General features: G+C 70.8%; 27 protein-coding genes and 1 tRNA gene. 9 read left to right on the plus strand and 19 right to left on the minus strand.

Annotation, left to right across the window (positions count from 1 at the left end; genetic code table 11):
- Nucleotides 1-295 precede the first annotated feature (295 nt).
- Nucleotides 296-1,318: an EF-P lysine aminoacylase GenX gene (gene genX, locus IT371_11590; protein ID MCC6748295.1), complete on the plus strand. Its 1,023-nt coding sequence runs from the start codon at nt 296-298 to the stop codon at nt 1,316-1,318.
- 14 nt (nt 1,319-1,332) lie between these two features.
- On the opposite strand, the gene uvrA is transcribed toward genX, so the two are convergent.
- Entirely contained in the window at nt 1,333-4,218 is a 2,886-nt protein-coding gene (gene uvrA, locus IT371_11595; GenBank protein MCC6748296.1) for an excinuclease ABC subunit UvrA, read from the minus strand.
- Nucleotides 4,218-4,302 (minus strand) — tRNA-Leu (locus tag IT371_11600). The genes uvrA and IT371_11600 overlap by 1 nt, the downstream gene beginning before the upstream one ends.
- A gap of 97 nt (nt 4,303-4,399) precedes the next feature.
- Between IT371_11600 and IT371_11605 the strand changes: the two genes are divergently transcribed.
- A complete protein-coding gene (locus IT371_11605; GenBank protein ID MCC6748297.1) occupies nt 4,400-5,134 on the plus strand; it encodes a leucyl/phenylalanyl-tRNA--protein transferase in 735 nt (244 codons plus the stop codon).
- Here the strand turns inward: IT371_11605 and IT371_11610 are convergent.
- The 6 genes from IT371_11610 to IT371_11635 all read right to left on the minus strand — a co-directional run bounded on the left by IT371_11610 (nt 5,121) and on the right by IT371_11635 (nt 14,596).
- Complete coding sequence (locus IT371_11610) at nt 5,121-6,176, minus strand: thrombospondin type 3 repeat-containing protein (GenBank protein ID MCC6748298.1); 1,056 nt, start codon at nt 6,174-6,176, stop codon at nt 5,121-5,123. The genes IT371_11605 and IT371_11610 overlap by 14 nt on opposite strands.
- Before the next feature lie 71 nt (nt 6,177-6,247).
- Nucleotides 6,248-7,009 carry a CPBP family intramembrane metalloprotease gene (locus IT371_11615; protein ID MCC6748299.1) on the minus strand — a complete coding sequence of 254 codons (762 nt, stop codon included), beginning with the start codon at nt 7,007-7,009 and terminating at the stop codon, nt 6,248-6,250.
- A 112-nt stretch (nt 7,010-7,121) separates the two neighbouring features.
- The gene (locus tag IT371_11620) at nt 7,122-7,802 is read right to left on the minus strand and encodes a response regulator transcription factor (protein ID MCC6748300.1); all 681 of its coding nucleotides are present in this window, start codon (nt 7,800-7,802) and stop codon (nt 7,122-7,124) included.
- Nucleotides 7,780-10,776 (minus strand): hypothetical protein, encoded by a 2,997-nt coding sequence (locus IT371_11625; protein ID MCC6748301.1) that lies wholly within the window; start codon nt 10,774-10,776, stop codon nt 7,780-7,782. Before IT371_11625 ends, IT371_11620 begins: the two co-directional genes overlap by 23 nt.
- A gap of 44 nt (nt 10,777-10,820) precedes the next feature.
- Nucleotides 10,821-12,134 (minus strand): ribonuclease H-like domain-containing protein, encoded by a 1,314-nt coding sequence (locus IT371_11630; protein ID MCC6748302.1) that lies wholly within the window; start codon nt 12,132-12,134, stop codon nt 10,821-10,823.
- Entirely contained in the window at nt 12,131-14,596 is a 2,466-nt protein-coding gene (locus IT371_11635) for a DEAD/DEAH box helicase (GenBank protein MCC6748303.1), read from the minus strand. Before IT371_11635 ends, IT371_11630 begins: the two co-directional genes overlap by 4 nt.
- 135 nt (nt 14,597-14,731) lie before the next feature.
- Between IT371_11635 and IT371_11640 the strand changes: the two genes are divergently transcribed.
- Nucleotides 14,732-16,336: a VWA domain-containing protein gene (locus IT371_11640; GenBank protein MCC6748304.1), complete on the plus strand. Its 1,605-nt coding sequence runs from the start codon at nt 14,732-14,734 to the stop codon at nt 16,334-16,336.
- Between the two features lie 68 nt (nt 16,337-16,404).
- Here the strand turns inward: IT371_11640 and IT371_11645 are convergent, their stop codons facing one another.
- The 10 genes from IT371_11645 to IT371_11690 all read right to left on the minus strand — a co-directional run bounded on the left by IT371_11645 (nt 16,405) and on the right by IT371_11690 (nt 39,402).
- On the minus strand, nt 16,405-21,195 hold the full coding sequence (locus IT371_11645) for a hypothetical protein (GenBank protein MCC6748305.1): 4,791 nt from the start codon (nt 21,193-21,195) through the stop codon (nt 16,405-16,407).
- The gene (locus IT371_11650) at nt 21,192-23,603 is read right to left on the minus strand and encodes a hypothetical protein (GenBank protein ID MCC6748306.1); all 2,412 of its coding nucleotides are present in this window, start codon (nt 23,601-23,603) and stop codon (nt 21,192-21,194) included. Before IT371_11650 ends, IT371_11645 begins: the two co-directional genes overlap by 4 nt.
- Nucleotides 23,600-27,862 carry a hypothetical protein gene (locus tag IT371_11655; GenBank protein ID MCC6748307.1) on the minus strand — a complete coding sequence of 1,421 codons (4,263 nt, stop codon included), beginning with the start codon at nt 27,860-27,862 and terminating at the stop codon, nt 23,600-23,602. The genes IT371_11650 and IT371_11655 overlap by 4 nt, the downstream gene beginning before the upstream one ends.
- On the minus strand, nt 27,859-28,344 hold the full coding sequence (locus IT371_11660; GenBank protein ID MCC6748308.1) for a hypothetical protein: 486 nt from the start codon (nt 28,342-28,344) through the stop codon (nt 27,859-27,861). Before IT371_11660 ends, IT371_11655 begins: the two co-directional genes overlap by 4 nt.
- Nucleotides 28,334-31,075: a hypothetical protein gene (locus IT371_11665; GenBank protein ID MCC6748309.1), complete on the minus strand. Its 2,742-nt coding sequence runs from the start codon at nt 31,073-31,075 to the stop codon at nt 28,334-28,336. Before IT371_11665 ends, IT371_11660 begins: the two co-directional genes overlap by 11 nt.
- Nucleotides 31,076-31,083: 8 nt before the next feature.
- The gene (locus IT371_11670; protein MCC6748310.1) at nt 31,084-33,360 is read right to left on the minus strand and encodes a hypothetical protein; all 2,277 of its coding nucleotides are present in this window, start codon (nt 33,358-33,360) and stop codon (nt 31,084-31,086) included.
- A 186-nt stretch (nt 33,361-33,546) separates the two neighbouring features.
- The gene (locus IT371_11675) at nt 33,547-34,965 is read right to left on the minus strand and encodes a sigma-54-dependent Fis family transcriptional regulator (protein MCC6748311.1); all 1,419 of its coding nucleotides are present in this window, start codon (nt 34,963-34,965) and stop codon (nt 33,547-33,549) included.
- Nucleotides 34,962-37,193: a HAMP domain-containing protein gene (locus IT371_11680; GenBank protein MCC6748312.1), complete on the minus strand. Its 2,232-nt coding sequence runs from the start codon at nt 37,191-37,193 to the stop codon at nt 34,962-34,964. Before IT371_11680 ends, IT371_11675 begins: the two co-directional genes overlap by 4 nt.
- Entirely contained in the window at nt 37,190-38,518 is a 1,329-nt protein-coding gene (locus tag IT371_11685; protein MCC6748313.1) for an extracellular solute-binding protein, read from the minus strand. The genes IT371_11680 and IT371_11685 overlap by 4 nt, the downstream gene beginning before the upstream one ends.
- An 86-nt stretch (nt 38,519-38,604) precedes the next feature.
- The gene (locus tag IT371_11690; protein MCC6748314.1) at nt 38,605-39,402 is read right to left on the minus strand and encodes a hypothetical protein; all 798 of its coding nucleotides are present in this window, start codon (nt 39,400-39,402) and stop codon (nt 38,605-38,607) included.
- Between the two features lie 266 nt (nt 39,403-39,668).
- Here IT371_11690 and IT371_11695 point away from each other — a divergent pair, with 266 nt between their 5' ends.
- From IT371_11695 to IT371_11715, 5 genes are all read left to right on the plus strand, one after another.
- Complete coding sequence (locus IT371_11695) at nt 39,669-40,628, plus strand: SDR family oxidoreductase (GenBank protein ID MCC6748315.1); 960 nt, start codon at nt 39,669-39,671, stop codon at nt 40,626-40,628.
- A complete protein-coding gene (locus IT371_11700) occupies nt 40,625-41,500 on the plus strand; it encodes a YicC family protein (protein ID MCC6748316.1) in 876 nt (291 codons plus the stop codon). Before IT371_11695 ends, IT371_11700 begins: the two co-directional genes overlap by 4 nt.
- Nucleotides 41,497-41,823 carry a DUF370 domain-containing protein gene (locus tag IT371_11705; GenBank protein ID MCC6748317.1) on the plus strand — a complete coding sequence of 109 codons (327 nt, stop codon included), beginning with the start codon at nt 41,497-41,499 and terminating at the stop codon, nt 41,821-41,823. Before IT371_11700 ends, IT371_11705 begins: the two co-directional genes overlap by 4 nt.
- Nucleotides 41,820-42,464 carry a guanylate kinase gene (gene gmk, locus IT371_11710; protein MCC6748318.1) on the plus strand — a complete coding sequence of 215 codons (645 nt, stop codon included), beginning with the start codon at nt 41,820-41,822 and terminating at the stop codon, nt 42,462-42,464. Before IT371_11705 ends, gmk begins: the two co-directional genes overlap by 4 nt.
- A 137-nt stretch (nt 42,465-42,601) precedes the next feature.
- Nucleotides 42,602-44,779: a bifunctional (p)ppGpp synthetase/guanosine-3',5'-bis(diphosphate) 3'-pyrophosphohydrolase gene (locus tag IT371_11715; GenBank protein MCC6748319.1), complete on the plus strand. Its 2,178-nt coding sequence runs from the start codon at nt 42,602-42,604 to the stop codon at nt 44,777-44,779.
- A gap of 44 nt (nt 44,780-44,823) precedes the next feature.
- On the opposite strand, the gene IT371_11720 is transcribed toward IT371_11715, so the two are convergent.
- Entirely contained in the window at nt 44,824-44,985 is a 162-nt protein-coding gene (locus tag IT371_11720; protein ID MCC6748320.1) for a hypothetical protein, read from the minus strand.
- A gap of 132 nt (nt 44,986-45,117) precedes the next feature.
- Between IT371_11720 and IT371_11725 the strand changes: the two genes are divergently transcribed.
- The gene (locus tag IT371_11725) at nt 45,118-45,921 is read left to right on the plus strand and encodes an SDR family oxidoreductase (protein MCC6748321.1); all 804 of its coding nucleotides are present in this window, start codon (nt 45,118-45,120) and stop codon (nt 45,919-45,921) included.
- Nucleotides 45,922-46,082 lie beyond the last annotated feature (161 nt).

The raw sequence follows: 46,082 nt of genomic DNA on the forward strand, positions 1-46,082 counted from the left end.
CGCGCCCGCGTTGACCGAACCCGAGGAACGCGACGTGCAGCGCACCCTCTCCGCGGAGCTTCTCTCGAGCTCTCCCGGCCGCGAAGCTGCGCTCCTCAGGGGACGCATCCTCCGGCACCCCCTTGGCGACGACGTCACGTTTCTCTTCGAGGACGCGAGCGGACGCGTGCGCCTCGCCTGGACGCTTTCCGACGCGCTCCCAGTGCCCGGAACGATCGTCGAGTTGGTGGTGGAGCCTCGCGCCGAGGGGTGGGGCGTCGCACGCTGCGAGGTGCTCACCCCGTACCGGCGCGACGTGCCGTATCCGTCTCCCGGCGGTGAGGCCTGGCGCGTCGCGGGGGGGGGCCGGTCCCGCCGCGAGCGCCTCCGCGTCCGGGCAGACGTCCTGCGGGCGATTCGCGCCTTTTTCGACGCGCGCGGCTACCTCGAGGTGCAAACCCCCGTGCGCGTCACGTCGCCGGGGCTCGAGCCGCACCTCCGGGCCGTGCCGTCGGACGACGCCTTTCTCATCACCTCTCCGGAGTATCAGCTCAAACGCCTCCTCGCGGCGGGGATCGAGCGCCCCTACTTCCTCGGCCCGTGCTTCCGCGCCGAAGAGGAGGGACCGCTCCACCACGGCGAGTTCTGCATGCTGGAATGGTACGAGGCCTACGCGGACCTCCCGTCGCTGATGCGCCAGACCGAGGAGCTCGTCCGCGCCGCCGCGCGCGCCGCGAACCGGCCTGCCGCCGCGCCCTTTCGGGGCGCCCCGCTGGACCTGGACCGCCCCTTCGTGCGCCTGACCGTCCGCGAGGCGTTCGACCGCTACGCCGGCATCGACCTCCGGGGCGTGATGGACGCGATCGGGCTGCGGCGCGCCGCCGAAGCGGCAGGGCACGGGCCCTTTCCCGGCGACGCACACTTCGACGCGGTCTTCTCGGAGCTCCTCGTCACCTGGGTGGAGCCGCACCTGGCCCAGCTCGGCGCCGTCTTTCTCACCGACTTCCCGGCCCCGCTGGCCGCCCTGGCGCGCCTTTGTCCCGAGGACCCGACCGTGGCCGAGCGCTTCGAGCTCTATCTGGGCGGAGTCGAGCTGGCGAACGCCTTCGGGGAGCTCACGGACCCAGTGGAGCAGGAGCGGCGCCTCCACGGCGACCTGGCCCTTCGCGCGGAGCTCGGCGCACCGGTCTACCCCATCGACGAGCGTTTTCTCGAAGCGCTGCGCGAAGGGATCCCGCCCGCGGCGGGCATCGCGCTCGGGATCGACCGCCTTCTCCTCGTCCTCTGCGACGCCGACCGTCTCGACGAGGTCGTGGCCTTCGCCCCCGACGAGCTCTAGAACCCCCGCTCTACTTAGCTCGCGCGACCCCGTCGGCGTCCGCCTGCCGCCGGGCGGCTCTCCGCAGCAGCAGGCGTCTCGAGTTCGAGCACCTTCCGCAGGTAGGCGCCGGTGTACGAGCTCGGGTGGCGGGCCACCTCCTCCGGAGTCCCGGCGGCCACCAGGAACCCTCCGCCGTCCCCCCCTTCGGGGCCGAGGTCGAGGATCCAGTCGGCGCACTTGATGACGTCCAGGTTGTGCTCGATGACGATCACCGTGTTCCCCGCTTGCACCAGCCGGTCGAGCACCTCGAGCAGCTTCCGGATGTCCTCGAAGTGAAGCCCCGTGGTCGGCTCGTCGAGCACGTAGAGCGTGCGCCCGGTGGCCCGCTTCGCCAGCTCCCGGCTGAGCTTCACGCGCTGCGCCTCGCCCCCGGAGAGCGTCGGAGCCGGCTGCCCGAGCTTCACGTAGTCGAGCCCCACGTCGGCCAGCGTCTGCAGGATCGCGACCAGTCGCGCGTGCGCCGCGAAGTGCGCGAGCGCCTCGCGCACCGAGAGATCCAGCACCTCAGCGATGGTGAGCCCCTTGTACCGCACCCGGAGGGTGGCCTCGTTGTACCGCTTGCCCCGGCAGACCTCGCACGGGACGTACACGTCGGGGAGAAAGTGCATCTCCACGCGTTTGACCCCGTCCCCCTCGCACGACTCGCAGCGCCCGCCGCTCACGTTGAAGGAGAAGCGTCCCGGCTTGTAGCCGAAGGCCCGCGCCTCGGGCAGCTGCGCGAAGATGTCGCGAATCAGGTCGAAGCACTTCGTGTAGGTCGCGGGGTTCGAGCGCGGCGTGCGCCCGATCGGCGTCTGGTCGATGTGGATCGCCTTGTCGATCGCCTCGAGCCCCGAGAGCCCGGCGTGCGCACCGACGGCTTCCTTGCTGCCGTGAAGTCTGCGGCAGAGGGCAGGGTAGAGGATCCCCGTGATGAGGGAGCTCTTTCCCGCCCCCGAGACCCCCGTGACCGCCGTGAGCGCCCCGAGCGGAAACGCCACGTCGATCCCCTTCAGGTTGTTCTCCGTCGCCCCGCGCACGACGAGCGAGCTTCCACGCGGTCGCCGAGTGCGCGGCGTCGCGATACGCCGCCGTCCCGCCAGATAGTCTCCGGTAAGCGTGTGGCTCCGGCGGAGCTGCTCGGGCGGCCCCGAGAAGACCACGCGCCCCCCCTGCGCCCCCGCGCCCGGTCCGAAGTCCACCACGTGATCCGCCGCCTCGATCGTCTCGGCGTCGTGCTCCACCACGATCACGGTGTTGCCCAGGTCGCGCAGCCTGACGAGCGTTCGGATCAGGCGCTCGTTGTCGCGCTGGTGCAGCCCGATCGACGGCTCGTCGAGCACGTACATCACCCCCGACAGCTCGCTGCCGAGCTGGCTCGCCAGCCGGATGCGCTGCGCCTCTCCGCCCGAGAGCGACGGACCGGCCCGGTCCAGGGTCAGGTAGTCGAGGCCCACCGAGCTCAGGAACCCGAGCCGCGTGTTGATCTCCTTCAGCACCTCCTCGGCGACGAGGGCGCTGCTCCCCGAGAGCTCGAGCTTCGCGAAGTGCTCCACCGCGCGAGCCACGGGGAGCGCCACGACCTCCACGATGGTGGCCCCACCCACCCGCACCGCGCGCGACTCGGGTCGCAGTCGGGTGCCGTCGCACTCGCGACACGGCTTGTCGGAGAAGAACCGCTGGTAGTACTGCCGCATCCCCTCCGACCGCGTCTCCCGGAAGCGCCGCATGAGCGTGTTCAGCACGCCCTCGAAGCGCAGGGCCCAGCTCCCCGCGCCGTGCCGCCCCTTCCACTTCACCTTCACGCGCCGGTCGCCCGTGCCGAAGAGCACGAGCTGCTGCTGCTCTTTGGGCAGCGACTTCCACGCGCAGTCCAGGTCCACGCCGAGCTCGTCCTGGAGCGCGACGAAGATGTTGTAGTTCCAGCCGCTCCCGCGCTCGAGGACGGCGGCCCAGGGGGCGATGGCACCCTCGCGGATCGAGAGGCTCGTGTCCGGGATGACGAGCTCCGGGTCCATCTCCATCCGGCGCCCGAGGCCGTTGCACGGCTCGCAGAGGCCGAGCGGACTATTGAAGGAGAAAGACTGCGGGGAGAGCTCGGGGAGGCCGATCCCGCAGTCGGGGCACGCGCGGTGCTGGCTCAGCCGCAGCGCGGCGCCCTGTTCGTCGGGGCCGACCGCGATGATCGCTCCTTGCCCCTCCCTGAGGGCCGTCTCGACCGAGTCGGCGAGTCGCGCCGCGGGCGTGCTGGCCGCGTCCACCCGGTCCACCACCAGCTCGATGGTGTGCTTGCGCTTCTTGTCGAGCGGCGGGACCTCCTCCAGGCGCACGACGCGCCCGTCCACGCGCACCCGCGCGAACCCGCGCTGGCCGAGCTCCGTGAAGAGCTCGCGGAACTCCCCCTTGCGGTGCTCGACGAGCGGCGCGAGGAGCAGCAGGGGGCCCGAGACGCGCCGGAGCTCGGCGACGATCTGGTCCGTGGATAGGGCGGCCACCGGCCGGTCGCACTGCGGGCAGTGCTGCAGCCCGACCCGGGCGTAGAGCACGCGCAGGTAGTCGTAGATCTCGGTGATGGTGCCCACCGTCGAGCGCGGGTTCCCCGACGCGGTCTTCTGTTCGATCGCGATGGTCGGGCTCAGGCCGCGCAACTGCTCGTACTGCGGCTTCTCCATCTGCCCCAGGAACTGCCGGGCGTAGCTCGAGAGCGACTCGACGTACCGCCGCTGCCCCTCGGCGTAGAGAGTATCGAAGGCCAGCGACGACTTGCCCGACCCGCTCACCCCCGTGAAGACGACGAGCCGCTTCTTCGGGATGAAGAGCTCGTCCACGTGCAGGTTGTGCTGCCGAGCGCCCTTGACGTAGATGCTGTCGAGTTCCATGGTGCCCGGGACGGGATTCGAACCCGTACGCCTCGCGGCAAAGGATTTTAAGTCCCTTGTGTCTGCCGGTTTCACCACCCGGGCCCTCTTCCCGTCGCCCCACGCAGGGCTTGGGAGTGTGCATCAACCCTCGGAGAGCGGCAATAGACCGCGGCACCGGCGTCTCCTATCATGAGGCGCGATGAGCGATGCGCCCTCGGCCGAGGAGGCCAGGTTCTCCTTCCCCGACCCCGATGACGCCGACGAGGACGGGGTGGTGGCCGTCGGAGGGCCGCTCGACCCGTACCGCATCCTGGCCGCCTATCGACGCGGGATCTTCCCCTGGTCCGGTCGTCCCGTGCGCTGGTACTCGCCGGACCCCCGCGCCATCTTCTGGCAGGCCCGGCTCCCGCGAAAGCTCGGGAAGATGGCTCGCAAGGGAGGCTTCGGCGTCACCTACGACCGGGACTTCGAGGGCGTAATTCGCGGCTGCCTCGAGGCGCACCGCGACGAGGGCGTCTGGATCACCCCCGCGTTCATCGCCGGGTACACCGGGCTGCACCGCCTGGGTTACGCGCACAGCGTGGAGGTGTGGCAGGGGGACGAGCTCGTCGGAGGCCTGTACGGCGTGCAGCTCCAGGGGCTCTTCTCGGGGGAGTCGATGTTCTTTCGCGTATCGAACGCCTCGAAGGTGGCCTTTGCGGCCCTCGTAGCCCGGCTCGGGAGCATCGGCACGGTGCTCGTGGACTGCCAGTCGCTCACCGAGCACACCTATCGGCTGGGCGCCGGGCTCGTGCGACGCGCGGACTACCTGCGGCTCCTCTCCCAGGCGCTGCGCGTCCGCTGCCTGTACGCGGAGTCGCGCTGGCCCGAGGCGCTCTCGCCGGAGGAAGCTTCCTGGCTCGGGCTCGGGGCCACGACGCCTACGGAGCGCTGATCACCCAGAGGTAGTCGAAGCAGGCGGCAGCGCCGTGCGTGAAGAAGCCCGGCGTCCCGGAGCCGTGCGTCCCGTCGGACGCGGAGACGAGAGGGCCGTTCGGTTGGAGGCCGCAGCTCAGCTGGTCCCCTTGCGCGGTGATGCGGACACGAAAGGGGCCGTTCCCCTGGACCGTCCCGCTGCCGCTCTCGGCCAGGATGCGGGCGCTGCTGCTGTTGTAGCGGCTGAGCACCAGCCGCCGGTCGTGGAGGTTCACCGCGCACGTGTAGCCGTCGAAGTCCGACACCCCGACGCTGGTCACGCGGAAGCCGAGGCCCGCCGCCGCGAAGCCCTTCCCGGTGGCCGGCAGTGAGTTCGTCACCGTCAGGCGCGTCTCGGCTCGGTAGTCGGTCTTCGCGATGAGGCCGGCGGATAGCATCGTGCGCTGGTAGCGATCGAAGGTCAGCTCCGTCTGACAGCGGGCGTCCCCGGTCGGAGCCCAGGAGCCGAGGCCGACCATATCCCCCGCCGACGCGGCACCCGTCTTGTAGTAGTAGACCGTGTTCTTCACGAGGGGCGCCGGGTCGACGTCGTCGGGGATCGTGTCGCCGTCGTCGTCCGGATCGCAGGCGTCTCCCTGCCCGTCCTTGTCCTGGTCCTCCTGGCCCGCGTTGGGCACGTCGGGGCAGTTATCTCTGTCGTCGGCCTTTCCGTCGCCGTCCCGGTCCGCGGAGATGCTCGCATCGGGCAGTCGTTGGTCCGCAACGCGCTGATCGGTCGTCCGCTGATCCGGGATGCGTTGGTCCGTACGCCCGAGGTCACCGGCGCGGCTGTCGAGGCGTCCGAGGTCTCTTTCCGGGCCCTGGTCGGCCGGTGCGCCTCCGTCGGCCCGGCCAAGGTCCGCCGCGGCTCCGTCACCATAGCTCGAGCCGATGCCGCCGCGCTGGAAGACGCACGAGGCCGCCGTCGCCAGCGTCAGGAGGAGAGCAATCGTCGCCACGGCGTCCGCGCGCCTGCGGCCTCCCGTGTCTCTCCGCCCGGTTGGTGAATGCCTCGTCCGCACCGCGTCTCGACCCTGGTGGGCCTATTCTATCCGAGCCCGGGCCGCGGCGCACCGTCGCCGGAGCCGGCTGGTTAGCTCTCGCGCGTGGCCTGCGCCGCGCTGCGGGCGGCGATCGTGAAGACCACGGCCACGAGCGCGACGACGAGCCAGAGGGGGCCGAGGTCCCCCGGCTGCGAACGTGCGACGGCCACCCCCACCGGTACTGCGTTGAAGAGGGCGTGAATCAGGATCGGCGCCCAGAGGGACCGGGTCTGCTCGTAGCCGAAGGCCACCACGAGCCCGAGCAAGAAGGTCCAGACCGCCTGCCCGAGAGTTCCGTGCATGAGCGAAAAGAGAAGCGCCGCCAGGAGGGCCGCGGTGAAGGCCGGCAGCCCCTGGCGCAGGTGGCGGTAGAGGAGCCCCCGGAAGGTGGCCTCCTCGGCCACGGGAGCGAGGAGCGCCACGTGCAGGACCATGGCGGCGGTGGCCGGGTCCACCCCCAACGTTCCCGCCGCAGGGTCCCGCGCCGCCGCCAGCATCGAAAGCAGATTCGCTACCGCGGCCAGCGTGCCGAGCAGCAGCCCGGCCGCCACCGCGAGAGATGCCGGCGCGTTTCGAGAGCGCCCAACCGTCGTCTCGGGAAGCGGAGCCACCACGCGATAGAGCGTAGCGGCGGCAGCCAGCATCGTCAGCGGCGGCACGGTGTGCACGGCGACCCGCCGCCAGGTGGCCCCTGCGCAGCGCAACGCGAGGTACTCCGCGATGCGGTGCGCTGCCAGAGGGGCGAGAGCTACGGCCGATCCGAGATGCGGGTGCCGCGCAGGCCGGACCCGCGACGGGGCGGGGGAGCTCATGTCGACTCCTTCAGGGCAGGTGCGGGGTGGAGCACGGGCGCTCGGGCGCAATCCCTATAGACACCCAGACACCGCTCCACCTTGGGAAGTTCCGCGACGTCGCCCCGCGCGGTCAGGGTACGCGGTATCCAAAGCCGAAAACCGTCAAGATCACCACCGGATGCCGGGGATCCCGCTCGATGTGCCGTCGCAGGTTGTGCATGTGCGAGGTGAGGCGCCCCTCCCCAGCCTCCAGATCGTCGGCGTAGAGGAGGTCCAGGAGATCCTCCTTGGCTTGCGGCTCCCCGCGGTGGGCGCACAGAAAGGCGATGAGCTTGTACTCCGTGGGCGTCAGCGGCGCGACCCGGCCGGCCACGCGCACCTCGCGGAGGCGGGTGTCCACCTCGACCTCGCCCTCCGGTCCCACGCGATAGATCCGATGCCCGAAGGTGCGCATCTGGGCCCGCACCCAGCCCTCGAGCTCCCTCAGGCTCACGGTCTTGTCCAGGTACCCCGTGGCCCCGAACTCGAGCCCCTGCACCTTGTCCAGCGGCGCCACCTTGTAGGCGGAGAGCATCAGGATCGGCCCCGCGAAGAACTCGCGCAGCTTGCGGCACGCGTAGTAGCCGGCGTCGTCCCCCTCGAGGTCGAAGCGCACGTCGAGCAGGATGCACTCGGGGTGCTTCGATCGGGCGAGGGCCACCCCGTCCGCCGTGCCGCTCGCGCTCAGCACCTCGAAGTCGCGGTGCTGGAAGTAGTCGCGCCAGATCTTCACCGTCTCGGCGTCGTCATCAATGATCAGCAGGCGGTCCATGCGGCGTCTCCACGAGGGGTAGACTCAGAAGGAAGGTAGCGCCTTTCCCCTCGGAGGGCGCGAGCTCGAGCTCCCCGCCGTGCGCGCGGGCGATCTCACGCGCGAAACCGAGCCCCAGCCCGAAGCCGCCGTGTTCCGGGCGGGTCCGACCCCGCTCGAAGGGGAGAAAGATGCGTTCCCGGTCCTCGCGCGGCACACCCGCCCCCGCGTCCCGGACCTCGAGCACGCCGAGCTTCCCCTCGGGGCGCGTGGCCACCACGACCTCCGTGAGAGGCCCGGCGTACTTCGCCGCGTTGTCGAGGAGGTTGCGCAGCGCGAGCTCCAGGTACAGCGGATCGTACCGCACGGGCAGGGGCGCTTCCGCGGGGCAGAAGCGGGGCGGCCCCTCCGCCCCGTCGACGGCCAGGCGCGACAGGATCTCCCGCACGGCGCCGGAGAGGTCGCCGGGCTGGAGCGCGAGGGGGATCCCGGTGGCGAGCCGCGACTGGTGCAGCAGGCTCTCCACGAGGCGCGCGAGGTGGCGGGCGTCCGCGAGAACCGCCCCGGCGTATTCCGCCAGCCGCGCCGGGTCGGCCCGCGTCTCCTCGAGCGTGAGCATCTCCGCCCGGTGTCCGAGCCGCGCCAGCGGCTTGCGTAGCTCGTGCGAGGCGAGCCGCACGAAATGGCGTCTCTGTTCTAGAACGGCCTCTCGCTCCCGGATGGCCGCGCGCTCCCTGCCACGGGCTCGCGCCGCCCGTGCCGCAGCGTAGCCGAGGAGCCCGAGGCTCGCCGCGACCAGGCCGAGGAGCCAGGGCTCCCGCCACCAGCGGCGCACCACGCGGACCTCGTGCCGCGCCGGCGTCGGATCGACGTTCAGGTCCCGGTCCATCGCCCGCGCCTCGACGCGGTGGACCCCCGGCCGGAGCCCCTCGAGCACCACCCGCGCCGCAGAGTCGAAGGGGCTCCAGGGCCCCCCGTCCACGCGGTAGCTGTAGAGCAGGTCCGCCGTCGGGGTGTCCTTCAGGGCGTCCTGCCCGCCGAGAGCCAGCGAGGCGAGCTCCCCCTCCACCACCACCGAGGAGGGTCCGAGCACCCCGGATGGGCCGCGGCCGAGGCTCGTCTCGGGGGGGAGGTGGTCGGGACGGTAGCGGCTCAGTCCCCCGCCGAAGGTCGCAAAGAACAGCGTTCCATCTCCCTCTGTCAGCAGTTCGTGCACCGTATCCGACCCGAGGCCGTCGGCCGTGGAGTAGCGGCTCCAGCGTCCGTCGAATAGGCGGTGCACCCCGAGGCCCCGGATGGCGAACCAGAGCGACCCGTCCGAGGTGGCCATGACGAAGCGCGAAAAACGCCCGGGAGGGAGAAACGGCCCCGAGGGAAGACGCTCCCACTTGTCGCCCCGCAAGCGGTAGACGCCGCTCGGTCCGGAGGCCCAGAGCCCGCCGTCCCGGGCCTGCGCCAGGCCGAAGACCCGGTCCGCGCGCTCGGGCGCCGGCGCCGTGGGGAAAGCGATCCAACGCTCGTTTTCGAGGCGCGCGACCCCGCCGTCGGTGGCGACCCAGACCCGCCCCCCCCGATCCACGAGCAGCGCGTTCGCCTCTTCCGCGGGCAGGCCGCGGTCGCGCGCATACCAGCGATAGCCGCTCGGCCCGCGCGCGGCGACTCCCGCCCCGGTCGCCAGCCACAGCTCCCCCGCAGGCGTCTGCGCGAGGTGATTCACCCCCACGGGCCGGCCACCCGGGCGCAGCGCCTCGTCGTGCCAGCCCCCGTCCGGGTCGCGACGCCGGATCCCCGCACGCGTCGCCACCCAGACGATGCCGCGCCGGTCCTCGAGCAGGTGTTGCACGTAGTCCCGATCCGGATGGCCGGTGCGAAAGGTCTCCCAGCGTCCCTGTGCGAACCGACAGACCCCACCGTCCGTCCCCACCCAGAGCGCGCCGTCGCGGCTCCGCAGGAGTCCCCCCGTCAGGTTGTTGCTGGCGAGCCCATCGGCCTCGGTCATCTGCTCCCAGCGCGAAAGGGCGTGGCGGGTCACGCCGCCGCCGAGCGTGCCCATCCAGATCGCGCCGTCCCGCGCCTCGGCGAGGGCCAGGATCAGGTTGCTCCCCAGGCCGTCGCGCCGCGTGAGGCTGCTGAAGGTCCGCCCGTCGAAACGACTCGCCCCCCCGGAGGTGGCCAGCCACAGTCTTCCGTCTCTCGCCGGCCGGATGGCGAGCACGCGGTTGCTAGCCAGCCCTCGACGCGCGTCGTACACCTCGAAGTGGTAGGAGCCCTCCCGCAGGAGGCCCGCCAGCGCCCCCGCGCCGGCGGTGCCGAGCCACAACCGCCCGTCGCGGTCTTCCGCCAGCGCCTGCACGTAGAAGTGTCGCCGCACCTCTGCCCGCACCGGGAGCGCCTCCCAGCGCTGGCCGTCGAAGCGCTGGAGCAGGGGCTGGTCGTGGACTCCGCACACGATGGCCCCGCTGCGCAGCTCGGTGCAGCGCGTGAGCTCCCCCGGGGCGAGGCCCTGCGCCGGCCCGTATGCGAACAAACGCTCGCCATCCCCTCGGATCACCCCGCCGCCGCCCAGCGTCGCCCACAGCCGCCCCCGACGGTCCACCAGCAGCGACTTCACGTCGTCGCTCGGCAGCCCGTCCCGACGGGTGAACCAGCGCCAGCGCCCCCCCCGGTACCGACCGAGCCCCGCCCCCTCGGTCCCGATCCAGATCGCCCCGTCCGGCCCTTCGGCCAGCGCCGTCGTCTCGGCCTGGCTCGGCCGCAGCAGCTCGTACCGTCCTCGGAGGGGGTCGTAGCGCGTGACCCCCTCGGGAGTGGCGAACCAGAACGCTCCGTCGCGGGCCTCGAGAACGTCGCGCACGATGTCGTGTGCCAGCCCGTCGCGGCGGGTGAAGGTCCGCAGCTGGTAGAGCGGAGCCGCCTCCGCGCGCAGCGCCACGAGCAGTGCGCCGCAGAGGGCCCACCAACTGACGTCGCGCGCGAAAGAGCCGCGGGAAAGCATCGGGGGACAGTCTACGCGCTTGCCCCGCGGACGGGATAGCGGCGCTACGCCCCGTCTGCCGCCCCGCGCCCGAGGCGACGTCGCAGGCGCGCGACCCGGCTGCCGTCGTCGTGGTCTCCCGGCGCCCCCTCCGCCAGGGCGAGCGCCCGTGCCAGGTCTCGCGTGACGTGCTCGTGGTGCTTGGCGAGCTCGATCCAGCCGAGCGGATGCTGCGGGAAGTGGCGCCGGTACTCCTCCCAGAGCGTCGCCGCCTCGGCCCGCCGCCCGGTCCGCCGCAGTCGGCGCGCCAGCGACACGAGGACCTCGCGCCGCGTCCCGGAGGCTCGTGCCAGCTCCAGCGCGCGGACGAGGCTTCTTTCACCGAGCTCCGGATCTCCGCGCTCGAGGTGGAGCACGCCGAGCGCGTGCAGCTCCTCGGCGTCCTCGGCCCACTCGAGCGGGTCCGCCACGTGGCTCGCCACGAGCCCGAGCAGAGGAGCGAGCGCCATCACGTCCAGCTGGTTGTGCTCGAGGACGCGCGCCATCTGGTCCCACCGCCCGCTGCGCAAGAAGTCCAGGTAGATGCTCGGCACGAGCGCGCCTTCCACGTCTCCCTCCCTGTGGAAGCCGAGCACGCTCCGCTCGAGCTCCCCGAGGCGCAGGGAGGGCAGGCGTCCCCGGAAGAGCCGCCGGGCGAGCAGCAGGAGGTCTACGTGGGGGAGTCCGAGCGACAGCCGCATGCGCGCCAGTACGCCGCGGTTCCGGAGGAGCGGCAGATCGAAGCTCCGCCCGTTGAACGTGACGAGCACCTTCGCCGCGGCCAGACGCTGCTCGAGCGCTTCGAGCACGACCGCCTCCTCCGCGGGATCCCGCACGAGGAACTGCTGCACCGCGAAGCGCCGGTCCTCAGGGCGAAAGCTCCCGACGCCGATCAGGAAGGGCAGGGTGCCCGCATCGCGCGAGAGTCCCGTCGTCTCCGTATCCAGAAAGAGGAGCTCGTGCGGCTCAGGACGCATCACGCCCGTTCCCACGGCCACCCGCAGCAGCTCAGCCAGCGCCTCGCTCCCCGGCGGTTCGAGGCGCGTGTCGCCGAAGCGCTCCTCTCGAGCACAGCCACGCTCGTGGAGCATCGGCACGGCACTCGTGCGCACCCAGGCCGGGCCGGCCGCACGCGCCCGCAGCACAGGCCTCGTCACGGCCGCACTCACCTCACCGGCCCACCGGCTCTCGATGCGACCGATCGCGCGCCGAAGCTCGTAGATCCGGTGATCGGGGCGCCCCTCCGTCTCCGCGACGCGGGCGGATCCCTCCGCTCCGTTTGCCCGGACCGGCCCCGCGTCCGAGCCGAGAGCCCGGCGCACGCGATCGGCGAGCTTCATCGCCAGGACCTCTCTCCCTCACCCCCGGGCCTCGCCGTGCGCTCGCCGCCGCTCCCACGGCTCTGTCTCGCTTCGGCCGCCGGAACCCCTCGCGCGTCGCCTCCGTGGAGGAGCAGCTCCAGCAGTCCCCGGGCGAGCCGCTTGGCCCCGGGGCTCCCCCCCGGCCCGATGCACGCGGGGCAGCCGCGAGCGCAGCCGCAGCGGGCGATCATGGCGTGCGCCCGGGAGAGCAGCTCCGCACGCTCGTCGTAGAGGCGCTCCGCGAGCCCCGTCCCGCCGGGGTAGCGATCGAAGAGGAAGATCGTCGGGACCGTCCCCTCGAGCAGGTCCTGCCCCTCTCCCGGGCGCTGGTAGCTCCCCCGACTGCGCCTCCCCGACACGGCGAACCAGCCCGACCGCGCGTCTCCGACCGCACGGCCCAGGTCCCGCGGCTCGCTCATCAGCAAGAGCGCTGCGGTGGAATGCAGGGCATAGGCCGCCGCCAGGCTCGCCTCGGCCCACTCCCCGGGCGAGGCCGGCACGCGCGCCAGCGCCTCGGCCGAGGTCGTGAGCCACAGGGCCATGCTGTGCATCTCGCGGTCGGGCTGACAGACCTCGCCGTAGCCCACGTTCTCTTGGGTGTGCAGCTTGATCTTCTTGAAGCCCACCACGCGCTGCAAGACGTGCACCTCGCCCCACGCCGCGGCCTCGACCGCCTCGTGCGTCTCGAGGACGCGCACCCGCGTCTGCGTCAGGGCGTCCGTGTAGTAGTCCACCTGGGCGCGGGTGACGTGCGCCTTGCGCGCATCGTGATCGAGCCGTCGCACCTCGTACTGCTGCCCCTCGAGCTGGTAGATGGCCTGGTCGTGCAGCTCCTGCGGCGCGTCCTGATAGTCCACCTCGGCCAGGATCGTCCCCGTCGGCTCGTCGACCACGAGGAAGTTCTCGTCGAGCGGACCCCGAAGCTGGACCTCCTGGGCCGGGAAGGCGTCGCCCACGTAGTGGTAGCGCCCGCCTCGCCCGTGCAGCACCCCCGCCTCGGCGAGGCAGTCCAGCGTCTCGGCCGTCTCCTGCGCGTCGAGGTGCCCGTAGGCCTCCTGGGGCGCGAAGGGGAGCTCGTACGCCGCGCACTTGAGATGCGGCACGAGGATGAGCGGATTGTCCGGATCCACCCGCGCGTGCTCGGGCCCCTCGCCGAGCAGGTAGTCCGGCTCGCCGGCCACGTACTGATCTACCGGCTCGCTCGAGGCGACCAGGATCGCGAGGCTTGGAGTCCGTCTGCGTCCCGCACGACCCGCCCGCTGCCAGGTCGCGGCGCGGCTACCCGGCCAGCCGGCCACCACCACGGCGTCGAGCCCGCCGATGTCGATGCCGAGCTCCAGCGCCGAGGTCGTGACCACCACGTCGGTGCGTCCGGCGCGCAGCGCCTGCTCCACGGCGCGGCGCCGCTCGGGGAGGTAGCCACCCCGATATCCGCGCACACGTTCTAGAACCTCGGAACTTGAACCGTCCGCGCTCTCCAGGCTCTCCCGCAGCGTGCGCAGGAGCACCTCCACAGCCAGCCGGCTCCGACAAAAGACCAGGCTGCTCAGCTCCCCCTCCACGAGATCGAGGGTGAGGCGCGTCGCCGCGGTCAGGTAGTTCTCCCGCACCCCGAGGGCCGCGTCGAGCACCGGGGGATTGAAGATGAGCAGGTGCCGCTCCCCACGCGGGGCCCCGCTCTCGGCCACGAGCTCGAACGGCCGGCCGACCAGGCGCTCGGCCAGCTCCGCGGGGTTCGCGATGGTGGCGCTGGTGCAGAGAAACACCGGGTCGCTGCCGTGGAACCGGCAGAGGCGTCGGAGCCGCCGGAGCACGTGCGCCAGGTGGCTGCCGAAGACTCCGCGGTAGGTATGGAGCTCGTCGAGCACCACGTAGCGCAGGCCCGAGAGGAGCTCGGCCCACCCCGGATGGTGCGGCAGGATCCCCGCGTGCAGCATCTCGGGGTTCGTGGCGAGGAGCCGCGCCTTCCGCCGGGCCGCGCGGCGCTGATCCACCGGCGTGTCCCCGTCGTAGACGGCCACCCCGATGGACTCGCCGGTCGCCGCGGCCAGAAGCCGCGCCTCCTCCATCTGATCGCGCGCGAGCGCCTTCGTCGGAAATAGGTAGAGCGCTCGCGCCTGCGGGTCTTCGAGCAGCGCCTGGAAGACCGGGCCGTTGTAGCAGAGCGTCTTGCCGGAAGCGGTCGGCGTGGTGACCACCACGTCGCGCCCGCGCCGCGCCAGGTCGAGCGCGTCGGCCTGGTGGGTATAGAGGCGCTCGATCCCGCGGCTCCGGAGCGCCCGCAGCAGCGCTGGCGCCAGGTCCGCCGGAAAGGGGCGCGTTCGCGCGCTCTCCTCGGACATCACCGCGTGCCGGACGAGGTGACGCGCCACGGCGGGGGCTCGCCAGCGGTCCAGCACCCGGTAAATCCCTTGCAATGTGCGCTCGTTATCGTTGTGCATGGGTCCTGTGCGCCCGTTCAGGCCTGAACGTCTACACAGTATTGCCAGGCGCCAGTGCCTGTCAACTTCCGCGCGCGCTGTAAGGACGGAGGCCCGCCGGCGATTCCTTCCCGAGAGCCACCAAGGAGGCACCCGATGAGCCACCGCCTACGTCTCGTCCTCGCGCTTACCCCCGTCCTGGCCACCCTGACCACCTTCGCCGCCTGCGGCCTCATGAAGGGACGGGTTCCGGGCGGGGCCTACCACGAAGCTCCTGCCGTGGCGGGGACGGCCGTCGGTGGGAAAACCTCGGACGGGGCCGAGGGGCCCCGGATGAACACGGAGGCCTACCGGCACGTCGAGGACAACCCCTTTCTCAAGGTGACGCACAACCCGCTCTCCACCTTCGCCGTGGACGTGGACACCGCCTCGTACAGCAACGTGCGCCGCTTCCTCACCGAGGGGATGCTCCCGCCGAAGGACGCCGTGCGCATCGAGGAGCTCGTGAACTACTTCCCGTACGACTACCCGGCGCCGAAGGGCGAGCGCCCCTTCTCGGCGGTGGCCGAGGTCTCTCGGGCCCCTTGGAACCCCCGCCACCGCCTGGTCCTCCTCGGTCTGCAGGGCCGGCGGATCCCCGACGCGCAGCTTCCTCCGCGGAACCTCGTCTTCCTCCTCGACGTGTCGGGCTCGATGGACACGGCGAACAAGCTCCCGCTGCTCAAGGCGGCCCTTCGGCTGCTCGTCGGCCAGCTGACCGAACGTGACCGCGTGGCCATGGTCGTCTACGCCGGAGCGTCGGGCGTGGTCCTGCCCTCCACGGCGGGTTCGGAGAAGGCGAAGATCCTCGCCGCTCTCTCGCGTCTGCAGGCGGGGGGACCCACGAACGGCGCGGACGGCATCCGGCTCGCCTACCGCGTGGCCCGCGAGCACTTCCGCCCGGGCGGCATCAACCGCGTCATCCTCGCCACCGACGGCGACTTCAACGTGGGCACCACGAGCGAGGGGGACCTCGTGCGTCTCGTGGAGGCGGAGCGCCAGAGCGGCATCTTCCTGACCGTCCTCGGCTTCGGCATGGGGAACCTGAAGGACAGCACGATGGAGCAGCTGGCCGACAAGGGGAACGGCAACTACGCCTACATCGACAACCTGGCCGAGGCGCGCAAGGTGCTCGTCCGCCAGGCGGGCAGCACCCTCGTGACCATCGCCAAGGACGTCAAGGTGCAGGTCGAATTCAACCCGAAGCGCGTCGCGGCCTACCGGCTGCTGGGCTACGAGAATCGCCTCCTCCGCGCCGAGGACTTCAACGACGACCGCAAAGACGGCGGCGAGATCGGCGCCGGCCACTCGGTGACCGCGCTCTACGAGATCGTCCCCGTCGGCGCCGAGACCGAGGTGCGCGGCGTGGACCCCCTCAAGTACCAGAGCGGCGCCCGGCCCACCGAGGCGGCCGCGGGACCCGAGCTCTTCACCGTGAAGCTCCGCTACAAGGCCCCCTCGGCCGAGCAGAGCCAGCTCCTCGCGCTGCCGGTCCTGGACGAAGCGGCGCCCCTGGCCCAGACCACCGACGCCTTCCGCTTCGCCTCCGCGGTGGCGGCCTTCGGCATGCTGCTGCGGGACTCGCCCCACAAGGCGCAGACCACCTTCGGCCTGGTGCGCGAGCTGGCGCGCGGGGCCAAGGGCAAAGACCCCCACGGCTACCGCGGCGAGTTCCTGCGCCTCCTCGATCAGGCGGAGGCGCTTCGCCGGAAACAGTCGTAGCCGCCTAGAATACTCATACTAGAGCTTACCTTCGCATATTGTTCCCGTCGTCACGCTCTAGAAAGCTCCTACTGGAATAGATCGGGGATTCCGTCCTTGTCCGCGTCCGGCAGGGCGGAGAGCGCCTGGACCGCGTCCGACACCCCGTCCCCGTCCGCGTCGTCGTCGCTCCCGTCGGGTAGCCCGTCGTCGTCATCGTCCAGATCGGCCAGGTCGTCCTGGCCGTCGCCGTCCGCATCGACCAGCGACAGCGGGTTCTTGCTCTTCCCCTTGCCGAGCTGCACCCGCCCGGCCGTGGCCGACTGGCGCGGCGGGAGCTCGAGCAACACCGTGCCGAGGTCCAGCACCGCGCTCCTGCCGCCACACGACTCCTTCGCCTGCCGGTGCAGGCGGCTGCTCAGCGTCGTCGCTCCGTCCTCGGGAAAGAGGAACTGCGCGACCTGCAGGCCGGGGCCACGCGCCGACGAATCCCGCGGGAACTGCACGAGCACGGCCGCGCTCTCGGTGCAGGGGAGGGTGATCGAAAAGGGCACCGACGCCCGCTGGCCGCCCCCGGCCTGCGGCGCAAACGGCGCGCCGAAAAAGAACCGCAGTTCTGTTTTGCTCGCCGGCGCCCCGGGGCTCCCTCCCGCGTCCCGGCCACCGTCGCCCGCCGGGGGCCTGACGGCCGCGTCCGCCTTCGCTCCGCCGGTGGCCGCGAGACCCCGAAAGATCACCGCCGCGAGCTGCAGCGGCTTGACCCCCGGGGCGAGCTTCGACGCCGCCGGCACCTCGAGACGCCCTCGCAGCACGCGGCACGGCGCGTAGCTCCGTCCCGCGCTATCCAGGCACTCCGACAGGCCCCCCGCAGGCTCGTCCGTGCCGAGGCACCCCGCCGCTCCCCACCCGAGAAGGGCCAGGAGCGCCCCGACCACGCCGGAGCCAGGCCCGACCGGCTGCCCCCGTCGCCGCATGACGCGCCGGCGTGCGCGGCCCAGCCCGAGCAGCGCGACGACTGCCATCCACCAGCCGGCTCCCGCGGGGCCACTCCCCCGGCCCAGCTCGCAGCTGCACCCCTCCGCCTGGACCGGACCGCCCACGGCGTCGGGGTGGGGGTTCGCGTGAGCCTGTCCCGTCTCTCGCTCACAACCCCAGCCGTCCACCGGCACCCCCGGGCGAGAGGCCGGACAGAGGTCGCACAGGTCCCCTACGGCATCCCCGTCGAAGTCCCGCTGGTCGGCGTTCGGTACGCTCCGGCAGTTGTCCCGCGCGTCGGGGGTCCCGTCCTGGTCCCGGTCCGGTGGCGGAGCGGGTGGAGGGGGCGTCGGATCCTTTAGTTCCATGGCGACGAACTCGCTGTCGTTGAGGTCACCGTTGCCGTCCTTGCTCGCCGGGCACTGCGCCACGAGCGCCGCGCCGTCCTCCGCCCCGTACCGCCCCACCGCCAGGTAGAGCTTCTTCGGCAGCTCTGCGCCGAACATCTCCACGAGGTTCACCGTTCCTTCCACGACCCCGTCGTCGCTCTCGATCATGCTGGGCGTCGCCGCGCGCGCCGCGCCCGTCACCTTCAGCCAGGCGGCGTAGTTCCCATCTCCCTCGTCGGCGAGAACAGGCCCCCCCGTGGCCACCCTCCCGGCCTTGCCGAACGCCGCGGGGACCATCCGATCCGTCGCCGTGCCCACGTAGACCGTCACGTCGCTCCCGGGCCGCGCGGCGGTGGCGGCCAGATAGAGCTGCCGCCCGTTGAAGCTCGCGTAGAGCTTAGTGCCGGCCGCTTCCGCCGCGAGGTACGCCGCGTCGTCGACTCGGCCGTCCAGCAGGTAGCGCTGCCGCGGCCCTCCCGCCTGCGCCAGGCACCCCTCCACGTTCACCGGAGTGCCGAGGAGCGTGTCGGGGCACTTGTCGCAGGCGTCTCCCACCCCGTCCCCGTCGGTGTCGGCCTGGTCCGCGTTCTTCACCCCGCGGCAGCTGTCGTAGCTGTCCAGTACGCCGTCGTCGTCGGCGTCGGGGAGTTGGGCCTCCACGAGCTGATAGACCTTCGTCTCGTGGCTCCCCACCGAGACCGAGACCCCGCGCGCGAGCGAGGCCTTGTCGGTGGGCACCTGATCCTTCGCGTTCAGATGATTCACCAGCCAAAGCGTGCCCGACCCGTAGTCTCCGAGCTGCGCCGGCGGCGGAAAGAACTTCACCGTCGTGCCGAGCGAGCTCGACTTGAAGCGGTTCGACAGGACCACGAAGTGCTGCCCCTCGCGGTAGCGCGAGAACGAGTAGACCTGCGCTCCCCCCTGGTCCGCATCGCTGTTGATGCGCGTGAAGGTGTCCCCGGGCTCTCCGAGCGCCCCGTAGTCCTGCCCCTGCAAACCCGGGTTCTGACCCCGCACGAGGAGGAGCCGCCGGTAGTGCTCGTGGAGCCCTGGGTCGCCGTCGGTCCCGAACTTCATCTGCCCGCGCATCTGCAGCGCGCCCTGTTCGTCCCCGTAGTAGATCATGGGGGTCCCCGGCAGGCTCAGGAGCACCCCGGCCGCCGCGCGCTGCACATCCTTGTTCCTCCCCGCCTGGAGCAGGAACCGGTCCTCGTCCTGCGTGTCGAGGTAGCGCAGCCGCAGCACCCGCGCCGGATCCACCTTCTCGCGCACCTTCCGGATGTAGGCGTTCGAGACGAACTTCTCGGCGCTCGCGAGGGCGCCGTGAAACGCGTCGAGGCCGCCGGTCTTGGCGAAGATGTCCTTGAAGTTCCAGTAGAGGTACGAGTCGTAGGCCAGATCGAACTGCTCGTCGAAGAAGCCCGGCGACGGAGGAATGATCTCCGCCAGCATCGCCCCCCCGGGCTTTCGCGCCACCACGCGGCGGCGCATCTCCCGCCAGAAGGAGGGCGGCACGAAGGTCGCGATGTCGCACCGGAAGGCATCCACGCCGTGATCCATCCAGTACTCCACGAAGTCGATGAACAGGCGGCGGACGAGGGGGTTGTTGTAGTTCAGGGAGGGCAGGGTAGAGAAGTCGAAGGCGTATTCGAACGGTCGTTCGTTATTGCCCGGGTTGAAGACGAACCAGTCGCGCAGCACCGATCCCGGGTTGGCCATCGCGGCGCGGAAGATCGGATGGCGGTCGGAGGTGTGGTTCCCGACCAGGTCCAGCATGACCCGCATGCCGAGCTTGTGCGCCTCGGCCGTGAAGTAGTCCCAGTCCCCGACGGTGCCGTAGTCCGGGTGGGTGTCGAAGAGCGCGGTCGCGGCGTAGCCGTGGCTCGTAGGCCCGGGGGTGATGGGCATGATCCAGAGGACGTTCACGCCCAGGGTCTTGAGGTAGGGGAGTTTTTGAACGATGCCTCGGAAATCCCCGTGGCCGTCGCCGTTACTGTCCTGAAAGCGCCGCGGAAAGACCATGTAGATCACCGCCTCCTCCTTCCAGAAGCGGTCCTGATCGTCGAGCTCCTGCCCCGTCGCCTTGCCGTCGCCGCTCACCCGCACCGTGATGGCCCGCGGGTGCGACCGTCCGATCTGCAGGTAGAAGACGTAGCTCCCGGCTTTCGGCGGGGGAAAGGCCACCGTCCGCCCCCCGTTGAGGACCGTCAGGGTCACCGGCGCCGGGTTCCGCGCGTCGGGGATGAAGCGGTAGTCCCCGCCCACGCCGCTCGGCCGCCCGTCGAGGTGCACCTTCCCGGAGACGAGCGCCACGTCGGCGCGCGGCTTCACCGAGGGATCGAAGCTGCTCACCACGTGAAGCTCGGTGGCGGCCTCGGAGCTCCAGGCCCCCTCGTGGTCCTGCACCTTGAGCCCCACGCGGTAGAGACCGGGCGCGCTCGCCACGACGCGCGGCTGCGAGTGGAGCGCCGGGAGGGGCTGCCCCTTGCCGTTCCCTTCGTCGTCGAAGAGCAGCAGGAAGAAGCCGTCCACCTGGACGCGCTCCTCGTCGTAACTCTGGAAGGAGAGCGTCCCCGGCCCTGAGAGCTGCCGCCACGCGTAGGCCGCGAGCCCCACGCGGTCCGGGTCGTTCGAGAGGCCCCCGTCGAGCTGCACCTCGGCGCCCACGTGCCCGAAGCGCGTCGGGCCGGCGTCGGCCACCGGCGGCTCGTTCTGCAGGTTCACCAGAATCGAGGTGGTGAGCTTGTCCCCCGTGCGGCCGGCCGCGTCCGCCAGCTCGAAGTCCACCTCGTGAAAACCCTCGGGCGGGGAGGCGAGGGTGGCCGTCACGGTCACCGCCCCCCCGGCGCCCGTCGTCACCTTCACCGTCTTGACCTCTTCGGTGGTATCGGGCTTCGCTGCCCCCGCGCTCCGGAACATCCCCGGCGGCTCGTTCGTGTGCAGCCGGACCTTCACCTTGCCCGCGTCGATGGGCGTCCCCCCAGCCCCCGGCCGCGCCTGTACCGACAGCACCACGGAGCCGCTCGTGAAGAGGGTACCGGGCCTCGGGCTCAACGTCTCGGGCTGGTACTTCGGCCGCTGCGGGTCGCGCACGAAGTGCAGGTTGTCCTTGCCGAACTGCCCGCCGAACCCCGGGACCCGCGGGCTCGGGTCGTTGAAGAAGTTCGCGTCCGGCACGTCGTCGGGATTCAGGTCGCAATCGGAGAGCGTAACGTACTGGTCCGCGTTCGCCACGAAGACGTAGATGTAGTCCCCCTCGGGGAGCTGCACCGTCGTGGACCAGGTAGCGCCGCTCTTGGTCATCGGCCGCGCCTTGCAGAGCGCGTTCTCGCCGCCGTAGCGGTCGATGAGCAGGTAGGCGGTCTGGATCCCGGCCTTGTAGCTGATCTTGGCCGCGTCGAAGGAGAAGGTGACGTTCTCGGCGTAGCCCGACGCGGCGCCTCCCGGCCCGATCGTCGGGCCTGCAACGAGCGCCACGAGGACCGCCCCCCAGACCACGCGCTCGAGCCGCCTCATGGCACCACCTTCAGCGAGGGCCAGGCGACCTTCAGCACCTCGCCCGCCTCGAGGTTGCCGTTTCCGTCCCGGGTCGCGGGGGTCTGCGCCGCGCTATAGAGCGCCCCCCCGTCGCCCGAGGCCCACGCCCCGACCGCGAGGTAGAGCACCGACGGCGCGCTGCCGAAGGTGGCCTTGAGATTCACCGTCCCCTCGACGACTCCGCCGTTCTGCGCCGAGCTCCCCACGTCGAAGCGCGGGTCCTGGCCCCCCCCGGCGGTGGCGAGCAGCCGGTCGGGATTGCCGAGCTCGAACCACCCGGCGAAGCCGCTGTCGTTCTCGTCGGCCAGGACGAGCGTCTTGCCGGCGAAGGCCACCGTGCCCGCCTTTCCCCACGGGGCGGGGACGGCGCCACCCGGCGCGGTACCCGAGAGCAGCACCAGGTTGTCCGAGCCCTCACCGGCGTCATCGGTGGCCAGGTACAGGTGGTCCCCGCTCGCCGCCAGATAGATCGGCATCGTGCCGGTGCCGCCCGCCACGAGGGTCGCGGTGGCCTCCAGGCGGCCGTCCATCACGAAGGGGGAGGGGCGCGTCGGAGCCGGCAAGGCATACGACGGCGGCGCCACCCCGATGAGGCCCGCGTCGTAGTCGGTCCGGGAGAGGTCGATCACCGTCCCGCTGCCCAGGATGTCCTGCGGCGTGCCCGGGATGTTCACGTCGCGCCAGGTGCCCACCACGTAGATCGGCGTGACCACCGGCTGCTCCTTCACCTCCACCACCAGATCCGGCGCCTCCTGCTTGAACATCAGCTGCGCGTTCGGGGTCCCCGGGGGATCCTTCTGATCGACCTGTCCCTTCCCCGTGCCGGCGAAGATCGTCGCGTGCGTGTAGTCGAGCGTCCCCCCCTTCACCGGCACCGCCCCGAGCTTGCGCGGGTCGATGAGGCGCGGATCCGAGCAATTAGAATCCGTCCACTGTTTCTTGCTCGCGTCGCAGAGCTCGGTGATCAGGTTCTTCATCACCGTCGGGAAGGCCCGCCCCGTGGAGGTAACCAGCTTGTTGAGCTGCCCGCACCCCTTGTCCTTGGGGCAGCGCACCGCCTTCCAGCCGTAGGGACGGTTCTTGGGCAAGAAGAGGGTGCGCTCCCAGACCCCCGGCCGGTCCTTGCGCTCCACCATCTGCAGCACCACGTTCTCCCCGCCGGCGAAGGCGTCGGTGGCGTTCTGCCCGAAAGCATCCTCGGCCTGCCCGAACTCGCCCGTGAGGAAGACCGCCTCGCCGGGGTAGACCCCCTTCGCGCTCCCCGTCTCGTCGAGCCAGGAGGCCGACACGTCCACGCCGAAGCGCACCGGCACCTTGTCGGGGCTACCCACCAGGATGGCGGCCGTGACGGGCTTCTCGTCGGGGGCCGCAAAGTCGGCCGACCGGCTCTGCCAGGGGGTCGCTCCCTCGACGAGATAGACGGAGTAGGGCTTGCTCTGCTCGCTCGGCCCGCCGAGGCGTCGGTCGGGGGCGATGCGCACGCGTGCCTTCCCCTCCCAGATCCCGTCCCCGTCCTTGTCCGCGAGCTCCACCACCGACGGGAAGGTCGGGTCGAAGGTCCCCTGCGCGTCGAAGCTCCCCCGCAGTGCGGGCTTCTGCAGGGCGCCCGCGGGGCGATCGTCCACCCGGAAGGTCACCTCCACGAGTCCCTCGGGCGCCGGAGGCTCGGGCACCGTGGAGAGACGAACGGCCACCACCCGCGCCTTCTCGTCGGGCACCTCGAAGAGCGTGAGCTCGCTCAGCGGGCGGTTCCTCTCGTCCACGGCGCGAGCGCTGTAGCCCCAGTACTGCGGTCCGAGCGCGTCGTCCTTCGTGCCCACCGTGCGGACGGGGTCGGCCGCCACCCGGAGCGTGGCCTCGAAGCGGTGATCGCCGTCGGGATCCTTCAGCTCGAGACGTTGCGCCCGCGACGTGTACGCGCCCGTCAGCGGATCCACGCCGAGCAGGAGCCAGACCGTCTTCAGGCTCGCGCTATACCGGTCGTCCACGCGAAAGGTCACGGGCGCGGTGCGCGCTGGCCCGCCCCCCCGGAAGTTCGCGCTCGCGTCGAGCAGCGCGCCGCTCGCGTCTCGCACCCCGGCGAGGCGCAGCGTGTACGTCACGAGCCCCACCTGGGGGGCGGTCGTGAGCCGCACTTCGCCTTCGGCCGCCTCGGCCCCCGCGATCCCGAGAGGGGCGGGGGGCACGACGCCATGGTCCGCGGCCCGGTAGTGCTCGGCCCGCTCCGCGCTCGCCGTGTCGAGGCGACAGGCGAAGCGCACCCGCACGCTCGTCGCGCTCTCGCTGGTCACGGCCACGACCTCTCGGCCGCTCGGGCACTGCGCGGGCAGCTCGCCGCGACAGCCACCCAGCCCCGCCACGAGGAGCAGGAGTGCCGTTCTCATCATGGCGTCCACGTCACGTCGTCGGCCACCCAGACGAACGGCGGCTTGTTGGTGAACTTCTTGTACGTCGTCTCGTCCCCGAAGAGGCACTGGATCCGGACTACACCGTCGCCGTTTACGTCCCCGAGGATCCGGAGCGCGTTTTCGTTCCCGGGGAACTCCTGTCCGTCGGAGAAGACCGACGGCCCCGGGGTCGCGTCGGCGAAGGCGGCCTGGGCGTCGCCGGGGTTCGCGGCCTTGTACGAGACGGTGAAGGGGGCAAAGGCCTTCCATTGCAGGCTCGCGCCCAGGGGGACGCCCCGGATCCGGAGCGAGTAGACGCCGTCCCCCGCCTTGGCGTCCCCGTTCTGGCCGTTGTCGAGGAGCTGCGGCTCCGAGCCGGCGAGCGGCGCCCCCTCGGGAGGGAAACCGCCGAGCTGCGTGCTCACCGCGTCGGATTGCCCCTTGGTCAGGCCGTCGGTGCTGACCGTGCTCCCCTGGATGAAGACCCCTTCGCGCTGCGCGGCGAGGGCCGCCAGCCCGATCGCGCGGGCGGGGATGGCCCCCATCACGGTGTCGCTCCCCGACACCTTGTAGCTCAGGACCACGTCGACCGTCGGCGCCCGGTCCACCCCCTTGAAGGTCGCGCTCCCCTGACAGGGGTTGTTCGACAGGTCGGTTACCCCGGCCGGCGTCACGGTGTAGCTCTGCCCGGCCGTCATCTTGCTCACCTGCAACACCACGAGGCGGTCCGGAAAGCTCGCCCGCGCCCCGTCGAAGGCGGCGGCCTTGCGCCCCGGATCTCCGGCGAAGTCGGCCTGCACCACGGCGAGGCCGGGGAGACGGTAGCTGCCGGCCACCCCCGCCGTGAGCGGAGAGAGCTGCTCGTCGAAGGCCACGGCCACCTCGGTCTGCGAGAGCGCCACCGCGTAGACCACCTTCGGCGGGGTAGAATCCCCGAAACCCTTGAAAGCGACGCGCTGTTCTAGAAGCACATTCGGCGGCGCCGCCAGGTCGGAGACGTTCGTGACCACCAGGGTGTAGGCCGCCTGCTGCGCCTGCAGCCCGGTGGTGAGCAGCACCGAGGTTCCCCCGCCCTGCAGGCTGGCCTGCTGGATCTGCGGCGCCGCGCCCCCGTCAGCCACGATGGCAAAACTCGCGGTGCTCCCCCCGGCCGCGGGAGCGATCTTCTCGTCGAACTGCACGAGGAGACTCGTCGGGCTCCGCGGCAGAACGCCGATCACGCGCGGGGCCTGGGTGTCGGCCAGCGGCGTGAAGGGAACGAAGCCGCTCGGCGCGACGAAGCTCTGCTCCTGGGGGACCCGCTGCACGTTCCCGAACACGTCGGCCTGCGACCCGAAGCTCAAGGTGTACGCAACCCCGTTTTCCATCCGCCCCGTCCGGAGCAGAAGCTGGTGCGGCAGGAGCGCGTCGCCGATCGTGCCGGCCTTCTCGAGCTTCACGCTGAGCGGCTGGCCGCTCCGGGCGTGACGGGCCCGCAATGCGAGCGCGGAGGGGTCGACCACCAGGCGCTCGTCGAAGCTGAGGAGCAGGGACTCGCTGTCCCGCACGCGGAGGTTCTGGAGCTTCGGCGGCGCGAGGTCCTTGGCGAGACGGGTGGGAGCCACCTCGGGAAGGCCGTCGTCGTAGTCGTTGGTCTTGTCCCCCACGCGGAAGGCCTCCAGGTCGCGCCAGGTCCCGACCAGGATCGGCGGACAGAGCACGTCCCCGGTATGGGCGGAGCAGACCTCGTCCGGGTTCTCCCGCCTAAACATGACCTGAGGACGGGGCAACTGCTCTCCCGCCCTGGGGACGAAGGGTCCCGGCGCCTCGGTCCCGGAGGCCGAGAGCTTCGCCGCTCCGTAGTCGAGGAAGCTCACCGCCTTGCCGTCGGCGCCCGGCAGGGGGAGCGCCGTCAGCGTCGAGGGGTCGATCTCGACCGCCGTCACGTCGCTCGTCGTGCAGAGGCTCTTGTGCACCTTGACCAAAGTAGAGGGAGGATTCTTGTATTCTCCCTCTATTCCGTGGGCGACCTTCCAGGCGTAGGTGCCCGCCGGCACGAGCAGGCTGAGGGTGTAGACCGGCTGGCCGCGGTGGAGCTCCCCTCCCGGCTTCATCTCGAAGGCGGGGATCCCCGTCACGTCGGTGCGCCCCGCCACGGAGATGGGGTTTCCCTGGAGGTCCCGCGCCACCGCCAACACGGTCCCGGTGAGGTAGAGCCCTTCCCCGTCGGGCAGACCGCGTCTACTGCCGTCCAGGTTCAGGAAGGCGAAGCCCGGGACCGCTCCGAACGTCATGCGATAGAGGGCAAAACCCTGCACGCGCCGCGGCTCCTCCTCGGGATGGAGGTTCCCCGCCAGGTCTCGCACTCCCTTGACGAAGAGGTCGTACGGGCGGCGCTTCCCCTGCGGGTCGGTGACCACCCAGACCTGCCGGCGATCGCGGAGGTACGCGGCTTGCGTCGCGAAGCGCTCCCCGCCCAGAGGCACCATCCGGTAGTTCCCTGCGTTCTCCGCACTCTCGGGGTCCAGCTCCTCGTCGAAGGTGAGCACTACCACCTGGCCCACCGTCGGGTCCGCGACCTTGGCGGCGGGGTTCAGCTCCCGCAGCGAGGTGGGGCGCACGCCGATGAGCTGCGGGGGGGTGCGGTCCCGCCCGACGAGAACCGAGGCCGTCCGGCCCCGGAGCGGGTTGCCGTTGGCGCTCGCGTCCCGGAGGCCCTTGACGTGCACGGTGTAGCGCTGTCCGAAGTCGGGCGGCCCCACCTCCAGCGTCACGCGACTCCCGCTCGCCGCCGCGCTCCGGATGGGCAGGGCCCGCTCGGCCGCGTCGAGGACGAGGTAGTTCGTGGCCGTCGAGGCCGCCCCGAACTCGAGCACCTCGGAGAAGGTGATCTGGATCCGCTCCGTCGAGGTGAACTCGGCCGAGACGAGCTCGGGGGGGACGCGGTCGTCGAGGGCAGCGGTCAGCGGAGCAGGGCAGCGCGCACAGGTGCCGTTCTCGGCGGCCTCGGGGACCCCCTCGGGGGTGAGGGGCGCCCGCGTGCGCGGGTCTCCGAGCCCGAGTCCGCCTCCCGAGACGCGCCCCTCGCCGACAGAAGCCGCCGCTGCGCCGCCCAGGTCCCGGGCGAAGTCCAGGCTCCCGCCCTTGATGCGCGCGTTCAGGTTGACCTGGTTCTTGTTCGAAGCCTCGTCGCCGAAGCTGTCGCGCCGGATCACCAGGCAATCCGGGGCCCCGTCGGCGTGTCGACTGACCACGTCCTTCACCTCGAGGAGCCGCGCGTTCCCCGGCCACTCCTCGGTGCGCGTCCACCCCTCGCCGGCGGAGCCGTTCGTGTACTTGTACTTGACCCGCATCCCGCGCGGCAGCACGAGCACCCGGGTGAAGACCCCGTCGCCCGCGACCTCGTCTCCGTTCGTACCGTCGTCGAACATCGCCGTGTCCGGGTCGTTCGGCACCATCTGCGGCTTGAGACGTCCGGCTCCGTCGCCGATGGGCGAGGAGTCCTCGACCGTGATGGCCAGAAAGACCTTCCCCGCCTTGGTGGGCTGCCGGACGAGCTGCGGCGCGCCGTTCCCGTCGAGCGCCTGCCCCGAGGCGTCCACGGTGAACATCACGTTCACGAGGGCGGCGTCGCACGAAAGCTGGATCGCGAGGCGCTCCGTCGCGGCGGTGAGGGCGTTCCGATATTCCGCGCTCGTGCTCTCTGGCAGCTTCGCCTCCCCGAGAAAGGGCTCCTTGAGCTCGGCGTCCAGGGGGCCGAAGAGCGCCTGCTGCCCCGTGACGCTGGTCTTGCCGAGGAGCTTCGCGACCACCGCCTCGAACGCGCGCAGCTCGGCCCCCGTCCCGCGGGCCTGCGCGAGGAGCGAGGCGATGACGCTCGGCGGCACCGAGGAGAACGCCCCTCCCTGCCCGGCCACCTTCTCCTGCACGAGCTGCGCGTGCGCCGTGCTCTTGCCGTCCACCCGGCCGAGGTCCCGCCGTTCCCCGCGGCGCAGCTCCGCCGCCACGGCCTTCAGCACGCGGTTCCCCGCGCGCGCCACCAGCCGGATCGAGGGGAAGTCCAGGCTCGGGCGGAGCGAGAGCTCGTTCGCGCCGTCGGCCCCCGCGGTCTGTCGCCCCACGATCTGATCGTCCGGGTCGTAGACCGTGACCTCGGCGGTGCTCCCGCGGGGCAGGTCCAGCTGGTAGGCCAGCGTGGCGGCGGGCGGCGGGGTCGCCTCGTAGCCGAGACACCCGGCGACCGCGAGCAGCGCGAAGGCGGTGGCGGCGCGCGCGCTCATTTCAGCCGCACCTCCAGGGCCGCGTCCGGCAGGCGCAGCGGCTCGCCGGTGGCCGTCACGGCGAGCGCGTCCTCGAGGCGCACCGTGCTGCGGTCGGCGCCGCCTCGCGGCTCGAACCCGAGGCGCACGAGCCCCCCGCGCGCCGGCAGCAGCACCCTCCGCGTGTCGGTCACGGCGACGGTGAGGCTCCCCTCCGCGCGGTCGAGCCGTCCGGAGAAGACGCGGTCGAGTCGAGCGGCCTCTGGTGCGGCCTCGAACGCCGTGAGCCGGAGCTCCGCCGGGGCGTAGGTCACGCGGACCTGCAGCGCGCGTAGCCCCGCCGGACCGGAGACGCGCAGCTCGAGGGTCCCCGCCCCCGCACGCACGAGCTCGAGCACGGGCGGAGGAGCCAGTCGCTCCTCCACCGGAAGGCTCCGGTCGCAGCCCGCGGCGAGCGCCAGGGCCAGCGGCAGGAACGCGGGCCTCACATCGCTAGCGCGCATGGAGCCGGTCCACTTCCTTCACCAGGTCGAGCACGTCCACGCGTCCGTCCCCCGAGAGGTCCAGCTCGGGGCGGCTCGGTTGCTCCCCCTTGATCACGGCCACGATCGCGTCCGCCGTGCCGAGCGCCTTCGGATCCACCGGCCGGCACCCGTCGCGATCCACTTTTCCGCGGCTCCCGGGCGCGCTCACGGGGCAGAGGTCGCACAGGTCCCCCGCGCCGTCCTCGTCGAAGTCCGCCTGGTCCGCGTTCGCCACCCTCGGGCAGTTGTCGGCCACGTCCAGCTTCCCGTCCCCGTCGAGGTCCTCGGGGTCGGTCACCTCGGGAGGATCCAGTTTTCGGTCCACGACGAAGGGGATCACGAAGGCCGAGAAGACCCGGGCGCGGCCGGGACGCTCATCCACCGCGCGGACCGACAGCACGTGCGTCCCCTCGGCGAGCCCCGACACGTCCACGTCGTCGAGCGCGAAGGTCCGGTCCCCGCCCGCGTCGGCGCCGCGCTTCATCGGGACAAAGCCCTCCCAGAGCCCCTCGGGCGAGCCCGTCGCCGGCTGCGCGCCGCCCAGCGCCCCGTTCCCCGCGTCGAGGCGCACGTACGCCGCGCCGGCCGTGGCTCCGACCCGCAGGGCCACCTGGAGCCGCCTCCCCGTCACCTTCGGCAGGAGGAGGACCTTCGCCGGCACGCGCACCCCCCCCGCGCTCCGCCGCTCGCCGACGGTCTGCACGGGCGCATCCGCCACGCGCTGCCCGGCCTGCCGGAGCTCCACCGGCCGCGCGCCGTTCTCGGGCCGCGCGGGTCCGGCCACGGCATACGCGGCGTAGTTCTTCTCGGGCCCCGAGGGGACCGCCAGACTCACGAGCCCGTAGCCCGGGGGAGGCGAGGCCCCCGCCGCGGCAGCACCGTAGCGACTCAGCGCCGCCTGCACCTGCGCCTGCGGCAACGCCTTGGGGTCGAGGACAGTGGTCGTTTGCACGGGGGAGTTTCCCGTCAGCTCGGTCAGCACCGTCCCGGGGGGGAAGGCCGTCACCACCAACGGGCGCGGATCGAACCCGCCGAAGCGCGCCACGCCATCCGGCCCCACCCGACCGTCTCCGCCGATGTTGTCGTGAAGCGCCACGAGCAGCGCCGCCCCCTGGCCCGGGACGACGCGCTCGTAGACGTAGGCGTCGTCGTCCACCAGGCGGTTGAACATGCCGCCGCGCGCGTAGCGGTTGTGGAGGTCCACGAGCGTCGTGATCGTGGATCCCAAATCGCCGAGCGCGTCGACGCGCCCGGGGCGGACCCAGCTCTTCGGATCGGGGTTGTTCCCGTCGAAGAAGACCACCGCGTCCCCGGGTCGCGTGAGCACGAAGGCCAGCGCCAGGTTCTCCTGCAGGTCCGGCGCATACTGGTCGTGGCTCTGGGCGAAGGAGACGGCGTCGTTGCGCCCCATCCCGCCGAACTCCTCCAGCGCCCCCGCGTCCCCTCCGTGCGGGAAGGAGAGCTGCCCGAGGTCCCCATTGCCGCCCGCCCCCTGGCCGAAGAGGCTCAGCAACCGGAACATGAGGGGAAAGTTCAAGAGCTTCATCCCCGTCCTGCGGTAGGACTTGAGCTCTCCGTGGATGTCCCCCGTGTAGCTCTCGCCGAAGATGATCGCGTCGTCCCGGTCGTCGTCGTCGTCGGAATCCTTGTTCCCCCGCCGCTGGTCGTAGTCGTCCTGGATCGCCTTGTTGAAGGCCACAGGGTCGCCCGCGAAGTCGTAGGCGAAGAAGCTCTCGGGCACGTGCCGGATCGCGTCCAGGCGGTACCCGTCGGCGTCGGTTGCCTTGCCCATCCACCGCATCCAGCGGTGCAGGTACTGCCGGATGTCCTCGGGGACCGGCTTGCCTCCCGGATAGCACTCGGCGCAGTTCGGCTGGCGGACGAAGACGGGCAGAGGGAGACCGTTCGCGTTGTTCTTGCCGTCCCGCGCCCCGTCGATCCCCGTGCCGCTACCGTTCAGGACCTGCTCGTTCGCGAAGTCGATCAGTCCCAGGAGGGAGTAGTTCTGGTTCTCCCACATCGGCGAGTAGTCGGTCCACGGAGCGCGTACGAGGTGCGTGTAGCCCGGCACGCTCGCCCCCGCCGGCATCTGCACCGCGGCGACGAGCGGCTCAGGGTTCCAGTTGGCGCTCTTCGGCGAGACCCAGGCGGTGCCCCCGCCGAGCGGCTGTGGCACGAGCACCTCGTAGGTCACGCCCCCGTCGAAGGTGCGCGCCGGCAGCAGGTGGTAATCGAGCGGCCGCGTGTGAGGGAACTGGTCGATGCGGACCGGGTCCAGCGTGACGAAGGAGTTCTCGATGAGCGCGGGGTTGGCGTTGTGGTTCATCACCACGTCGAAGATGACCTTGCCCCCGAAGCGGTGCACCGCCCCGGTCAGCGAGACGAGCTCGGCCCGCGTCCCGTAGCGCGTCGGCACGGTGCCGCGCTGGAGCTGGTCCCCGAGGTCGAAACGATCGTAGGCCGAGTAGCCCACGTCAGCGGTCCCCTCGGCCCCCTTGCTGGGCGGGGGCAACCAGATCACGGCGTAGCCGGCCTGCGCTACCTCGGGGAGGCGCGCCTCGATCTCTTTCCAGCTCGTCTGGAAGTACTGGAGGTAGACCCGGGCCCGGCTCTCTCGCGCGAGCAGGAGCAGAACCGCCACGCCGAGGAGCGGCAGCGCGATCCAGGCCCTTCGGAGCCGCGTCTGGCGGCGACCTCGCACGTGCACCATCCGAAACCTCAGAAGCTCGCCGAGACGGTCCCGATGCCTCGCACCACGTTCTTGAAGCGGAAGCTCATCGCCTCGTCCCGCACGGCGTCCCGCGTGACGTCCACGTCCTTGTTGAGCCACTGCATGTACCAGCCGAGCGTGGCGCCACCGAACTGGTAGCGCAGGTCCAAAAACACGTTCGTCTTCCAGGTCTGGTAGTCGGGGTAGTCGGCCCGCCCGGCCACGACGGCCCCGCTCCGGTGCCCCTCGAGCCAGTAGTCGAAGCGGAAGCCGACGGTTGCACTGAACTCGTCGGTGAACTGGGTCCCGAGCGAGGTCTTGGTGAAGATGAGGTGCCCCGAGTAGTCGTCCCCGTCCAGGTCGAGGTCCCTCAGATCCCGGTCGAAGATGTACTTGAGTTTCGTCTCCCAGCGCAGCCCCTTGCCCACGTTGAAGACATACGCCGCCTTGAGCGCGCCGATCATGGTGCGTCGCGCCTGGTTCTGGCGATACACGCTCCGCGGGTCACGCCCGCGGTCGTTCGTGTTGGCGTACGAGAAGAAGTCGGTGTCGGTCATGCCGTCCGAGTAGAGAAAGCTCGGGTAGACCCCGTAGACCTTGCCCGAACGATCGTCCCGCGGGCAGGCCTGCGCGGCGATCGGGGCGCCAGCCTGGTCGGTGATCCGGTTTCCCGTGCAGCGATCCTGGGCGTCGGTGTTGTACTCGAGGAACGAATACTCGGCGTCCAGCTCGAACGCCCCGCGCACCAGCCTCGGGGCGAAGGTCACGCCGTGCCAGCCGACGATCGACTCGTAGAACGCGTCGCGAAAATCGATGAACTCGTTCGCGACGTTGATCGTGGGCACCTGGCCGTCGAGGAACCCGTCGGTCAGGAGCACGTCCGCCTCGCGCCGGGCGCCGAAGGTGGCGACCCAGTCCTCGCCGATGTTGAAGTACTCGAGCCGCAGGTCGAGCCCGATGCCGAAGGGGTCCGCGAGGTCCGCCCGCGCCTTGAGCGCGTAGCCGTGCGCGGTCTTCATCGGGATGGGCGAGATCCCCTGGTTTCCGTCCACGCTGTTGAAGACGTAGCCCAGGTCGGGCTTGCTCAGCGAATAGGCGCCAAAGAGATTCACGTCCACGAAGCCCTTGTTGATCTGCACCTCGAGGCTCGAGTTCAGGTTCTGGTAGCGGGGGAGGGTGGAGACCACGCCGTCGCGCCGGTCGATGAAGTTCGTGGACCCGAGGGCATCCGGGTCGTTGAGGTCCGCCTCCTCGTCGAGGAGGTAGGTCGAGATCCAGGTCCACGAGATCCAGTCCTTCACCTTCTGGCTCAGCTTGAGCGCGTAGGAGGCGTCCCGCGTCCAGAAGGGATTCTCGACCAGGGGGTCGTCGATGCCGCTCGTCCAGCCCGCCGAGGCGTAGAGCTTGGGCAAGGAGATGCGGGCCACCATCCACTCGAGCGAGCCGATGGCACCGTCCAGGAACAGCCCGTGCGCATTGTCGCGATCGATGTAGCGCACCTTGCCGATGGTCCAGGGATTCAGCATGCCGAGGTCGCTCGCGCCGGCGTGAAAGGTGCGGATCCCGGGGATGGGCGGCATCAGCCGCACGTAGAGCCCGCGGAGCTGAATGTACGCGGCGTGGTTCAGTCCCAGGCTCTCGCCCGTGGCGTTGGCGCCCGACGGAAGCCCGCTCTCCCCGAGCGCCAGATCCCCGTTCTCATAGAAGTCGGCCCACTGCCGGTGGAAGCGACTTGCCAGGCGCGCGCCCACCTCCACGCGATCCGAGACGCGTCCGTCCAGGTAGAGCACGAGCTCCGAGGCGAAGCCGTTGTTGCCCGAGTAGTTGTCCCCGCGCGGGTGCGGCGTGCCGAGGCTCACCGACCCCTGAGACTGGTCGTTCTGGTAGAGGATCTTGGTGTACGTCTCGGCGCGCCAGCGGAGCGAGATCTTCGACGGAGCCTGGCTCTTCGGCACCTCGCTCAGCACCTTGGCCTTGAAGCGCTCGGCCCACTCCTTGAGGAACTCGCGCTGCTCGACGGAAAACGGCGCGCGATCGAGGCCGAGATCCGGTTTGCCCGGCGTGCCCGCCTTGCCCGGTGCGGCCGCCCCCGCGGGCTTCGCCTCCTCCTCGTCCTCCTCGTCCTCCGCCTTCGCGGAAGGCTGACTCGCCGGCGCCGGCGTCCCTTCGCGCGGGGCTCCCTGCGACCACCCGCTCGCCGGGAGGAGCAGCAGCGCCACCGCGCCCGCGCCGAGGGAAAGAGCGAAGAGCAGGAAGCGCGATCGGCGTTCTACACGGTGGGACATGGGCAACCGTTGTCGGGCACAGTGCGTCGGCAGCGTGGCAAGAAGTCTGCCAAGAGGCAGGTGCCTCAAATCACGCCCGGTCGCGGTCCGCGCCCCTGCCCGGTGTTGCCGTACGCAACGTCGGCGCCCTCCTCCCTCGCACGCGGCGCGTTGAGATCCGCAACACGCGTCGAGACGGGTCCCGACTCAGCGATCGTCTCCCTCGTCAGGAAGTTCCTCGCCGTCCACGGCGTCGTAGCGGCGCAGCTTCTTCCAGAGGGTGGTGCGGTTGATCCCGAGGCATTCGGCGGCCCGACTCTTCTGCCCCCCCGCTCGCGCCATGACGTGCTGAATGTGCCGCTGCTCCACTTCGTCGAGCGTCAGGCCTTCGAAGGGGTAGGGGGCCTCCGCCGGCAGGCGAGGCCCGCTCGCGGCCACGGCCGGGGAGCCCGGCGGCGAAGTTCCGAGGAGGTCCTCGACGTCCAGCACCTCCGACGAGGAGAGGATCACCGCACGCTCCACTACGTTCTGTAGCTCCCGCACGTTCCCCGGCCACCTTTGGTGTGCCAGAGCAGCGAGCGCCTCCCGTGTGACCCCATCGATCCGCTTGCGTGCCTTCTGGGCGCTGTCCCGCACGAAGCGGTCCACGAGCAGTGGGATGTCTTCCAGCCGGCCCCGGAGCGGCGGAACGTCGAGTCGGATCACGTTGAGTCGGTAGAACAGATCCTCGCGGAAGCGCCCCGCATCCACGTCCGCGCGCAGGTCCCGGTTCGTGGCGGCGACCACCCGCACGTCGACGCGTTTGGTCTCGACGCTCCCCACGGGCTTGACCTCGCCCTCCTGCAGCAGACGCAGCAGCTTCGGCTGCATGTCGAGCGCCAGCTCGCCGATCTCGTCGAGGAAGAGCGTCCCGCGGTGCGCCGCCGTGGCCAGACCGACCTTCGTCCCCTGCGCGCCGGTGAAGGCCCCCTTCTCGTGTCCGAAGAGCTCGCTCTCGAGCAGCGTGCCGACGAGCGAACCGCAGTTCACGGCCACGAAGGGCCGGGCAGCACGCTCGCTGTGCACGTGCAGCGCGCGGGCAAAAAGCTCCTTACCCGTGCCGCTCTCGCCCTGGATGAGGACCGTCGTGCCACTACGGGCGACCTTGCGCACCATGACGCAAAGCGCGCGCATCGGCGGCGATGCACCAAGGATCGCGTCCACTCCGTGGGAACTCCGGAGCTCCCGTCGCAGCCCCTCGTTCTCGTCGCGCAGGACGCGCTCCTCGAGGGCGCGGGCCACGACGATGCGGAGTTCGTCGGGGGTGAAGGGTTTCGTGACGTAGTCCTTCGCCCCCTCCTTCATCCCCCGGATGGCGTTCTCGATCGACGGGAAGGCGGTGATGAGGACCACCGGAAGCTCCGGTACCACCTCGCCGAGCCGGCGACAGAGCTCGATGCCGTCCATCTCCGGCATGTTGATGTCCGCCAGCACCAGGTCGAAGTCGGCCTCCCGCACCCGCACGAGGCCCTCCGCCGCCGAGGCGAGCGCCACCACCTCGTACCCGCTGCGCGTCAGCAGATCGGCGCAGAGGGTCCGGACCCCTCGATCGTCATCGACCACCAGAATGCGAGGAGGAGGCGTCATGGCCGCACTATCGTCATTTGCCCCGGAGCGGTCAATGTCGCCCCCTCCGCGGGGCGGAGCGGCAGCCGCACCCGGAAGGTCGCGCCCTGCCCGGGGGCGCTCGTGACCTCGAGGGTGCCTCCGTGATCGGCCACGATGCGCTGGCAGATGGCGAGGCCGAGCCCAGTGCCCTCGCCCGGGCCCTTCGTGGTGACGAAGGGGTCGAAGATCTTCGAGACCGCGTCGGGCGCCACACCGGGGCCCGTGTCCTGCACGTCGAAGTAGACCGCCTCCGGCCGCCCTTCGGTCAGGTCACGTCCCGTCCGCACCGTAAGCGTGCCGCCGCGCCCGATGGCCTGCGCGCCGTTCGTGGCCAGGTTCACGAGCACCTGTTCGAGGCGTTGCGCGTCCACCAGCACCTCCGGCAGCCCCTCGGCGAGCTCTTGTCCGAGCCCGATCTGCCGGGTCCGCAGCTCCGGCGCGAGCAGCGGCAGCGTGCGCTCCACCAGCCGACTCAGATCCGTCGGGCTTCGCGCGCCGCTCTCGACCCGTGAGAAGTCGAGAAGGCCCCGCACGATGTGCTGCACGCGACGCGCCTCTTCGGCGATGAGCTCGAGCGCGGCTCGATCAGGGTCGGTCTCACTTCGTCCCTCGAGCAGAAGCTTGGCGTAGCCGAGCACGGTGGTGAGGGGGTTATTGATCTCGTGCGCCACCCCGGCGGCGAGCACGCCGACGCTCGAGAGCTTCTCGGAGCGTAGGAGCTGGCGCTCGAGCTCGGCCGGCCCACTGAGATCCTCCTGCACGATCACCGCTCCGTCCACGGATCCGCGTCGGTCGCGAAGCGCCGTCGCGCGGATGCGATAGCGACGGCAGCGGCGCCGGCAGAAGGGCGGCTGCACCTCCTCCAGGGTCAGGTCAAGGGGCAGCCCGTCGCTGAGGACCCGCCCGAGACGGGCGAAGAGCCCCTCGTCTTCCTGCCCCCCCGGAAAGACCAGACGGAGCGGTCGCCCGAGGACCTCCGTCGCCACGACGCCGCTCAGCTCTTCCTGCGCCGGATTGAGGCTCACGATCCGCCCCTCGCGGTCGAGCGAGATGACGCCGAGGGGGATGCTCCGCACGAGGTTCTCGCGGAACTCGGTGAGGGCGTAGAGGCTCTCGCGCCCCTCTCGCAGTCGCTCCACCATCGACGAGAAGCTGTTCCAGAGCTGCCCGATCTCGTCCTTCGCCGACACCGGCGGCACGCTTTCGGTCAGCTGTCCCGCCGCCACCGCCTCGGTACGCTCGACGAGGCGGGTGATGGGATGCGTGATCCGCCGCGCCAGCCCGGCCCCCATGGCCAGGGCCAGGAGCAGGACCCCGAGCGCGACGAGCACCGTGGCGCGGGTGGCGCGATGAGCCGCCGCGTAGGCCTGGTCGGCCGGCTGCTGGAGGACCACGCCCCAGCGCACCTCCCGAAAGCCGCTCATCCCGGCCAGGCTGCGGTAGACGGCGACCCACGGGCGGCCCGTGGCGTCCCTCACCTCGAGGAGCCCCTCGCCGGTGGTCGCGAGCACGCGGTCCACAGCCGCGTGCTCGGCCCGTACCGGACGCCGCCCGGTGGCCGCGGCCTCCATCCCCGCCGGCAACGGCCCGCTCGTCGCCACGAGCCGACCATCGCCGTCCACGAGGAAGAGGACCGACGCGGCTCCGAGCCGCGCCTCCGCGAGACGCCGTCCCACGAAGGTCAGGTCCACGACCCCTGCCAGAAACCCGAGCAGCTCTCCCTTGCGGTCACGCGCCTGGACCACGATCGCTACGTGTCGGCGCCCGCCGGGGCCGAAGAGCACGTCGCTGACGTAGCCCCCGTAGGTGTCGGCCAGATCCCAGCGCAGCGGCGCGCTGCCGAGGGGACTATCCCCCAGCACCCCGCGGCCCGCCCGGTCCAATACGACGATGCGTTCTAGAATTTCATGCTCTGATCGAAGGCGACGCAGGGAGCGCTCGAGCGGAGCGAGCGCCGAACGCTCGGTCCAGGCCGCAGCGGCCACCATCATCGCGCGCCGGGTGTCCTGCAGCGACCCGTTCAGGTGCTGACCCACGGAGCGGATCAGCGCGAGGTGCCCGCGGGTCACCTCTTCCTCGACCGTGCGCCGCGCGCTGCGGACCCCCAGCGCGCCGAGGAGCACGGTAGGGGCCACGGCGACAACCCCGAGGATCGCCATGAGCCGGGCCTGCAGTCCCCACCGGCCCCGCCCAACTCGCGCGCTCACGGCGCACCGTCGCGCGCGGCCCGTCCTCCGTGGCGGGCCTCTCGCGCTCGGCTCCCGAGCCCACGACGCCAGGCACGTGCCACGCCCGCGAGCGCCTCCCCCGGCTCGGCGTCCCCGAGGAGCACCGCCTCCACCGCAGGGGTGAAGTCGTCGAAGATCCGTGTCCAGAAGGGGTGCGCCGGGCGGAGCCGAGCGCCGTCGAGCGCAGCTCGGAATTTGCGGACGAGGCCGCGCTCTCCCAGCGCAGGGTCCCCGTAGACCGCGCTCATCGTCGGGAGCAGGGTATTCGCGCGGGCGAACTCCCGCTGCGCGGCGTGGTCGGTGAGCGCCGCCGCGACGCGCCAGGCCAGCTCGGGGCGGCGCGCACAGCGCGAAACCACGAAGCCGTGCCCGCTGAGAAGCGCCACCGGCTTGCCCGCGCGCCCGACCGGAAGCGGCGCCACCCCGAGGTTCTGCGCCTCGCGAAAGGCGGACGTGGCGAGGATCGCGGAGGTGGACCACGGCCCGTTGAAGATCATCGCCACCTCGCCCTGGCCGAAGCGGCGGAGTTGGTCGTCATAGTCCGACGCCAGCCCGGGGTTCGGGGGCGCGACGTGGTGCACGTGAATCAGGTCCCGATAGAAGCCTAGCGCGCCGCTCGCCTCGGGCCGGTCGACGAAGATCTGGCCCCGTCGCGGGTCGAGGAGGTCACCGTCCAGACCCCAGAGCACGGGGAGAAACCAGTAGCTCTCGGCTCGGACGTAGAAGCCCCACCGCGCGACGCGCGCCGGCGTGAAGCCTTCCTCCCCGGGGTGCCGACCCCGCTCGTCGGTCGTCAGCTTTCGGGCGGTTTCGACCAGCTCGGAGAGTGTCCGCGGGGGCTGTGCAATGAGGCGCCGATTGTAAAGAAGCGCGAGCCCGTCGAGGCTGGCCGGCAGGGCCCAGCGCTGTCCCCGATAGCGCGCCAGGGCCCGCGCCACCGGCTCGTACGCCGTCTCGCCGGGGATGGAGCTGGGGGCTGCCCGGACGAGTCCGCGCTCGACCAGCTCGGGCAACCACGGCAGCTCGGCCCGGAAGAGGTCCGGTGCACCGGGGCCGCAGCCCTCCACGGCTCGGAGGAAGCTCGCCTGCGCGCGAGAGAAGGGCACGATGGTGGACCAGATGCGGACCCCAGGATGGGCCTCGCGCACCCGCTCGAGCACGCGGTTGAAGGTGCCGGTCTCCTCGGTGTTGAAGGTGTGCCAGACGGTGAGCTCGACCGCGGGGGGCGAAACGACCGCCTTCTTTCCACAGCCGAGCACCGCGGTCCCGACGAGCAAGAGAGCGCAAGAGCCCGGGCACCGCATGCGGGCTGCATAGTACCGCGCGGGCCGGGAAGTCAAACGCCGTCGGCGGGGCGTCCTGCCGAGCCCGCCCCCGGCCGACGCGGAGGTCAGAAGCGCAGGCTCACTCCCAGGTTGACCTGCACCCCTATCGACCGGTCGGGCATCGCGGCCTGCTGCACGTCGGCGTAGTAGGCCGCCGGCTCGGCGCTGTCGTGGCGGAACACGCCGTAGGCCCGCACGTCCCCCGTGAGGGCCACCCAGCGCGAGAGGAGCAGCTCCGCCCCCACGCCGCCCTGGAGCCCGAACTCGGCGAAGGTCTGCTCCGTCTTCAGGTTGGGCAGGTCGAAGCGCAACCGCGTGGCCACCACCCGGACACCGCCCAGCAGGAACAGATTGAACCGGCCGCGCGGGATCAGGTAAAGGAGGCCCGACGCCTGCACCGGCACCGAGAAACGACGGACGCCCCCGTCGAGGAGCCGCGACCCCGTGACATCCGCGGCGAGCTCCACGCCCCAGCGATAATCCCGGTACCGGAGGTGCGCGCCGGCCCCACCGAGGTAGACCCCCTCGTCGAGGATGCGCTGATTCGTGGTCAGGGCCGTGGCATGCACGCCGAGGGACCACCGTGGAGGCCCGGAGTAGTAGCTATAGGCCTCGGGGCCCTGCTGATAGTACCAATACGCGCGCTGGGTCTCGTACGTGTATGTGTAATAGCGCGGCACGTACACCGGGGGAGGAACGTAGACCGGCGCGACGCGCAGGCGCACGGAGGGGTAGATCACGGGCGGAGGTGGAGCCGGCCGATACGATCGGTACCCGTAGTGGATGTAGACCTGGGCCGAGGCGCTGGAGCCCCCGGCACAGAGCCCGACGCCGACGAGAGCCAATGCGAGAGGTAGTCTCATGGCGGGCCTCCTTGTGGCCTTGCCGATGACTGGAGCAAGACTCGTACCGCTCGGCGTTCTGGCGATGATCCGTGGTTTCCAGCGCATAGCCGGCAGATGCGCCAGCTCGTGTTCGGACGTTGGGCCCCCCCGCGTGACCGTGCGTTCACGCCGGCACCGCGGCGCGGCCTCGCGGATCCCGTCCCGATCCCCACCCCGGCGGTCGGTGAAGACGCCGCAAAGGGGCAAATTGACACTCTGCTCGACGGGCGTGTAGAACTCGCGGCGTGAACACCTATCTCGTGACCGGTGGCGCCGGGTTCATAGGCAGTCACCTGGTCCGGCGCCTCGTGCGTCTCGGCCACCGCGTCCGGGTGCTGGACAACTTCTCGACCGGACGCCGCGCGAACCTCGCCGAGGTGGCAGCACGCGTCGAGCTCGTCGAGGGGGACGTGGCGGACCCCGCGGTCGCTCACCGCGCCGTGGACGGGGTCGAGTACGTTCTGCACCAGGCCGCGCTACCCTCGGTCCCGCGGTCGATCGCGGATCCCTTGACGACCCACCACAGTAACGTGGAGGGGACGCTCCAGCTCCTCATCGCCGCGCGAGACGCGGGCGTTCGGCGCGTGGTGCAGGCCTCCTCGTCCTCGGTCTACGGCGACACGGAGACCCTTCCCAAGGCCGAGAGCCACCCCCTCGCACCGCGCTCCCCCTACGCCGCATCCAAGGCCGCCGGGGAGCATTACGGTCACGCCTTCTTTCGCAGCTACGGGGTCCCCTACGTGGCCCTCCGGTACTTCAACGTCTTTGGCCCCGGCCAGGATCCGGCATCCCAGTACGCGGCCGTGATACCGCGCTTCATCCGCGCCTACCTTCGCGGCGAGACGCCGGTGGTGGTCGGGGACGGCCTGCAGTCGAGGGACTTCTGTTTCGTCGAGAACGTGGTGAACGCCAACCTGCTGGCCTGCCAGTCGACGCGCGCCCCGGGCCACAGTCTCAACGTCGCCTGCGGCGAGAGGACCACACTCCTCGGCGTGCTCGAGCTTCTCGCGGAACACGTGGGACGGCGCCTGCCGCCGCGGCACGACCCACCCCGGCCGGCGGACGTTCGGCACTCGCTCGCCGACCTCACGCTGAGCCACGACATCCTCGGCTACCGCCCCGAGGTCCTCTTTCCCGAGGGTCTGCGTCGCACGGTCGACTGGTTCCGCGCGCACCTCTCTGCCGATGGAGCGCTCGACGCATGAATTCCATGACCGGTTTCGCCCGGGCCGAGGTCCACGTCGATTCCCGTGCCTTCCGGCTCGAGGTCCGCAGCTTCAACCACCGGTTCCTCGACGCGCGCGTCCGTCTGCCGCACGCCGACGGGCTGGTCGAGACCCAGGCCCTCGAAGCGGTACGCCGCCAGCTCACCCGAGGACGCGTCGAGCTCTCGGTCTTCGACGAGGTCACCGACGCGGCCCCGTCTGCCCTGCGGCTCAACGTGGGCGTCGCCCGGGACGTGGGGAAGGTGCTCCATCAGCTCGCCGAGGTCGTCGGGTGCGACCTCGCAACGGCCGCGCGACTCCTGCCGCCGGTGCGAGACCTCGTGTCCGGGGGGGGCGAGCCGCTGCGTTCCGACGCGCTCTGGGCCGCCCTCGAACCGGCACTCTCCCGCGCCCTCGGGGAGCTCCGGTCGATGCGCGCTCAGGAGGGGCAGGCCCTCAAGCGCGATCTGGTGGGCCAGCTGGACCAGCTCTGCGCGCTCGCGGTCACGATCAAGGGCATCGTGGCGGGTCTCCCCCAGCAGTGGCACGCGCGGCTGCACGATCGACTGACCCAGCTCTCGACGGAGCTGACCGTCGATCCGGCACGGCTGGCGCAGGAGGTCGCGCTGCTCGCCGACCGCACCGACGTCCACGAGGAACTCGCGCGCCTCGAGAGCCACGAAGAGCAGCTCCGCCAGATGTTCGACGAGGAGGGGGCTGTTGGCCGGAAGGTGGAGTTCATGATACAGGAGCTCAATCGTGAGCTGAACACCATCGCCGCCAAGGTGCCCAGCGCCGACGTGGCGGCGTTGGTCGTGGAGGCGAAGGGGTGTCTGGAAAGGATGCGCGAGCAGGCGCAGAACATCGAGTGATCGGCGAGGCTGGACCCAGGCTTCTCAATATCGGTTTCGGCAACGTCGTCGTCGCCGAACGGGTGGTCGCCGTGGTAGCCGCCGGATCGGCCCCCATGAAACGGCTTCGCGAAGAAGCCCGCGTGGCAGGCAAGCTGGTGGACGCCACCCAGGGACGAAAGACGCGGGCCATGGTCATCACGGATTCGGACCACGTGATCCTGTCGGCGATCCAGGCCGAGACCGTGGCCCTGAGACTACGGGGAGCTGCCATCGCGGGCGGGGCAGGGGAGGAACCGGGGACTGCAATCGAGCCGCGTCCCGTCGATGAGGACGAACGATGACCGCCAAGCGCCGCGGCCTCCTTTTCGTCGTCTCCTCCCCCTCTGGGGCGGGGAAGACCACGCTCTGCCACCGTCTGATGGCGGAGTTCCCCGCTCTCGCCTTCTCCATCTCGTACACTACGCGGCCCAAGCGACCGAACGAGCGAGACGGCGTGGACTACCACTTCACGGATCACGCGACCTTCTCGCGCATGGTGGCGGAGGACCGTTTCGCCGAGTGGGCGGAAGTGCACGGAAACCGGTACGGCACCTCCCTCGAGACCATCAGCCAGAACATCGACGCCGGTCTGGACGTGCTCTTCGACATCGACTGGCAGGGGGCGACCCAGCTCAAGAGCAAGTACCCGGACGAGACCGTCATGGTCTTCGTCCTGCCCCCGAGCCTCGAGGAGCTCTCCCGCCGGCTCAGGAACCGCGGCACGGACGCGCCCGAGATGGTCGCCCGCCGCCTCGCCAAGGCCCGGGAGGAGCTCGGCCACTACGGCGAATACGAATACCTCGTCACCAACGACGACCTCGACCAGGCCTACCGTGAGCTCTCGGCGATCTACGTCGCGGGGCACTGCACCCGGCGACGGCGCGCGCACCGCGCTCTCGAGCTGGTAGAGGCGGTGCGCTCCCCGGGGGAGGGAAGGGCGTGAACCATCCGTGCACGACGGATCGGCCGCTGCAATCCGCTGTGGCCGGACCTCACCGCAGTGATACACTTCAGCGAGATCGGGTCCTTGCGCGGCCGCGTCCGCGCCGGCCCTCCGCGCGAGAAGGCTAGAGTCCAGCGGTGTCAGGCGCACTCCTCCGGGTCAACGACCTCGTCGCCAAGGTCAAGCGGTACAACGCGAACGCCGACGAGGATCTCCTCAAGCGCGCCTACGCCTTCGGTGCGCGCGTGCACGAAGGTCAGCTGCGAAAATCGGGAGACCCCTACTTCGTCCACCCGGTGGCGGTGGCCTCCCTCATCGCAGACCTGAAGCTGGATGTGCCGAGCATCTGCGCCGGCCTCTTGCACGACACGGTGGAGGACACGGACACCACCGTCGAGGACATCCGGCGACAGTTCTCCGATGAGATCGCCTTCCTCGTCGACGGCGTGACCAAGCTGGGCAAGATCCCCTGGACGACGAAGGAGGAGCGCCAGGCCGAGAACTTCCGGAAGATGCTCGTCGCGATGGCCAAAGACATCCGGGTCATCCTGATCAAGCTCGCTGATCGCACCGACAACATGCGGACGCTGCAGTACATGTCCGAGGATGGCCAGGAGCGCATCGCGCGCGAGACGCTCGACATCTACGCCCCGCTCGCGAACCGCCTCGGCATCTACTGGCTGCGCGCCGAGCTCGAGGATCTCGCCTTCCAGTACGTGCACCCCCTCGAGTACCAGCGTCTCGTCCAGGACCTGGCGGCCAGCGACCGCGAACGGCGCAAGTACATCCGCGAGGTCGAGCGCATCCTCCGCAAGGTGATGGACGACAACGGCATCCCTTGCGACGTGAGCGGCCGCCCGAAGAACCTCTGGGGCATCTACAGCAAGATGCGCCGCACGGCTCGCACGCTCGACCAGATCCACGACATCGTGGCCTTCCGGGTCCTGACCACGAACATCCGCGACTGCTATGCGGCGCTCGGTGTCGTGCACGAGAACTTCACCCCCATCCCCGGGCGCTTCAAAGACTACGTCGCGATGCCCAAGCCGAATCAGTACCAGTCGCTCCACACGTCCCTCATCGGGCCGCGCGGCGAGCGCATGGAGGTGCAGATCCGGACGCACGACATGCACCGCGTCTCGGAGGAGGGCATCGCCGCGCACTGGGTCTACAAGGAGGGACACAGCGTCCTCACCTCCGACGACCAGCAGAAGTTCTCGTGGCTCCGTCAGCTCGTGGAGTTCCAGCGCGACCTGAAGGATCCGGCCGAGTTCATCGACGCGGTGCGCATCGACCTCTTCGCCGACGAGGTCTACGTCTTCACGCCGAAAGGAGACGTGAAGGCCTTTCCCGTCGGTGCAACGCCGGTAGATTTCGCCTACGCGATCCACACCGAGGTCGGAGACCACTGCGCGGGGGCCAAGGTCAACGGCCTGATCGTGCCGCTCCGCTATCGCCTGAACAACGGCGACACGGTGGAGGTGGTGACCAACCCGAGCCAGAAGCCCAACAAGGACTGGCTGAAGTTCGTCGCCACGGCGAGGGCCAAGGCGAAGATCCGGCACCACATCCAGACCGAACGACGCGAGCGGGGCAAGGCCCTCGGCCACGAGCTGCTCGAGCGGGAATTCCGTCGCCACGGGCACTCCCTGCAGAAGGTGCAGAAGCAGGGCGGGCTGTTACGGGTGGCCGAGGAGCTCCGCCTCGGGAAGTCGGACGACGAGCTCCTCATGCAGGTGGGCTTCGGCAAGGTCACGCCCGCCCAGATCGTCCGCGCCGTCTTCCCCGAGGCCGCGGAAAAGGAGCCCACCGAGACCGCCGAGGCCGCCCCGCTCAAGAGCCGCCTCTCACGCATCATCGATCGGGTCACGCGCCGCCCGCCGAGCGGCATCCGTGTGCAGGGCGAGGACGACGTGCTGGTCCGGTTCGCCGCCTGCTGTAGCCCGCTCCCCGGCGACCCGATCACCGGGTTCATCACCCGGGGCCGGGGGGTCACGATTCACAAGCTGGACTGCACGAAGGCCCTGGACGTGGACCCGGAGCGACGCATCGAGGTCGGGTGGGAGTCGGGGTCCCGCATCGAACACCCGGTCACAATCAACGTGCACACCACCGACAAGCCGGGGCTGCTCGCCGACATCAGCAAGGCCTTCTCGGAGCAGGGGGTCAACATCGCGGAGGCGAACTGCCGCGCGGTCGGGAACGCCCGGGCCATCAACACCTTCCACTTCCGGGTGCTGCACCTCGATCACCTGAAGCAGGTGATGCGGGCGATCCAGAAGGTGAAAGGGGTCTACTCGGTCGAGCGCGTGTAGCACCTCGCCAGCGCTGCGACGAGGTGCCCGGCGAGACGGACGCCCTAACGAGCCTTGGGGGCAGGCTTGCCCGGCTCGCCGAGGGACGCGAAGAGCTCCGCGGAGCTCAACGTGGACCTCTTGGCCTCCTTGTTCTTGCGCTTGCGGCCCATGTTCTTGCGCCGACGCTTGCGGCGGTTTTCGGTCATGCAGGTATTGGAAGCCATCTCGGGTCAGCTCCTGAAACGATCGGGGGAGCTATAGTCCATGGCAGCTCGCGTGTCAATCCGATGAGGCTCTCGGCGCTTGTCCCCGGCCAGCCCTTGGGCCAGAATGGCCGCCACCGAGGAGAAAAGCCCGTGAGCATCTTCCGTTCTGATCTCTTCGCCGGCCAGGTGGCACTCGTGACGGGAGGTGGCACGGGCATCGGACGCGGCGTGGCGGAGGCCCTGGCCGCCCACGGGGCCGCGACGGCCCTGCTCAGCCGAAACGTCGAACACCTGGAGCCCACGGCGGCGGCGCTGCGCGGCCGCACGGGCAGCCCCTGCCTGGCCCTGGCCGCCGACGTGCGCCGGCCCGAGGAGGTGGACCGCGCGGTCGGGCGGGTCGTCGCCGAGCTCGGGCGCCTGGACATGGTGGTGAACGGCGCGGCAGGCAACTTCCTCTGCCCCGCGGCCGCCCTGAGCCCAAACGGCTTCGGGACCGTGCTCGACATCGACGCGAAGGGGACCTTCAACGTGTGCCGCGCGGCCTTCGCGCAGTGGATGCGCGAGCACGGTGGCCGGATCCTGAATCTCAGCGCCACGCTGCACTACGGGGGGACGCCCGGCCAGCTCCACGCCTCGGCGGCCAAGGCGGCCGTGGACGCGCTCACGCGCAACCTGGCGGTGGAATGGGGGCCCTTCGGGATCCGTACGAACGCCGTAGCTCCCGGTCCCATCGGCGACACCGAAGGGACTCGGAGGCTCCTGCAGGGTGAGCTCGCGCACCGCGCACCGGAGCTGATTCCGATCCGGCGCCTGGGCAGCGTCGAGGACGTAGCCCAGCTCTGCCTCGTCCTTCTGAGCGAGGCTGCCCGGAACATCAACGGCGCAGTGGTGGTGACAGATGGTGGCCATTGCCTGGTCGGAGCCTACGACCGGTTGATGGGAACGAGCGTGTGACGGCGCCGCGCCGACCACGCACCCCGCCGTGATTCTGTCGTAGGTCAGCCATAATGTCCGCCTAACGGGTCAGCAAGAATGTCCGCCCTCGTGCATACGAGGGAATGATCTTGCTGAGCAACCGAGGGTGGAGGCGGCTGCAAGCCGTGCGACGCGTCGAG

The sequence above is a fragment of the Deltaproteobacteria bacterium genome (assembly GCA_020848905.1).
In the GTDB taxonomy this organism is placed as follows: domain Bacteria; phylum Myxococcota_A; class Polyangia.

Bases quoted from the DNA above. Each gene is read 5' to 3' on its own strand.
- uvrA (MCC6748296.1), bottom strand. From the start codon at position 4,218: ATGGAACTCGACAGCATCTACGTCAAGGGCGCTCGGCAGCACAACCTG.
- IT371_11700 (MCC6748316.1), top strand. From the start codon at position 40,625: ATGAATTCCATGACCGGTTTCGCCCGGGCCGAGGTCCACGTCGATTCC.
- IT371_11640 (MCC6748304.1), top strand. From the start codon at position 14,732: ATGAGCCACCGCCTACGTCTCGTCCTCGCGCTTACCCCCGTCCTGGCC.
- IT371_11660 (MCC6748308.1), bottom strand. From the start codon at position 28,344: ATGCGCGCTAGCGATGTGAGGCCCGCGTTCCTGCCGCTGGCCCTGGCG.
- IT371_11690 (MCC6748314.1), bottom strand. From the start codon at position 39,402: ATGAGACTACCTCTCGCATTGGCTCTCGTCGGCGTCGGGCTCTGTGCC.
- IT371_11625 (MCC6748301.1), bottom strand. From the start codon at position 10,776: ATGCTTTCCCGCGGCTCTTTCGCGCGCGACGTCAGTTGGTGGGCCCTC.
- IT371_11685 (MCC6748313.1), bottom strand. From the start codon at position 38,518: ATGCGGTGCCCGGGCTCTTGCGCTCTCTTGCTCGTCGGGACCGCGGTG.
- IT371_11605 (MCC6748297.1), top strand. From the start codon at position 4,400: ATGAGCGATGCGCCCTCGGCCGAGGAGGCCAGGTTCTCCTTCCCCGAC.
- IT371_11670 (MCC6748310.1), bottom strand. From the start codon at position 33,360: ATGTCCCACCGTGTAGAACGCCGATCGCGCTTCCTGCTCTTCGCTCTT.
- IT371_11675 (MCC6748311.1), bottom strand. From the start codon at position 34,965: ATGACGCCTCCTCCTCGCATTCTGGTGGTCGATGACGATCGAGGGGTC.
- IT371_11615 (MCC6748299.1), bottom strand. From the start codon at position 7,009: ATGAGCTCCCCCGCCCCGTCGCGGGTCCGGCCTGCGCGGCACCCGCAT.
- IT371_11620 (MCC6748300.1), bottom strand. From the start codon at position 7,802: ATGGACCGCCTGCTGATCATTGATGACGACGCCGAGACGGTGAAGATC.
- IT371_11720 (MCC6748320.1), bottom strand. From the start codon at position 44,985: ATGGCTTCCAATACCTGCATGACCGAAAACCGCCGCAAGCGTCGGCGC.
- IT371_11650 (MCC6748306.1), bottom strand. From the start codon at position 23,603: ATGATGAGAACGGCACTCCTGCTCCTCGTGGCGGGGCTGGGTGGCTGT.
- IT371_11665 (MCC6748309.1), bottom strand. From the start codon at position 31,075: ATGGTGCACGTGCGAGGTCGCCGCCAGACGCGGCTCCGAAGGGCCTGG.
- IT371_11635 (MCC6748303.1), bottom strand. From the start codon at position 14,596: ATGCACAACGATAACGAGCGCACATTGCAAGGGATTTACCGGGTGCTG.
- IT371_11630 (MCC6748302.1), bottom strand. From the start codon at position 12,134: ATGAAGCTCGCCGATCGCGTGCGCCGGGCTCTCGGCTCGGACGCGGGG.
- IT371_11645 (MCC6748305.1), bottom strand. From the start codon at position 21,195: ATGAGGCGGCTCGAGCGCGTGGTCTGGGGGGCGGTCCTCGTGGCGCTC.
- IT371_11655 (MCC6748307.1), bottom strand. From the start codon at position 27,862: ATGAGCGCGCGCGCCGCCACCGCCTTCGCGCTGCTCGCGGTCGCCGGG.
- gmk (MCC6748318.1), top strand. From the start codon at position 41,820: ATGACCGCCAAGCGCCGCGGCCTCCTTTTCGTCGTCTCCTCCCCCTCT.